Raw genomic sequence first — 55218 nt, 5'->3', positions numbered from 1 at the left:
TGGAATCATCAAAAGTTGCCCTGGTGACCGGCGCCTCTTCCGGCATCGGCGAGGCGACGGCCCTCAAGCTCTACGCGCTCGGCTACACGGTGTATGCCGCCGCGCGCCGCCTCGACCGGATGCGCCCCCTGGCCGACGTCGGCATTCGCGTCCTGCAGATGGACGTGACCGACGACGCCTCGATGCGCAACGCCGTCCTGGAAATCATCGCGCGCTCCGGCAGGATCGACGTGCTCGTCAACAACGCCGGCTACGGCTCCTACGGCGCGGTGGAAGACGTCCCGCTCGAAGAGGCCCGCGCGCAGTTCGACGTCAACGTGTTCGGCGCCGTGCGCCTGACCCAGCTGGTGCTGCCCTACATGCGCTGGCAGCGCTCGGGAACCATCGTGAACATCACCTCGATGGGCGGCAAGATCCATACGCCGCTGGGCGCCTGGTATCACGGCACCAAGTTCGCGCTCGAAGCGATCAGCGACTGCCTGCGCATGGAGGTCCAGCCCTTCGGCATCGACGTGGTCGTGATCGAGCCCGGCGGCATCAGGACCGAGTGGGCCGACATCGCCGCCGACAAGCTTCGCGACGTGTCGGGCAAGGGCGCATACGCAGGGCAGGCCAAGGCCATGGCGCTGTCGATGGTCGGGGAGGCGAGCCGCAAGCGCCAGTCACCCCCGCAGCTGATTGCCGACACGATCGCGAAGGCGGTGAACACCAGGCGGCCGAAGACGCGCTATGCCGTCGGGTTCGGCGCGAAGCCGATGATCTTCCTGCGCCGCCTGATGTCGGACCGTACTTTCGACGGCTTCATGCGCATGGCGACCGGCATCTCCCGCCAGGCTGCTTCGAGCAGTTCCTGAGAGGCAGGAGGGAAGAGCAATGGCTGGAAAGATCCGGTTCATCGCCTGCGCCGCCGCCCGGTGCAGTTCCATGCGCCAGATCGTCGCTGCCTGAGGCCGGACCATGCGAAGCGACATGGCCGTCTTCCTGCGCTCGTGGCTGGCCTCTCCGCTGAAAGTAGGCGCGATCGCGCCGTCGGGCAAGGCGCTGGCGCGGATGATGACGCGCGGCATCGGTCCGGCGACAGGCCACGTCGTCGAACTCGGCCCCGGTACCGGCGTATTCACGAGAAGCCTTCTTTCGCGCGGCGTCCGCGAGCAGGACCTGACGCTGATCGAGTTCGACGAGGAGTTCGCGCACCGCCTGCGGCGGCGCTTTCCCAGGGCCAGGGTGATCTGCACGAGCGCCGCCAATGTCGGCGGGGTGGACTTCAGGCGCGGCGCTTCCGTGGGAGCGGTCGTCAGCGGCCTCCCGCTGTTGAGCATGCCCGTGTCGACGGTGTCGTCGATATTGCGGGGCTCGTTCGAGCATCTTCACCGTAACGGGAAGTTCTTCCAGTTCACCTACGCATGCCGCAGCCCGGTCGGCGAGCAGACGCTGGATGCGCTCAGGCTGCAGGCGAGCCTCGTCGGCAGCACGTGGGCGAACTTGCCGCCGGCATCCGTGTACGGAATCCGCCGGCTGGAAGAGGACCGTTAGCGCCGATTGAGGGCTGTGGCGCTGCTGCTCAGCCCGCCTTGGCGGTTCGCTCGTCTCCAGGGGCTGGGCACGACGCCCCCGATGCCTTGCCGGTCGCGGCCGGCATGCCCGCACCGCACCAGTCGCCGCCCAGCGCCTTCACGAGGAACACCGTCGTCAGCAGCCGCTGCCCCTGCAGCTGCGCGGCCTGCCGCTCCACCGTCAGCAGCGACTGCTGCGCGGTGATCACGTCGAGGTAGGTCGATGCACCGCCCTCGTAGCGGCTGGTCGCCATGTCGAGCACGCGCCGCGCCGCCGTCACGGCCGACTGGGCCTGCGTGTTGGCGCTGTCGAGCGCAGACAGGCCGGTGATGCCGTCCTCCACTTCCTGCATCGCGGTCAGCACGGTGCGGCGGTAGTTGCCGACGGTGGCGTCGTAGCCCGCCTTCGCGAAGTCGACGTTGGCGCGGACGCGCCCGCCGTCGAACAGCACCTGCGTGGCCGACACGCCCACCGACCACAGGAGGCTGGGGCCGTTGAACAGCGTCTCGATCATGCGGCTGTCCACGCCCACCGTCGGCGAGATGACGAAGCTCGGGTAGAAGGCCGCAGTGGCCACGCCGATCTGGGCATTGGCCGCGGCCATCGCGCGCTCGGCCGAGGCCACGTCGGGGCGGCGCTGCAGGATTTCCGACGGCACGCCCAGCGGCACCGCGGGCGGCCTGATCTCGCGCAGGTCCACCGGCAGCGCGAAGTTCGGCGCGGGCGTGCCGGTGAGCGTGGCCAGCGCGTGCTCGTACTGCGCGCGCTGCTTCTTCAGCACGTCGACCTGCGTGAGCGTTGTCTCCAGCAGCGCCTGCTGCTGCGCCACGTCGAGGCCCGACACCGCGCCCAGGTCGTGGCGGGCCGTGACCAGCTCCAGCGCGCGGCGCTGCAGGCCGATGGAGCGCGAGAGCACGTCGAGCTCGATGTCGGTGGAGCGCAGGTTGAAGTAGTTGCTGGCGACATCGGCGCTCAGCAGCAGCCTGGTGTTGGCGAGGTCGGCTGCAGACTGCTCGGCGGAGGCTGCAGCGCCCTCGACGCTGCGCTGCACGCGGCCCGCCAGGTCGAGCTCGTAGCTCGCGTTCAGCGAGACGGCGAAGTCGTTCTGCACCGTCGATGCATTGGCGGTGGCGTAGTTGGTGAGCGGCCGGTTGGCGGAGATCTTCAGGCGCGAGGCACGCGTGCCCAGGCCCAGCTGCGGGTACTGGCTGGCCGAGGTGCCTGCCAGCGTGGCGCGGGCCTGCGCCAGCCGCGCGTTGGCGATCGCCAGCGTCGGGCTGCCGGCCAGGGCCTGTGCCTGCAGCGTGTCGAGCGTGGCGTCGTCGAAGCGCTTCCACCAGGGGCCCTTGTCGGCGCTGTCGCTAGGCGAGCTCACGCGCCAGGGCTCCTCGAGCTTCCAGCTGACGGGCAGGGGCGTATCGGGCGTTTTGTAGTCGGGGCCGACGGCGCAGCCAGCGACCAGCGCGAGCAAAACGGCAGCGGCGGCAGCGCCGATGGCCGGCGGTCGCAGCCTCACGCCGGCTCCTTCTTCGGCAGCGCAGCAGGGGCCGACGGCGTCGCCGCCTTCGTGGCGTCCGGCTGCGGTTGCTGCTGCTTCTGCGCTTCGGGAGCAACGGCCACCATGTCGCCTTCCGCGAGCGAGTCGGAGGGGTTCAGCACCATGCGGTCGGTGCCTTCGAGCCCGTCGATCACCTCGACGTTCTCACCATAGTTGCGCCCCAGCGTCACGGCGCGCAGGGCGACGCGGCCCCGCGCATCGACCACCGCGATGCGCGTGCCCTCGGCGCGGAACAGCAGCGCGTTCGACGGCACGGTGAGCGTACGGCTCGCCGCCAGCGGCAGCGACACCTGCACGTAGGCGCCCGGCAGCAGCGCGCCGTCCTTGTTGGGCAGCGACACCTCGACCTGCATCATGCGCGTGGTCGTGTCGATGGAGCCCGCCGTGTGCGCCACCTCGCCCTTGAAGCTCTGGCCGCGCAGCTCGGCCTGCGTGACGACCACCGGCTGGCCAGGCTTCACCAGCTGCGCGTAGGCCTGCGGCACGTTGATGTACACGCGCAGCGGATCGGTCTGCGCGAGCAGGAACAGCGCGCGTCCGGCGCCGCCGCCCGCGCCCGCGTCGATCAGGTCGCCCACGTCCACGTTGCGCCGCGTGATCACGCCCGCGAACGGCGCCACCACGCGCTTGAAGCCCTCGGTCTGCTTCAGCCGCTGCACGTTGGCGTCGGCGGCGGCCACGTTCGAGGTGGCCTGCGCGACGGCGCTGCGGCGCTCGTCCAGGTCCTGCTGCGAGACCACGTCCTTCTTGCGCAGCGCCTCCCAGCGCTCGGCGGTGCTGCGCGCCAGCTCCAGCCCCGAGGCGGCCTGCGCGCGCGCTGCCACGGCCTGCGAGAGCTGCTGGTCGATCTCGGGCGTCTCGATCTCGGCGAGCAGCTCGCCCTTCTCGACGCGGCTGCCGATGTCCTTGGTCCAGCGCTTGAGGTAGCCGCTGGCGCGCGCCGCGATGGGCGACTGCACGAAGCCCTGCAGCGTACCGGGCAGCGAGAGCGTCTGGCCGGTGGTGGGCAGGCGGGGCAGGGCGGTCTGCACGTACTGCTTCGCGCGCTCGGCGGTGCCGGCCTCCAGCGCGCGGGCGTTGGCGATGCGCACGAACACCGTGCGCGCCGCGCCCAGCGCCAGCAGCACGAGGACGATCAGCACCAGCCAGCGTGCGCGCCGCACGATCTGCCGGCGGCGCAGCAGCTCGCCGTCGCCTTCTTCCACGGCGATGGGGTGGATGGCCAATGCCGAATGGCGTTGCTCCGTCATGGAATCAGTTCTCCTGGGGGGCTGCGCCCGCTGGCGGTTGATGCTGTGATGCTTCGCGCGCGGCCCTGCGATGCGCAAGCCGACTGTGCACCCCCGCGAACACGGCGGGCACGAAAAACAACGTCGACACCGTGGCGAAGACCAGGCCGCCGATCACCGCGCGGCCCAGCGGGGCGTTCTGCTCGGCGCCTTCGCCCAGGCCCAGCGCCATGGGGATCATGCCGATGATCATCGCCAGCGCCGTCATCAGCACCGGCCGGATGCGGGTGGCGCCGGCCTCCAGCGCGGCCGACAGCGGCGGAATGCCCGCGGCCAGCCGCTCGCGCGCGAACGACACCAGCAGGATGGAGTTGGCCGTCGCCACGCCCATGGTCATGATCGCGCCGGTGAGAGCCGGCACGCTCAGCGTGGTGCCGGTGACGAACAGCATCCACGCGATGCCCGCCAGCGCGGCAGGCAGCGCGGTGATGATGATTGCGGCGTCGAGCCACGACTGGAAGGTGACCACGATCAGCAGGTACACCAGCACGATGGCCATCGCGAGGCCCACGCCCAGGCCGATGAACGACGACTGCATGGTCTGCACCTGCCCGCGGACCTCGACCCGGCTGCCGCGCGAGAGCGTGGGGCGCATCTCGTCGACCAGCTTCTGCACCTTGGCGGCCACGCTGGCGAGGTCGGTGCCCTGCACGCTCACGTACACGTCGATCACCGGCGCGATGTTGTAGCGCGACATCACCGCCGGCTGGCGCGCCGCCTGCGCGTCCACCAGGTTGCCCAGCAGCTGCTGAGACCCGGTGTTGCCGCCGCTGCCGCCGGCGGTGCCCGCGCCCACCGGGATGCCGAGCAGCGAATCGAGCGAGTCGACCACGTACTGCGGCGACTGCACGGCGATGCTGTAGACCACGCCGTTGGCCGGGTTCAGCCAGAAGGCCGGTGCCGTCTGCGAACTCCCCGACAGCGCGATGAGCACGTTCTGCCCCACGTTGGAGGCGGTCAGGCCGTACTGCTGCAGCCGCGTGCGGTCCATCTGCAGGCTCAGCGCGGGGCCGTCCAGGCGCTGGTGCACGTGGGCGTCGACCGCGCCGGGAATCTGGCGGATCGCCTTGGTCAGTTCGGCCGCGCGCGCGGCGTTGCCGGCCATGTCGTTGCCGCTGAACTGCACGTCTATGGCCGCAGGCAGGCCGAAGTTCAGGATCTGCGTGACGATGTCCGCCGGCTGGAAGAAGAACTCCGTGCCCGGAAAGCGCCTGGGCAGCTCGGCCCGCAGCAGCGACACGAAGTGCTCGGTGGGCTTGTGGCCTTCCTTCAGCGACAGCAGCAGTTCGCCGTCGAAGGTGCCGATGGTGCCGGCGTTGCTGTACGACAGGTTGATGCCGCTGTTGGGCACGCCGAGGTTGTCGAGGATGGTCTCGAGCTGGTCGGGCGGCACCAGCTCGCGGATGGCTGCTTCCACCTGGTCGGTGAGGCGCGCGGTTTCCTCGATGCGCGTGCCGGTGGGCGCGCGCAGGTGCAGGCGGATCTGGCCGGCATCGACCGTGGGGAAGAAGTCGCGGCCCAGCGCGGGGTAGAGCAGGCAGGACAGCAGGCAGAAGCCGAGGAAGAGGCCGATGAAGCCGGCGCGCTTGGAAAGCACCGCCGACAGCACCAGCGTGTAGGCGCGGCGCACGCGCTCGAAGCGGCGGTCGAAGGCACGATACAGGCGCTGCAGGGCGCTTTGCTTCGCACCCTCGACGGGAGCCTGGTGCGCCGCATGCGAGCCGCCCATCAGCAGCATCACCAGCGTCGGCACCAGCGTGCGAGACAGCAGGTACGAGGCGATCATGGCGAACACCACGGCTTCGGCCAGCGGCACGAACAGGAAGCGCGCCACGCCCGAGAGGAAGAACATCGGCACGAACACGATGCAGATGCACAGCGTGGAGACGAAGGCGGCCGAGCCGATCTCGCCCGCGCCGACTTCGATGGCCTCCTTCAGCGGCGTGCCCATGTGCAGGTGCCGCTCGATGTTCTCGATGGTCACGATCGCCTGGTCGACCAGGATGCCCACCGAGAGCGCGAGGCCGCCCAGCGTCATGAGGTTGAGCGTCTCGCCGAGCGAGTAGAGCACCAGGATGGAAGCCAGGATCGACAGCGGAATGGTCAGCCCGATGATGAGCGTGCTGCGCCAGTTGCCCAGGAAGAGCAGCACCATCGCGGCCGTCAGCGCCGCGGCCAGGATGGCCTCGAACACCACGCCCTTGACGGCTGCCTTGACGAACACCGACTGGTCGAACAGCGGCGTGATCTTGATGTCTTCCGGCATCGTCTGGGCGGCGATGGGCAACATGGCGCGGATGTTGGAGACGATGTCCAGCGTGGAGGCGCCGCCGTTCTTCAGCACCGACAGCAGCACGCCGCGCACGCCGTCCTGGCGCACCACGTTGGTCTGCGGCGAGAAGCCGTCCCGCACGTAGGCCACGTCGCGCAGGTAGGTGGTGGCGCCGTTCACCGTGCGGATGGGCAGGTCGTTCAGGCCCGCGATGGCGTCGGGCGAGCCGTTCATGCGCACGTTGTATTCGGTGGCGCCGAACTTGGCCGTGCCCGAGGGCAGGATCAGGTTCTGCGTGTTCACCGCGTTCACCACGTCGGCCGGCGAGAGGCCGCGCGCCTGCAGCGCCTGGGTGTCGAGGTCGACCGAGATCAGCCGGTTCTTGCCGCCGTAGGGAAAGGGAATGGCCGCGCCCGGCACCGTGATGAGCTGCGGCCGCAGCTGGTTGACGGTGGCGTCGAAGAGCGAGTTCTCGGAGCGCGTGGGGCTCGACAGCGCCAGCTGGATCACCGGCACGCTGGAGGCCGAGTACTTGATGACCAGCGGCGGCGTGATGCCCGGCGGCAGCTGCCGCACCTGTGCCTGCATGGAGGCCACCACCTGCGAGATGGCCATCTCGATGTTGGCCGTGGGCTGGAAGAACACCTTGATGATCGACACGCCCGCCAGCGACTGCGACTCGATGTGCTCGATGTCGCTCACCGTGGTGGTCAGCCCGCGCTCGACCTGGCCCGAGATGCGCTGGCCCATCTCCTGGGCCGGCAGGCCGGTGTAGTTCCAGATGACGCTGACCACCGGGATGTTGATTTCCGGGAAGATGTCGGTCGCCATTCGCGCCAGCACGAAGGGCGTGGCCAGCACGATCAGCATCGCCATGACGATGAAGGTGTACGGACGACGCAACGCGAGCTGGACCATGGCGAAGGCTCTCTGCTTCCGGCGAAAAAAGGTTTTGCATCATAAGGAAGTAGATTTAGGTTTGCAGGCGCTGTTGAATGAGGGTGTGGCGCTTTACCAAAAGGGTGCATATGGACGGGGTCCGGGTGGTAGTGATGGGCGTCTCGGGGTGCGGCAAGTCGAGCCTGGGCGCGGCGCTGGCCACGGCCTTCGGGCTGCCGCTCATCGAAGGCGACGACCACCACCCGCCGGCCAATGTCGAGAAGATGAGCCGCGGCATCGCCCTGACAGACGCCGATCGCGCCGGCTGGCTTGCCACGCTGGGGCGTGCGCTGGCGGCGGCGCCGCAGGGAGCGGTGCTGACCTGCTCGGCGCTCAAGCGCAGCTATCGCGACCAGCTGCGCGCGGCCGCGCCGGGGCTGCGCTTCGTGTTCATGCAGATCGAGCAGGCCGAGGCGCAGCGGCGGGTGGCTGCGCGGGCCGCCGCGGGCGAGCACACCTTTCCGGCCAGCCTCGTGGCCAATCAGTTCGCCACGCTGGAGTCGCCTGTGGGCGAGGCGGGCGTGCTGGCGGTGGACGCGATCGCGCCGCAGGAGCGCTCGGTGGGCGCCGTGAAGGCGTGGCTGGTCAGCCCTTGAGTTCGGCGCGCATGCCTTCGAGCGTGATGGCCACGCGGCCCATCACGTCGGCGACCAGGTCCAGTTCGTCGCGCGTGGCCGGCGCGACCATCGCGGTCACCATCTCCGCCTGAACCGCCAGGCATTTCTGCGCCATGGCCATGCCGTCGTCGGTGAGCGTGAGGCGACGCACGCGCGCGTCGGCACCGTCGCTGTCGCGCCGCACCCAGCCCCTTGCCTCCATCTGCGTGAGCAGCATGCTGACGCCGCTCTTCGCCACGAAGCAGCGCGCGGCCAGCGCCTGCTGCGTGATGCCCGGCGTGGTCGCGATGGTGGCCAGTACCTCGTGCTCGCCCACGCGCAGGCCGATGGCGGCGAGCCGCGCGGTCATCACCGCATCGCAGAGGTTGTAGGCCCGCACCACCGCCAGCCAGGCCGCCGTGCCGTGGGGCGAGGAGGGCGCGCGGTCGGTTGTGCGGGGCTTTGGGGACTTTGCAGCGGGCATCGAAATGGTTCAGTGTTGAACTAGAATGTTCTGAATTGAACCAATTCTAGGCTTTTCATGAACCTCTACCTGCGCCTGCTGATGACTCTGCTGCGGGCCTGGCGCGCACCGCGCCTCGCGCCGGGAGACACGCTGGAGCGGCAACTGCGCGTGCTGCCGAACGACCTCGACATCAACGGCCACATGAACAACGGCCGTTACCTCACGGTCGTCGATCTGATGCTGGTCGAATACTTCGTGCGCACCGGCTTTGCAACCGGCATGCTGCGCCAGGGTTGGAGGCCGATGTCCGGCGGATCGCTCATCAGCTACCGGCGCGGGCTCAATCCCTTTCAGGTGTACACGCTGCGCTTCCGGCTCGACGCCACCGACCAGCACTGGAACTACATGCGCTTCGAGTTCGTGCGGGGCGACAAGGTCTGCGCGGCCGGCTATATGAAGGGCGCTGCCGTGGGTCGCGGCGGGCTGGTACCGAACCTGGAGTCGTATGCGGCCATGGGGCTGGTGCCGCCAGCGCATGCGCTGCCGCTGCCGGTGCGCGACTGGATCGCGGCCGAGCAGGGCGTGATGAGCACGGCCTGGTAAGGCTCAGCGCTCTCCGGCAGGCGCGTCGAGCGCCAGCCGCAGCCACGTCACGTTCGGGTTGCCAGGATCGCGCTGCACCTTGAAGCCCAGCTTGCGCGCCAGCGCCAGCATGGCGGTGTTGTCGTAGAGCGTGATGTCCGCCAGCTGCCTGACGCCGGCCGCCGCGGCGGCATCGATCAGCTTGCTCATGAGCTTGCGGGCCAGGCCGTGGTGCTGCCAGGCATCGGCGATGACGATGGCGAATTCGGCGACCCGTGCCGTTTCGGGCGTGTCGCCCCGCACGTAGCGCACCACGCCCATCTGCTGCTCCGAGCCGTCGACCATGGTGGTGGCGATGAGCGCGAGCTCGCGGTCGTAGTCGATGTGCGTCATGCGCCACAGCTCGTCGGGCTGCGGCGTTCGCGGCGACAGCAGGCGGCGGTAACCCGTTTCCTTCGACAGGCCGCCCACGAAGGCCGTGTGCATCGCCAGGTCTTCCGCGCGGATCGGGCGGATGCGCACGGGCGTGCCGTCGCTCAGCTGCCAGTCCTCGACCAGGTGGCTGGGGTAGTCGAGGAGCGGCATGGCATGGGCCGGTGGTGGCTCAGCCGATGACTTCCGGCCAGTCGGTGTGGAAGAACTGGCCTTCGGGCTTGTCCACGCGCTCGTAGGTGTGGGCGCCGAAGAAGTCGCGCTGCGCTTGCAGCAGGTTCGCGGGCAGGCGCTCGGTGCGGTAGCTGTCGTAGTAGGCCAGCGAGGCGCTGAAGGCCGGCACCGGGATGCCGTTGCTCACCGCCAGCGCCACCACTTCGCGCCAGTTCTGCTGCGCGCGGTTCAGCAGGTCCTTGAAGAACGGGTCGAGCATCAGGTTGGCCAGGGCCGGGTCGGTGCGGAAGGCGTCGGTGATGCGGTTGAGGAAGCGTGCGCGGATGATGCAGCCGCCGCGCCAGATGGAGGCGATGCCGCCCAGGTCGAGGCCCCAGCCCTTCTTGTCGCCCATGGTCTTGATGAGGTCGAAGCCCTGCGTGTAGCTGATGACCTTCGAGGCGTAGAGCGCGTCGTGCACCTTGGCCACCAGCGCCTTCTTCTCCACCGACAGTTCGATCTTCGGCCCCTGCAGTTGCTTGCTCGCGGCCACGCGCGCCTTCTTCTGCGACGAGAGCACGCGCGCCTCCACGGCGGCGTTGATGGTGCTGATGACCACCGCGTTCTCGGCCGCGTTGATCAGCGTCCACTGGCCCGTGCCCTTCTGGCCGGCCTTGTCGAGGATGACGTCGACGATCGGCTTGCCGGTTTCCGGATCTTTCTGCTCCAGCGCCTTGGCGGTGATCTGGATCAGGTAGCTCTGCAGTTCGCCGTCGTTCCACTCGTTGAAGATGGCGGCCATCTCGTCGGTGGTGAAGCCGGCCGCCTTGAACAGGCTGTAGGCCTCGCAGATGAGCTGCATGTCGCCGTACTCGATGCCGTTGTGCACCATCTTCACGTAGTGGCCCGCGCCGCCGGGGCCGATGTGGATGACGCAGGGTTCGCCGTCCACCTTGGCCGAGATGCTCTCGAAGATCGGCTTCATCACTTCCCAGGTGGAAAGCGGCCCGCCCGGCATGATCGACGGCCCCTTGCGCGCGCCTTCCTCGCCGCCCGACACGCCCGCGCCGATGAAGCGCAGGCCTTTGCTGCTCAGGTAGGTGTCGCGGCGTTCGGTGTCGGTGTAGAGGCTGTTGCCGCCATCGATGACGATGTCGTCCTTGTCCAGCAGGGGAATGAGCTGCTCGATCACCTGGTCGACCGGCGCGCCGGCCTTGACCATGATCTGGATCTTGCGGGGTTTGGCCAGGCTCTGGACGAATTCTTCCAGCGTCTTCGCGCCGACCAGCTTCTTGCCCGGGTTGGCGGCAATGAAGGCCTCGGTGGTGGCCTCGGTGCGGTTGTAGACGCTGACCTGGAAGCCGCGGCTTTCCACGTTCAGCACGAGGTTCTGGCCCATCACGGCCAGGCCGATCAGTCCGAAATCGCTTTTGTTGCTCATGGCCAGTCTTGCCCTTCTTTCATGTGCGTGCGCAGGGCGGCCCCGCGCACCGGTTTGGTTCGAGAACCATTTTGCCGGTGTCGGGCGCGCGGGGGCGTCGGAGGCGGTCTATACCCGATTGGCAAGCGGGCATGGCTTGGGTATCTTTCTGCGCTCTCGCGACGCCGGGGCGTCTGCGAACGCGCTGCCCGCGCCGCGGGGCACGAAGGTTGCAGGACGAAAGCCGACCCAATGAGCAATGCCGCCATCCACCGCTGGTCCACCGACGCCGTGCCTCCCGCGCAGCGGCTCGACTACTGGGTGGGCGCCGTCTGCGAGGGCTTCCTGGAGATGGACGTGACCAGCCCCGCGGCGGCCGGCTTCGGCGCCACGCTCGAATCGGCGGCGCTGGGCCCCATCGTCGTCAACCAGGTGCGCGGCAGCGCGCAGGACGTGTACCGCACGCGCCGCGCCATCGCCCACAGCAGCCACAACTACTTCTACCTGCTGTGCAAGACCGATTCGGCCTGGGTGGCGGTGCAGGACGGCCGCTCCGCGCGGCTGCTGCCGGGCGACGCGGTGCTGGTCGACTCGCGCCGGCGCTACGAATTCCATCTGCTGCAGTCGGCCGACACCATCTCGCTCGAGCTGCCCACGGCCTGGGTCGACTCGTGGATTCCCGATGCCGGCGACCAGGTGGCGCGGCGCATCGACGGGCAGGCGGGCTGGGGCGGCGTGCTGTGCAGCTTCGTGCGGCAGCTGTCGCCGCAGATGGCAGTGAAGCCGCCGATGCCCGCCGAGCTGCTGGGGGACCAGCTCGGCAGCCTGCTGGCGCTGGCCACCGGCAGTGCTCCGGCCGACGAGCCCGACAAGGGCCGCACGGCGCTGCGCCGGCGCGTGCTCGACGCCACGCGCGAACGCCATGCGGAGCCGGGGCTCACGGCCGCGGGCGTGGCGCGCACGCTGGGCATCTCGGAGCGCAGCCTGCACCGCTGCCTCGGCGAGGGCGGCACCACCTTCGCCACCGCGCTCACCGGCTTCCGGATGCAGGTGGCGCGGCGCATGCTCGCCGATGCGCGATTCGATCGCCTGGCCATCGCGGAGATCGGCTTCAGGGTGGGGCTCGCCGACGCCTCGCACTTCGTGCGCCTGTGCCGCAGGCACCTGGGCGCCACGCCCGGCGAGCTCCGGCGCCGGCGCGGCTGAACCTGCGCTCCTCAGATGCTGCGCAGGTTCACGCGCTTCGACAGCGCTTCGGCGCTCTCGCGCCGCTCGCTGTAGCGGTCCACGAGGTAGTCCGCGCAGTCGCGCGTGAGCAGCGTGAACTTGACCAGCTCCTCCATCACGTCGACCACCCGCTCGTAGTAGGGCGAGGGCTTCATGCGCCCGGCTTCGTCGAACTCCGTGAAGGCCTTGGCCACCGACGACTGGTTGGGGATGGTGAGCATGCGCATCCAGCGGCCGAGCACGCGCATCTGGTTCACGGCGTTGAAGGACTGCGAGCCGCCCGACACCTCCATCACCGCGAGCGTCTTGCCCTGCGTGGGTCGCACCGAGCCGATGGAAAGCGGGATCCAGTCGATCTGCGCCTTCATGATGCCGGTCATGGCGCCGTGGCGTTCGGGCGAGGTCCAGACCATGCCCTCGGACCACTGGACGAGTTCGCGCAACTCCGCCACCTTGGGGTGGTCCTCGGGCTCCGCGTCGGGCAGCGGCAGGCCTCGCGGGTCGAAGACTCGTGTCTCGGCGCCGAGCGCGCGAAGAAGCCGTGCAGCCTCCTCGGTCAGCAGGCGGCTGTAGGAGCGCTCGCGGACCGAGCCGTACAGCAGCAGGATGCGCGGCGCATGCGTGGAGCGCTCCACCGGAAAGAGCCGTTCCGGATCGGCCTGTTCGAACAGGGCAGCGTCGACGTTCGGCAGTTCACGACTCATACCAGCCCCTCGACGAGTTCACGACCTTGACCACCGCCAGCATGATCGGCACTTCGATCAGCACGCCGACCACGGTGGCCAGCGCAGCACCCGAGTGGAAGCCGAAGAGGCTGATGGCCGCGGCCACCGCCAGCTCGAAGAAATTGGATGCGCCGATCAGCGCGGAGGGGCAGGCGATGCTGTGTTTCTCGCCGAGCCTGCGGTTGAGCCAGTAGGCGAGGCCTGAGTTCAGCACCACCTGGATCAGGATCGGCACCGCGAGCATCGCGATCACCAGCGGTTGCCTGATGATGGCCTCGCCCTGGAATGCGAACAGCAGCACGAGCGTCAGCAGCAGCGCGGCGATCGACCAGGGCCCGACGCGATGCATAGCCTGCTCGAACGCGGCGGGCCCGTCCTTCAGCAGCCGCTTGCGCAGCAGCTGCGCGAAGATCACCGGCAACACGATGTACAGCCCCACCGAGGTGATGAGCGTGTCCCACGGCACCGTGATGGCCGAAAGCCCCAGCAGCAGGCCGACGATGGGCGCGAAGGCGAACACCATGATGGCGTCGTTCAGCGCGACCTGCGACAGCGTGAAGACAGGATCGCCGCCGGTCAGCCGGCTCCAGACGAAGACCATCGCCGTGCAGGGTGCTGCGGCCAGCAGGATCAGGCCGGCCACGTAGCTGTCGAGCTGGTCGGCGGGCAGTGAGCCGGCGAAGACCTGCCGCACGAAGAGCCAAGCCAGGAAGGCCATGGAGAACGGCTTCACCGCCCAGTTGATGAACAGCGTCACGCCGATGCCGCGCCAGTGGTTCTTCACCTGGGCCAGCGCCGCGAAGTTGACGCGCAGCAGCATCGGGATGATCATCACCCAGATCAGCACGCCCACCGGGATGTTGACCCTGGCGACCTCCAGGCGTCCCACCGCCTGGAACGCCGACGGGAACAGTTGCCCCAGCGCGATGCCGACGACGATGCAGAGGAACACCCACACCGTCAGGTAGCGCTCGAACACGCTCATGGGGGCCGCGCCGGTGCGCGGGCTTTCGATGACTGCGCTCATGGAGTCAGTTCGCCGAGATGCGCTTCAGCTGCTCCTGCAGCTCGGCATCGCTCATTGCTTCCGGGTTTTCGATCGCGAGCAGCTGCAGCATGCGATACGAGATCGCCTGGCGCGTCAGCTCGAAGGCCTGGCGCCTGGCGGCGTCGCCGCCCTCGGTGTTCGACGGATCGGGGTAGCCCCAATGCACCTTGACGCGCGTACCGGGCCAGTAAGGGCAGGCCTCCTGCGCCGCGCTGTCGCACACCGTGATCACCACGTGCATGGGCGGCGTGTCGAACTCGTCCCAGCTCTTGCTGCGAAAGCCTTCGGTGTTCACGCCAGCGGCCTGCAGCACCTCGATGGCAAAAGGGTTGATTCGTCCGCTGGGCGCGCTGCCGGCGCTGAACGCCTTCACGTCCTTGCCGAGCTTGCGGGCCCAGTGGTCGAGCATGCCTTCGGCCAGCACGCTGCGGGCCGAGTTGTGGGTGCAGAGGATGAGCACGTTGAGAGTCATTGCGGAGCTTTCTGAACCTTGCCGATATCGCGGACCTCGCGCTGGATGGCCATCGTGTCGAGCCGGGCCAGCGGCAGGGCCAGCATCAGCTCGATCCGGCGCTTGAGCGTGAGGGCCGTGTCCATGAACTGGCGCTCCGAGGCTTCTTCCGTGCCCGCGAAAGCCGCGGGGTCCGCCACGCCCCAGTGCGCGGTCACGGGCTGGCCGGGCCATACCGGGCAGACCTCGCCGGCTGCCTTGTCGCAGACGGTCAGAACGAAATCCATCTCGGGCGCGTCCGGCTTCGCGAACTCGTTCCAGTTCTTGCTGCGATAGCCGGTGGCTGGAAGATGCATCCTGTCCAGCGTGAGCAATGCATAGGCGTTGACCTTGCCGACTGGATGGCTGCCAGCGGAATAGGCCTTGAACCGCCCTTTGCCCAGGTGGTTGAGCAGGCCCTCGGCCATGATGGAGCGCGCGGAATTGCCCGTGCAGATGAACAGCACGTTGTAGGTTCTTTCAGCCATGACGGTGTGTCTCGGTGGAGAGGAGCGGTGTGATTTCTTCGAACATGCGGATCGCCGTGGATGGGGCGGGCAACCCTCAGCAGCAGGTGCCGGTATCGCAGCAGGCGGACTCGGCCTTGGCTGCGGACCTGGATTGACCGTAGACCGGCACGGCGCCGTCCATGGTCTGGAAGTGCTCCCACGCGATGCCCTGCGGATCTGTGACCCAGTGCTTCTCGCTGCGTGCGTAGCAGCACACGGTCTGCCCCTCGTCGAACAGGGTGCGGTCGGCGGCCTGGCCGCGAGTCTTCAGCTCGGCGAGTTCCGCCTCGTCCTCGGCCTGGATGCCCAGGTGGTCGATGCCTCTGCCTTGTCCGACCGTGGAGATCGCGAAGTTGACGCGCGGGTCGTCGAGCATCCATTTCGCATAGTCGGTCTCGACACGCGCTGGCGGCGCCGCAAACAGCTTCGAGTAGAAGGCGATGCTCCTGGCGAGGTCATCGACGTGCAGGTGAACGTGGAAGCGCTTCATGGGTTTCTCCGTCAGCAGTCGCAGGCAGCGCCGCCTTCGGTGAGGCAGGCCTCGCCCTGGCAGCAGTTCTCGGTGAGGTAGGCGAGCAGGCCGTTCATCCGGTCGAACGCTGCGCGGTAGATGAGGTTGCGGCCCTGCCGCTCCTGCGAGACCAGCGCGGAATGCATGAGCTCCTTGAGATGGAAGGACAGGCTCGTGGCCGATACCTCGAGCGCTTCCGTCAGGGCGCTGGGCGTCAGGCCGGCCGGGCCTGCCACCACCAGTGCGCGAAACACCCGCAGGCGGACGGGTTGCGCGAGCGCGGCGAGGGATCGGACGACATCATTCTCTTCCATGTTTCAAGTATCGTTGAATTATTGAATCGAGGCAAGCGGGCTGGCACGAACCGGCCATCGCCCTGGCCGACATCGGCCATCCGCAAAGCACCGTTATTCCTTACAGTCGTCCACCGTCACAACCACGGAGACAAACCAATGTCCGACACCTATGTTCTCGTCCATGGCGCCTGGCACACCGGCGCTGAAATCGAAGCCGTCGCCGATCACGTGCGCGCCGCGGGGCACACCGTGTACTGCCCGACGGTGGCTGGCAACAACCCGGACGACGACCGCTCGCGCATCGGCCTGGAGGACGCCATCGCGTCCATCGTGCGCTACATCGAGGAAAAGAATCTCACGCAGGTCCGCCTCGCGGGCCACAGCTACGGCGGCATGGTGATCTCGGGCGTGGCGGATCGCATCGCGCACAGGCTCAAGCGGCTGGTCTACATCAACGCCTTCGTGCCGCTGGACGGCGAGTCGCTCAACGACATGGTGCCGCCGCACTACGTGACGATGTTCGACGCCGTGGCTGCCGCCAACGGCAACGCCGTGACGCTGCCTTTCGAGATCTGGCGCGACGCCTTCATCAACGACGCCGACTTCGCGACGGCCGAGGCCGCCTACGCGAAGCTCAACCCGCATCCGTACAGCACCTTCACCGACAAGATCAGCCTGAAGCAGCCGCTGGCCGCGCTGGCGCTGGGCAAGTCCTATCTCAACTGCCAGCAGGACATCGCGATGCCGCACGGCATGCCGTGGCATCCGCGCCTGTCGGAGCGGCTGGGCCTGTTCCGCCTGGTGGAGTGCCCGGGCAGCCACGAGATGTTCTTCTCGAACCCGCAGCGGCTCGCGCAGGCCATCATCGAAGCCGGACGGGACTGAGCCCGCCGGTTGTTCAGATGCCTCCGCCGAAGAGCGCGTCGTAAACGCGGATCGACGCCCAGGCGTCGTTCGCCGCGTAGCGGACCTGCGCTTCGGTGAGCTGCCTGTTGGCCCAGTTCGAGGTGGTCGCCTTGCGCGACTTGACGAAGCGGCGGTCGAACACCAGCGCCACCGCCGCCTTCACGCCCACTGACCTGCGGTAGCCGCGGCGTCGGAACTCGTCGTCGATGTCGAACACGGCCTTCGGCTCGATGTTCAGCCGATTGCGGATCAGCGTGAGATCGCTCGAGAGGCCGAAGCCGACCTTGCGCAGCTCGGTCGAGGCGATCAGCGCGGCCACCACCGGGTTGCACTCGGTGCGGTGCAGCTGGAACAGCCAGGCCGTGTCGCGCGTGGCGAACTGCACCACGTGCGGGCCGCCCGACACCTCGTTCTTTGCGAAGGTGGGCTTGGACTCGGTGTCGAAGCCCGCGATGCCGGCCGCCAGCAGCGTGGCGGCGGCGCGTTCGGCTTCCTGCAGCGTGGAGACGACCACGATGCTTGCGGTGCCGAGGCTTTCGAAGGGGTCGAGCAGCGCGATCTGTTCGCGCTCGGGCAGTGGAAGGAGCGTGGGGTTGTTGCGGCGCTCGTTCACCGGGAGGCCGCTTTCGCTGTCGGCTTCTTCTTCATGGAGGTTTTCTTCACGGGTGCTTTCTTCGCAGCGGTTTTCTTTGCCGCAGCTTTCTTTGTTGCCGGCGCCTTCTTCGGCCTCGGCGGCTGGCCCGAACGCAGCGCCGCTTCGTAGGCGAGCCGGCCCCATAGGGCGGCTTCGTGGCGGTCCTCGAAGAGATCGGCCGGTGCGAGCCGGTACGACATCGGCATCGACTTGCCCTGGCGCACGTAGGTGAAGGGCGGCAGGTTCAGCTTGTCGAAGTGCGCGGCGCTTTCGGTGTCGGACTTGAGGTAGAGCGTGTCGTTGGCGACCAGCGCGATCATGCGGCCCTCGTGCCAGACGCCGTGGCCGCCGAACATGCGTTTCGTCTCGATGCGACCCAGGCGTTCGAAGACTTCGTGCAGGCTTTGGACGAACACGCTCATCGGGCCGGACTCGCTGCATTCGCCGCAGGGCGCACGGGCGTCGACGCCTGCGCGCCGACCACCGTGTTCCAGGCCTTCACCTGCCAGCCGGTGACGATGCCGTTGAGCACGTACGGGTCGAGCTTTGCGAAGGCGGCGGGCACGTCGGGCGAGTAGGCTTCGAACAGCAGCAGCGCACCGTCGGGCGGGTTGCCCGTGGCACCGCCGAGCAGCAGTTCGCCGCGTTCCACGGCCTGCCAGGCAAGCGCCAGGTGCGCGTCGCGGAACTCGCCGCGGCGTTCGAGGTAGTCGGGAGCGGTTTCGTAGATCAGCAGGTAGTGCACGAGGAGTTCCTGGAAAAGATGGCCGCGCGGCGCGCTCAGGCAGTGATCTCGATGCGGTTGCCGTCCGGGTCGAGCACCACGCTCTCGTAGTAGCCGTCGCCGGTGCGGCGCGGGCCGTCGAGCAGCGGATAGCCGTCGGCCTTCAGGCGTTGCGTGAGTTCGTCCACCGCCGCGTCGGAGCCCACGCTGATCGCGAGGTGCGTCCAGCCCATGCGCTGCGCGCCGGCCTCGGCCGGCACGGGCGACAGCGTGCTGGTGGTCATGGCCTCGATGCGCGCGCCATCGCCCAGGCTCAGGAAGCAGGAGGTGAAGCCCTTGGCCGGGTTGACGTAGCCCGCGCCTGCGGTGGCGCCGAAGTAGTCGACGTAGAAGCGCTTGCAGCGTTCGAGATCGGTGGTCCAGAGTGCGATGTGGTCGATGCGCATGGGGCAGCGAAAGATGGGAGAGGGGTGTTCAGCCGATGCGCCACGGCGGGCGCGAGGGCGACCAATGGTAGGCGATGCGTTCGCGTCCGCTCGTGGGATGGAAGTCGGTCGCGCCGCGTTCGAGGCCATAGCGCTCGTAGAAGCGCTGCGCCGACGTGTTGCTCGCGGCCACGTGCAGCCGCCAGCCCGTGGGGATGCGCACGCAGGCCTCGTCGAGCAGCGCCTTGCCCAGGCCCTGGTTGCGCAGGTGGGGCTCGACGAAGAGCTGGGCCACGTATTCGCGCCGCGCGTGCAGCACCATGAACGCCAGCACCTGGCCTTCGCGTTCTGCCAGCACCACGTCGGCGGGCGGGCCGAACTCGGTGTACACGCGGTGCAGCCAATGGTCGATGGGCTCCACGTGCGGCACATCGCGGTTGGCCGAGATCCACGCCCGTCGCCAGATGCCGGCCAGCACCATGTTCTCTTCGGCCGTGCCTTCGCGCGACCGCAGATGAAAGGCCGGAATTTGGGCGGCGGACATGCGGTTCATGATACGGCGCGGAACCGCCGCGGTCGATGAGGCCTTACACCCCTATGCGCGCAGGGTCTGGGCGTGGTGCGCGATGTGGTCCGCCATGAAGCTCTGGATGAAGTAGTAGCCGTGGTCGTAGCCCGCGTGCCGGCGCAGCGTGAGCGGCTGGCCGGCGGCGAAGCAGGCGGCCTCGAAGACTTCGGGGTGCAGCTGCTCGGCCAGGAATTTGTCGTCCAGCCCCTGGTCGACAAGGATGCCCTGCGGATAGGGCGCCGTGACCTGCGACTTCATGAGCGCGCTGGCATCGTGCACCAGCCATTGCGCGCGGTCGGCGCCGGGCTGGCCAAGGTAGCCGGAGAAGGCTTTCTCGCCCCATGGGCATTGCGTGGGCGCGCAGATCGGCGCGAAGGCCGACAGCGACTTGAAGCGACCCGGATGCCGCAGCGCCAGCGTGAGCGCGCCGTGGCCGCCCATCGAGTGGCCGAAGATGCCGATGCGCTCGCCGTCGACGGGAAAGTGCCTGGTCACCAGCGGCAGCAGCTCGTGCACGATCCAGCTTTCCATGCGCCAGTGCGTGGCCCAGGGCTCGGCCAGCGCGTCTAGGTAGAAGCCGGCGCCGATGCCGAAGTCCCAGTTGTCCTTGGCGCCCGGAATGCCTTCCGCCTCCGGGCCGCGCGGGCTGGTGTCGGGCGCGATCAGCGCGATGCCCAGGCTGGCCGCCATGCGTTGCGCGCCGGCCTTGATGGCGAAGGTTTCCTCGTTGCAGGTCAGGCCCGCGAGATAGAGCAGGGCGGGCACGCGCTCGTGCGCGACCTGCGGCGGCAGGTAGATCGAGAAGCGCATCGGCAGGCCGATCTCGAGCGAACGGTGCTCGAGGAAGCGCTGCGTGCCGCCGAAGGCTCGGTGCTCGGAAAGGGTTTTCGGTGTGTTGTCGGTCATTGCGGGGTTTTCTTGCCGCGCAGGGCGGGCACGAGTTCGAGCACGGCGTTGGCAAAGGCGCGCGGTGCTTCCTGCGGCAGGTTGTGGCCGGCGCCAGGCACGAGCCGGTGCGAGCGCGGACCGCCGAAACGGTGCGCGTGGGCGGACGCGTCGGCGGGCGGGCGCACGCCGTCGTCGATGCCGTCGAAGGTGATGGCGGGCACGGTGATCGTGGGCTGGGCCGCGAGGCGGCGCTCGATGTCGGCATAGGCCGGGTCGCCCGGCACGAGGCCGAAGCGATGGCGGTACGACTGGATCACCACGTCCACGAAATCGGGATGGTCGAAGGCCGCGGCGCTGCGTTCGAAGGTGGCGTCGTCGAACTTCCACGTGGGCGACCAGAGCTTCCACAGCAGCTTCGTGAACGCGTTGCGGTCCTTCTGCAGGCCGGCGCGTCCGCGCTCGCTGTGGAAGTAGTACTGGTACCAGAGGCTGTGCTCGTTGTCGGGCGTGTCGGGCTCCATCGCTTTCGCGATGTTCTGGATGTTGTAGCTGTTGAGGGACACCAGCCCCGCGCAGCGCTCGGGCCACAGCGCCGCCACCACGCAGGCGGCGCGACCGCCCCAGTCGTAGCCGGCCAGCACGGCGCGGTCGATCTCCAGTGCGTCGAGCAGCGCGAGCAGGTCGGCGCCCAGCGCGGCCTGCTCGCCCGAGCGCGGCGTGGCCTTGCTCAGGAAGCGCGTGGCGCCGTAGCCGCGCAGGTACGGCACGATCACGCGGCAGCCCGCGTCGGCCAGCATGGGCGCGACTTCGGCGTACGTGTGGATGTCGTACGGAAATCCGTGCATCAGCAGCACGGGCGGGCCGTCGGCGGGGCCTGCTTCGTAGTAGGCGACTTCGAGGACGCTCGCCTCGATCCTGCGCAGGGGTTCCATTCTTTCCATCACGAGGTCATCTCCAGGGAGTGAGCCGATGTCTTTTCCAGAAACACCGCGGAACCGGCTTTGCCGGGCCGCAGGTGTTGCCCCCTGCAAGGGGGTGGCGAAGCGACACGAAGTGCGCGAAGCCTGGGGGTTAGTAGACCACCACGCCGCGGATCGACTCGCCGCGCTTCATCAGGTCGAAGCCTTCATTGATCTTCTCCAGCGGCATGGTGTGCGTGATCAGGCTGTCGATGTCGATCTTGCCTTCCATGTACCAGTCCACGATCTTCGGCACGTCCGTGCGCCCGCGTGCGCCGCCGAAGGCCGAGCCCTCCCACTTGCGGCCCGTGACCAGCTGGAACGGCCGCGTGCTGATCTCCGCACCAGCCTCCGCCACGCCGATGATGATGCTGCGCCCCCAGCCCTTGTGCGTGCACTCCAGCGCCTGGCGCATCACCTTCGTGTTGCCGATGCACTCGAAGCTGTAGTCCGCGCCGCCGTCGGTCAGCTGAACGATGGCATCCACCACGTTCTCGGTGTCCTTGGGGTTGATGAAGTGCGTCATGCCGAACTTGCGGGCCATGGCCTCGCGCTCGGGGTTCAGGTCCACGCCGATGATCTTGTCGGCGCCCACCATCTTCGCGCCCTGGATCACGTTCAGGCCGATGCCGCCGAGGCCGAAGACGACCACGTTCGCGCCGGCTTCCACCTTGGCCGTGAAGATCACCGCGCCGATGCCGGTGGTCACGCCGCAGCCGATGTAGCAGACCTTGTCGAAGGGGGCGTCCTCGCGGATCTTGGCCAGGGAGATCTCGGGCGCCACCGTGTAGTTGCTGAAGGTGCTGGTACCCATGTAGTGGGCGATGGGCTTGCCGTCGAGGCTGAAGCGGCTGGTGCCGTCGGGCATCAGGCCCTTGCCCTGGGTGCCGCGGATGAGCTGGCACAGGTTGGTCTTGCGGCTCAGGCAGAACTTGCACTGGCGGCATTCGGGGGTGTACAGCGGAATGACGTGGTCGCCCTTCTTCAGGGTGGTGACGCCGGGGCCGACGTCGACCACGATGCCCGCGCCTTCATGGCCCAGGATGGCGGGGAAGATGCCTTCGGGGTCGGCGCCCGAGAGGGTGTAGTAGTCGGTGTGGCAGATGCCGGTGGCCTTGATCTCGACGAGCACTTCGCCGAACTTCGGGCCTTCGAGGTCCACGGTTTCGATGGTGAGCGGGGCTCCGGATTTCCAGGCGACGGCGGCTTTGGTTTTCATGATGTTCGGTCTCGAAAGCGGGGGATGGGGGAGGATTCTCAGGCAGGGCCAGCAGGGAAGATACCCGACATGCCGATGAACCCGGGCAAGTGGCGGAAATCCCAGACCCAGTTTCGCAGCGCGGGAAACTCGTCGAGCGAAATGCCTCCTTCTCCCGCGAGCGCGACGTAGGGAAAGCAGGCGAGGTCGGCAACGGTGGGCCCGAGCGACGACGCGAGCCAGCGCAGGCCCTCGGCGGCCCGCTCGGCGAGATGGTCGTCGAGCACCCGGAACACGGCGCGCGCGCCGCTGCGGCAGGCCTCGATGTCGAGGTGGTGATAGCCGAGCGCGTCGTGCAGTCGCGCGGCCGACGCGGTGCGCGTGATCTCGTCGGCGGTGGCGAGCCACTGGGCGACTTCGCCGCGCAGCTTCGGGTCGGCGGGATACCAGCGGCCCTCCGCGTCGTGGCGGCTCGCGAGGTAGACCAGGATGGCCTGTGCGTCGCGCAGCACGAAGCCGTCGTCGTCGATCACCGGGAGTTGGCCCAGCGGGTTGACGTTGGCGAGGAACGCGGCCGACTTGTGCTCGCGGCCGGGAAAGAAGTCGACCGGAACCGTTTGGTACGCAACGCCCAGCCAAGCCAGCATCTGCCGCACCTTGAAGCAGTTGCCCGAGAGCGGGTAGTCGTAGAGCTTCAGCGTCGTCATGCAGCGGCCCTCACGCCGAAGCGCATGCCGCGCTCGCGGAGCCACCGCCGGTAGGTGACGGAGGATGTGTCGCCGCGCGTCGGCGTCTCGGCGCGGCCTTCGAGAGGCATGCGCTTGAAAGCGTGGTTCTCCAGGATGGGCTTGTCCTGCCCGAAGATGGTGTGCTGGAAGGCGATGAGCTCCGCGTCGGTGGAGCCGTCGTCGTAGCAGGCGAGCAGGGTGTGGGCGATGACATGCTCGTCGTCGACCGGCTGCAGGAAGATGCCGATCGCGTCGAGCTCGCCCGCGCGGAAGCTCGACTTGTAGAGCATGGCCGAGAAGGGCTGCATCACGCGGTACTTGTAGAGCACTTCGCTGCCCGAAGCGTCGTGGGCTGCGGAAGCGCGCGGCTGCCAGAAGCGGCAGTCGGTGGCCCAGATCTCGCCGGTGGCCGGCTCCACCTGCACCTGGTACTGCGCCACCTCGGTGTGCGGAACCTTGCCGAGGTAGTCGGCATGCACGAAGGGAAAGTGCGCCATGTCGAGGAAGTTCTCGATCACGCGCAGCCCCGACACCGCGACGCCGATGCCGCCGCAGTCGACGAGGCGGCGGCCGGGCTCGCCGTATTCGGGAAAGTCGAAGAGCGGACGGGCAGGGCGGCCGCTGGGGCAGACCCAGAGGTAGCCGTAGCGCGGCTGCACGGCGAGCTGTGTGCTGCCGAGGCTGCAGTGGGGCATGCCGTCGGCGTCGGTCGACAGCAGCACTGCCTCGCCGAGCAGGCGGGTGGCGCGCGAGGCCGATGGCGCTGGCGCCGGGCCGACGACCAGCCAGTCGTCGAGCATGTTGGGATCGTCGGTGACGAAGGGCATGGGTTCTTCTTTCAGCCTTGGGGCAGGGCTTCGATTTCGGTGCGCAGCTGGCGGGCTGCTGCGTGCAAGGCCTTCATGGCGGCCGAGCCGGGGGCTGCTTCAGTCCACAGGTGGATGAAGGCGAGCCCGGGCTGGGCATCGAGGACGAGGGCGACGGTTTCCGTGCCGCCGAGCCGGCCGCGCCAGCCGGGAGCGGCCGGCCCTTCGGCTAGGCCATTGCGTGCCAGCGCTTCCCGTGCAGTGCCGGCGGACGCGCGGACTGTCAGCGTGCGGCAGAAGTGCCAGCCGGCGGGAACGGCGCCACCCAGCGTATCGGGCGCGGGCGGAGCCTCGGGCGAGAGATGCACCCAGAGCATTCCTGCCGCCTCCGCCGTGCCGAAGGTCTTCGCGCAGACGTTGCGAGGTGCCTGCATGGCCGGATGCGCCGGAATGCTGGCGCATTGCCCGCTGCCGGCCTCGTATTGCCAGCCGTGGTACGCGCAGGCCAGGCGGTTGTCGATGACCTGGCCCAGCGTGAAGCGCACGCTGCGGTGGGGGCAGCGGTTCTCCCAGGCCTGGGCGGTGCCGTCGGCGGCGCGCCAGAGCGCGAGTTCCTGGCCTTCGGCGAAGCCGGCGACGATGTTGGCGCCCGGGCGCAGGTCGGCCGAGCGCGCGACGGGGTGCCACGGGGCTGTGTTTTCAGGAGTGTTCATGGATCGTGGGAATGCGCCGAAAGGGCGGCTGTTCGCCGGTGATACCGTACCGTTTCCGCCGCACCGATGAAAGTCACATGAAGAGACGCTGCTTTTCATTCCTGCAACGCTGGGCCGCATGAGCCGCATCGATCTCGCCCTGGTCGAGGCTTTCGTGCTGATCGCCCGCAGCGGCAGCCTCACGAAGGCCGAAAGCCTCTCCGGCGTTTCCAAGGCCACCTTGAGCCGCCAGCTCACGCGGCTGGAGGAACTGCTGGGCGCGCAACTGCTTTTGCGCAGCCCTCGCCGAATCTCGTTGACCGAGGCCGGCCACGCCTTTCTCGCGCGCGGCGAAGGGCTGCTCGACGAAGTGAAGGGCCGGCTGGAAGAGGCCAGCACCGAGATCCATGCGCTGACCACGGGCGTGTCGGGCAGCCTCTCGCTGCTGTCGGACACGCAGTTCAGCACCTCCTTCGTCTGCCACGTGGTCAAGCTGTTCCTGGAGGCCCATCCCGACGTGCGCTGCCAGCTCGACGTGGCGAACGGCTTCCATGCGCCGCGCATCGCCGATGTCGATTGCTACGTGTGTTCCGAGCCGCCCGACGCGCCGAATCTCGTGGCCAGGCTGCTGGGGCGGCTGAACTACGGGCTGTACGCGAGCCCGCAGTACCTGGCGCGGCACGGCACGCCGTCGTCGCCAAGCGAGCTGGCAGCGCACCAGTCGATCGTGATGAAGGAGCCTTCGGAGCGCTCGCAGGTGCTGCTGGTGTCGGGCGCGGCGAGCTTCGCCTTCAGGCCCGAGCCGGCCTTCGAGACCAACGACCACTGGGTGATGAAGACCTTCTGCATCGACGGTCTGGGCATCGCGCTGCTGCCGGCCTTCTTCGTGCGGCCCGAGCTGGAGCAGGGCGTGCTGGTGCCGGTGCTGCCGCAGTGGCAGCCGGAGCCGCGGCGCATCTACTGCGCCTACCAGCGGCAGCGTTACATGGGGCAGAAGCTGCGCTCCTTCGTCGACCTGATGGCGCGCTGCGTGGTCGACATCGATTCGTACAACTACTACGTCGGCTCGACCGCCGCGCGCAGGCGCAGGACGGCCGCGAGAACATAATTGGCCTCCGTTTGCCAGACTCCGACAACCATCATGAAGAAGATCCTCGTCCTCAACGGCCCCAACCTCAACCTGCTCGGCACGCGCGAGCCCGAACAGTACGGTCGCGACACGCTGGCCGACGTCGAACGGCTGTGCAAGGAAACCGGCGCGAAGCACGGCGTGGAGATCGAATGCCGCCAGTCGAACCACGAGGGCGTGCTGATCGACTGGATCCAGGAAGCCGGCCGCGAGGTGGCGGCGGGCAACATGATCGGCGTGGTGATGAACCCCGGCGCCTACACCCACACCTCGATCGCGTTGCACGACGCCATCAAGGGCGCGAGCGTGCCGCTGATCGAGCTGCACATCTCGAACGTGCATGCGCGGGAGGAATTCCGCCACCACTCGTACATCTCGCCGGCGGCGAAGGGCATCATCGTGGGGCTGGGCGTGAAGGGCTACATCCTCGCCATCACGGCGCTGGCGACCTGACCCTTCGCCTTCGATCGATCAATAGAGTTGCTTCGGCGCCGAGGCCTTCCAGCTGCGGCTGATGCGGCCCTGGCTGTCGATGCTTTCCAGGTGCACGTCGAAGCCCCAGAGCCGCGCGACGTGCTTGAGCACTTCTTCGGCCGTGTCGTGCAGCGGCAGGTTGTTGCGCTGCGTGTGGCGCAGCGTCAGCGAGCGGTCGCCGCGCATGGCCACGTTCCAGACCTGGATGTCGGGCTCGCGGCTGCCCATGTCGTACTGGCGTGACAGCGATTCGCGCAGCGCGTGATAGCCGCTGTCGTCGTGGATGGCCGACACCTCGAGTTCCGATTCGCTCTGGAAGTCGCGTATCGCGAAGAGGCGGAAGTCGCGCATCGTCTTCGGGCTCAGGAACTGGCCGATGAAGCTCTCGTCCTTGAAGTTGCGCATCGCGTAGTCGAGCGTGCGCAGCCAGTCGGTGCCGGCGAAGTCGGGGAACCAGCGACGGTCTTCCTCGGTCGGCTTCTCGCAGATGCGGCGCAGGTCGGTGTACATCGCGAAGCCCAGCGCATAGGGGTTGATGCCGCTGTAGGCGCGGTGGCCCACCGGCGGCTGGAAGATCACGCCGGTGTGCGAGCTGAGCCACTCCATCATGAAGCCATCGGCCAACTGGCCGCGGTCGTACATGGTGTTGAGCAGCGTGTAGTGCCAGAAGGTGGCCCAGCCCTCGTTCATGACCTGGGTCTGGCGCTGCGGGTAGAAGTACTGCGCGATCTTGCGCACGATGCGTACCACCTCGCGCTGCCACGGCTCCAGCAGCGCGGCGTTCTTCTCGATGAAGTAGAGCAGGTTCTCCTGCGGCTCCGAGGGAAAGCGCTTGGCGGCATCGGCTTCGGCCGCCTGCTCGCTCTTGCGCGGCAGCGTGCGCCAGAGGTCGTTGACCTGCTGCTGCATGTGGCGCTCGCGCTCGGCGCGCTGCGCGCTTTCCTGTGCCAGCGAGCGCTTCTGCGGACGGCGATAGCGGTCGACGCCGTAATTCATCAGCGCGTGGCATGAATCGAGAAGCTCTTCCACCGCGTCGAGGCCGTGGCGCTCCTCGCACTCGGCGATGTAGTGCCGCGCATAGACCAGGTAGTCGATGATGGACGAGGCATCCGTCCACATCCGGAACAGATAGTTGCCCTTGAAGAAGCTGTTGTGGCCGTAGGCCGCATGCGCGATCACCAGGGCCTGCATGGCCATGGTGTTCTCCTCCATCAGGTAGGCGATGCACGGATCGGAATTGATGACGATCTCGTAGGCCAGCCCCATGTGGCCGCGCTTGTAGTTCTTCTCGGTCGAGATGAACTGCTTTCCGTACGACCAGTGGCGATAGATCATGGGCATGCCCACGCTCGCGTAGGCATCCATCATCTGCTCGGCCGTGATGACTTCGAGCTGGTTCGCGTACACGTCGAGGCCGTAGCCCCTGGCGGTCTTCGCGATCTCGGAGTGATAGGTCTCGATGAGCTCGAAGGTCCAGTCGGAAGGGCTGGGCAAGCGCTCCAGCCGCGGCAGGCTGGTGGCAGGCGGGGGAGCGGAGATGGCGATGTTCATGACGTGACCCCTTCCTTCTTGAACAGGTCGCGGAAGACCGGGTAGATGTCCTGTGCGTCGGACACCTTGCGCATCGCGAAGTTGGGCTCCACGCCCTCGAGCTGCTGGTATTCCTGCCACAGGTTCTGCTCGGTCTCCGCCACCTGAACGTAGGCGTAGTAGCGCACCACCGGCAGGATGTTCTCGACCAGCAGCTCGCGGCAGCGGCCGCTGTCCTGGTGCCAGTTGTCGCCATCGCTGGCCTGCGCGCCGTACACGTTCCATTCGCCGCTCGGGTAGCGCGCCTTGATGATCTCGTCCATCAGCACCAGCGCGCTCGACACCACCGTGCCGCCGGTCTCGGTGGCGTGGAAGAACTCTTCCTCCGTCACTTCCTGCGCCTGCGTGTGGTGGCGCAGGAAGACCAGGTCGATCTTCTCGTAGTGCCGCGTGAGGAACATGTACAGCAGCATGAAGAAGCGCTTGGCCATGTCCTTGCGCGCCTCGTCCATGGAGCCCGAGACGTCCATCAGGCAGAACATCACGGCCTTGGCGCTGGGCACCGGCGTCTTCACGCGGTTGCGGTAGCGCAGGTCGATGGGGTCGATGTAGGGCACGTGCCGCATGGTGCGGCGCAGCTCGGCGATGCGTTCTTCCGTCTCGCGGATTTCCTTCTGGATGAAGGGCTGCTCGACCTGCGGATGCCGCTGCAGGCTTTCGAGGTGCGCCTCCAGGCGCTTGAGCTCCTTGCGCGGTTCGCCGCCCAGCGCGATGCGGCGGGCGAGAGCGCCGCGCATCGAGCGCACCACGTGCAGGTTGTTGGGCGAGCCGTCGCTGGTGAAGCCGGCTCGGTGGCTCTTCCACTCGGGCACGTCGGCGATCTGCGTGCGGATGAGGTGCGGCAGCGCAAGGTCGTCGAAGAAGACGCGCATGAACTCCTCGCGCGTGAGGCGGAAGACGAAGTCGTCCTCGCCTTCGCCGCTGTCGCTGGCCTCGCCGCTGCCCGAGCCGCCGTTGCCGCCGCCCTCGGGGCGCTTGATGCGGTCGCCCTTCAGGTACTCCTGGTTGCCCGGGTGCACGTACTCGCGGTCGCCGCCCCGGGCGTGGCCGAACACGGGCTCGGACACGTCGTGGCGCGGCAGGGTCACATCTTCGCCTTGTTCCAGTTCGCGGATGTTGCGGCCGCTGACGGCGCGCCTCACCGCTTCCTGGATCTGCCCCTTGTAGCGCCTGAGGAAACGCTCACGGTTGCCAATGGACTTGTTCTTGCCCGATAGCCGGCGGTCGATGATCTGCTGCAGGATGGCCACGATGTTGTCAACGCTCCTTGCAAAGAGAAAACGAACGGGACGACGCTTTTTCTATGAACTCTTGCGCACCCGCAGATACCACTCGCAGAGCAGGCGAACCTGCTTGGCCGTGTAGCCCTTCTCGACCATGCGGGTCACGAAGTCCTCGTGCTTCTTCTGCTCGTCGGCACTGCTCTTGGTGTTGAAGCTGATCACCGGCAGGAGCTCTTCGGTGTTGGAGAACATCTTCTTCTCGATCACCGAGCGCAGCTTCTCGTAGCTGGTCCACGCCGGGTTGCGCCCTGCGTTGCCGGCCCGCGCGCGCAGCACGAAGTTGACGATCTCGTTGCGGAAGTCCTTCGGGTTGCCGATGCCGGCGGGCCGTTCGATCTTCTCGAGTTCGGCGTTGAGCGAGGCGCGGTCGAAGACTTCACCGGTGTCGACGTCGCGGAACTCCTGGTCCTGGATCCAGTAGTCGGCGTAGGTGACATAGCGGTCGAAGATGTTCTGGCCGTACTCGCTGTAGCTCTCCAGGTAGGCGGTCTGGATCTCCTTGCCGATGAACTCGGCATAGCGCGGCGCCAGCAACTCCTTGATGTAGCTGATGTACTTCTGCTCGACCTCCGGCGGGAACTGCTCGCGCTCGATCTGCTGTTCGAGCACATACATCAGGTGCACCGGGTTGGCGGCCACCTCGGAGCTGTCGAAGTTGAACACCTTCGAGATGATCTTGAAGGCGAAGCGCGTGGAGACGCCGCTCATGCCTTCGTCGACGCCCGCGTAGTCGCGGTACTCCTGGATCGACTTGGCCTTGGGGTCGGTGTCCTTGAGGTTCTCGCCGTCGTATACCTGCATCTTGCTGAAGGTGCTGGAGTTCTCCGGCTCCTTCAGGCGGGTGAGCACCGAGAGCTGGGCCATCATGCGCAGCGTTCCGGGGGCGCAGGGCGCCTTCGCCAGGGACGAGTTGCGCACCAGCTTCTCGTAGATCTTGATTTCCTCCGAGGCGCGCAGGCAGTAGGGCACCTTGACGATGTAGATCCGGTCGAGGAAGGCCTCGTTGTTCTTGTTGTTGCGGAAGGCCTTCCACTCGCTCTCGTTGCTGTGCGCGAGCACGATGCCGTCGAAGGGGATGGCGCCGAAGCCTTCTGTGCCCTTGAAGTTGCTTTCCTGCGTGGCGGTCAGCAGCGGGTGCAGCACCTTGATGGGCGCCTTGAACATTTCCACGAACTCCAGCAGGCCCTGGTTTGCCAGGCACAGGCCGCCGGAGTAGGAGTAGGCATCGGGATCGTCCTGGGCGAAGGTCTCGAGCTTGCGGATGTCGACCTTGCCGACCAGCGAGGAGATGTCCTGGTTGTTCTCGTCGCCCGGCTCGGTCTTGGCCACCGCGATCTGCCGCAGCACCGACGGGTAGCGCTTGACGACCTTGAACTGGCGGATGTCGCCGCCGTACTCCTCGAGCCGCTTGACGGCCCAGGGCGAGAGAATTCGATTCAGGTAGCGGCTCGGGATGCCGTATTCCTTTTCAAGGATCTCGCCGTCCTCGACCGTGTCGAAGAGGCCGAGCGGGGATTCGTTCACCGGCGAGCCCTGGATGGCGTAGAAGGGCACGTGCTCCATGAGCTGCTTCAGGCGTTCGGCGATCGAGCTCTTGCCGCCGCCCACCGGGCCCAGGAGGTAAAGGATTTGCTTCTTTTCTTCCAGCCCCTGCGCGGCGTGGCGGAAATAGGACACCACCTGCTCTATGGCGTCTTCCATGCCATAGAACTCCTTGAACGCCGGGTAGATCTTGATGACCTTGTTGGCGAAGATCCGCGAAAGCCGGGGATCGTTGCGGGTGTCGACCAGCTGGGGCTCCCCGATGGCCTTGAGCATGCGCTCGGAGGCCGTGGCGTAAGCCATCGGATCGCGCTTGCAGATGTCCAGGTAGTCCTGCAGCGAGATGACTTCCTCGCGGGTGCGCTCGTAGCGGGCGGCAAAGTTGCTGATCACATCCATGGTCACGCCTCCTTCAGGTCGATGGGCTTTGTGCCCGATGGCGTGCAGCAAAGGCGTTGCGCAACATTAAAAGGTGTGCCTGCCCATGGCTGCATGCCGCGGAAAACTCCCTTACAACAATCTGCTAACAATCAGCATAAAGCAAAGATTGAACCCGGCAAATCATTTGTTAATTCAGAACCACGCCGGCAAGTAAAGTTCAACAAAAAACAAGGAACAAATTTCCGGATTTCAGGTAAATTCAAAGGCTCGCTTTCCTAATTCTCTCCGGGTGAAAACACCTATGCCGAATGGCCATCGTCCGTCTTTGGCTTTTCTCCGGGAAAAAATCGCCTATTGAGCTTCGAGGCTCAAAAAAGAGGCGTCTCCTGCTGCAATAACGCGCGATCTGCCGTTCGGTTTATTGCTCAGCCCAAAAAAATATAAAAGCAATCCTCGCGCCACTTTTGGGTGGGCGGCCTGCGCGAACTGGCGTGGGAGGCTGGCTCGGGAGAGATCCGGCATGCTTCGCGAAGGTGCGAAACGCACTGAAGACGTGCTCGCCATGAGGCGGGAAGGCCCGCATGCACCAACATGAAGGCCCTGAAACGGCAAAGGGCCGCAGTGCGGCCCTTGCTGGAGGGGGATGTGTCCCTGGGGAGTGAAGTCCCCGGTGTTACATCTCCGAAGGGGAGGAGGATCGACGCGTTGCGCCGGCACCGGATGGCACGCGGGAACAGCCCTCGGGCTGCCCCTCCTTGCACATCTTTGGTGCCTTCCGATCCGTCAGCTGAAGAATTCCTTCGCCTTGTCGAACCAGCCCTTGTCGGTCGGGCTGTGCTTCTCGCCGCCCTTCTTGAGCGACTCGTCGAGCTCCTTGAGCAGCTTGCGCTGGAACTCCGTGAGCTTCACCGGCGTCTCGACGCGCACGTGGCAGTACAGGTCGCCCGGATAGCTCGAGTTCACTCCCTTGATGCCCTTGCCGCGCAGGCGGAACTGCTTGCCGCTCTGCGTGCCTTCTGGAATGTCGATGGCAGCCGCACCCTTCAGCGTGGGCACGTTGATCTCGCCCCCGAGCGCAGCCGTGGTCACGCTCACGGGCACCACGCAGTGCAGGTTGTCGCCGTCGCGCTCGAAGATGTCGTGCTTCTTGAGCCGGATCTCGATGTACAGGTCGCCCGGCGGGCCGCCGTTGACGCCCGGCTCGCCGCTGCCGGTCACGCGCATGCGCTGGCCGTCGTCGATGCCGGCGCGGATCTTCACCTCGAGCGTCTTGTTGCGCTTGATCTTGCCCTGGCCATGGCACGCGGTGCAGGGCTCGGGAATGATCTTGCCGCTGCCGTGGCAGGTGGGACAGGTCTGTTGCACGCTGAAGAAGCCCTGGCGCATCTGCACCGCGCCCGCGCCGTGGCAGGTGGTGCAGGTGATGGGCTTGGTACCGGGCTTCGCGCCCGAGCCGTGGCAGGTCTCGCATTCGTCCCAGGTGGGGATGCGGATCTCGGTGGTCTTGCCCTCCGCCGCTTCCTCGAGCGTGATCTCCATCGCGTAGCTCAGGTCGCTGCCGCGGAAGACCTGGCGGCCGCCGCCCCCTCGGCCACGGCCGCCGCCGAACACGTCGCCGAAGATGTCGCCGAAGGCCTCGGCGAAGCCGCCGAAGCCTTCCGCGCCCGGGCCGCCGCGCATGTTGGGGTCGACGCCGGCATGGCCGTACTGGTCGTAGGCCGCGCGCTTCTGCCCGTCGGACAGCATTTCGTAGGCTTCCTTCACCTCCTTGAACTTGGCCTCGGCCTCCTTCGAGGTATCGCCGTGGTTGCGGTCAGGATGGTGCTTCATCGCGAGCTTGCGATAAGCCTTCTTGATTTCTTCCTCGCTCGCGTTCTTGGGGACGCCGAGGGTTTCGTAGTAGTCGCGTTTGGTGGCCATGACAGGTCGATCGGGAGATCAGGGGAGCAGCGGGAACTCGGGTAACTTGAAGCGAGAAAGGCTGGAGCACCTTTTCAGGTGTTCCAGCCTTGTCCAGGGAACTGAAGATCAGCCCTTCTTGACTTCCTTCACTTCGGCGTCGACCACGTTGTCGTCGGCCTGCGCGTGTGCGGAAGCTTCCGCGCCACCGGCGCCGGAGGCTGCCGATGCACCCGCCGCGGCGGCCTGCGATTCGGCATACATCTTCTCGCCGAGCTTCTGGCTCGCGGTCATCAGCGTGTTGGTCTTGTCCTCGATCGCGGCCTTGTCTTCACCCTTGAGGGCTTCCTCGAGGTCCTTGATCGCGGCTTCGATCGCGTCCTTCTCGGCGGCTTCGAGGCTCGCGCCATGCTCGCCCAGCGACTTCTTCACGCTGTGCACCATGGCCTCGCCCTGGTTGCGCGCCTGCACGATCTCGAGCTTCTTCTTGTCGTCGGCCGCGTTCAGCTCGGCGTCCTTCACCATCTTCTGGATCTCGTCCTCCGAGAGGCCCGAGCTCGCCTTGATGGTGATCTTGTTTTCCTTGCCGGTGCCCTTGTCCTTCGCGCCGACGTGCAGGATGCCGTTGGCGTCGATGTCGAAGCTCACCTCGATCTGCGGCGTGCCGCGCGATGCCGGCGGAATGCCTTCGAGGTTGAATTCGCCCAGCAGCTTGTTGCCCGCGGCGATGTCGCGCTCGCCCTGGAACACCTTGATGGTCACGGCCGGCTGGTTGTCTTCCGCGGTCGAGAAGGTCTGCGCGAACTTCGTCGGGATCGTGGTGTTCTTGGCGATCATCTTCGTCATGACGCCGCCCATGGTCTCGATGCCCAGCGACAGCGGGGTCACGTCCAGCAGCAGCACGTCCTTGCGGTCGCCCGAGAGCACCTGGCCCTGGATGGCGGCGCCGACGGCCACGGCCTCGTCGGGGTTCACGTCCTTGCGCGGATCCTTGCCGAAGAAGGCCTTCACCTTTTCCTGCACCTTGGGCATGCGGGTCATGCCGCCGACCAGGATCACGTCGTTGATGTCGCCCACGCTGATGCCGGCGTCCTTGATGGCCAGGCGGCAGGGAGCGATGGTGCGCTCGATCAGCTCGTCGACCAGGCTCTCGAGCTTGGCGCGGGTGAGCTTGATGTTCAGGTGCTTCGGACCCGAGGCATCGGCCGTGATGTACGGCAGGTTGATGTCGGTCTGCGCGCTGTTCGACAGTTCGATCTTGGCCTTCTCGGCGGCTTCCTTCAGACGCTGCAGAGCGAGCACGTCCTTGCTCAGGTCGACGCCCTGTTCCTTTTTGAACTCGCCGATGATGTAGTCGATGATGCGCTGGTCGAAGTCTTCGCCGCCCAGGAAGGTGTCGCCGTTGGTCGACAGCACTTCGAACTGCTTCTCGCCGTCGACGTCGGCGATCTCGATGATCGACACGTCGAAGGTACCGCCGCCGAGGTCATACACGGCGATCTTGCGGTCGGCCTTGTCCTGCTTGTCGAGGCCGAAGGCCAGGGCGGCAGCGGTGGGCTCGTTGATGATGCGCTTCACGTCGAGGCCGGCGATGCGGCCGGCGTCCTTGGTGGCCTGGCGCTGGGCGTCGTTGAAGTAGGCCGGCACCGTGATCACGGCTTCGGTCACGGTTTCGCCGAGATAGTCTTCGGCGGTCTTCTTCATCTTGCGCAGGATGTCGGCGCTGACCTGCTGCGGGGCCATCTTCTTGCCGCGCACTTCCACCCATGCGTCGCCGTTGTCGGCCTTGGCGATGGTGTAGGGCATCAGGTCGATGTCCTTCTGGACTTCCTTTTCCTCGAACTTGCGGCCGATCAGGCGCTTGATCGCGTACAGCGTGTTCTTGGGGTTGGTGACGGCCTGGCGCTTGGCCGAGGCACCGACCAGCACTTCACCGTCTTCCTGGTACGCGACGATCGACGGCGTGGTGCGCGCACCTTCCGAGTTCTCGATCACACGCGTGGTGTTGCCTTCCATGATCGACACGCACGAGTTGGTGGTGCCGAGGTCGATGCCGATGATCTTTGCCATGTTCTTACTCCTGAAAGCCTGAAAAATATGTTGTTATGAACTTGTGGATAACCCGTCGCGATTCAAGGTATGACGCGGGGATTTCCTGTGGGAATCGTGTGTGCCGTTGTGAGCCGCCGTGTGCCGGTTACTTCGGCGCGCTGACCGTGACCAGCGCCGGGCGCAGCACGCGGTCGTTGATGGTGTAGCCCTTCTGCAGCACGCTCACCACGGTGTTGGGTTCCTGGTCGGCGGGCACCATCGAAATGGCCTGGTGCAGGTGCGGGTCGAACTTCGTGCCGGGTGCGGGGGCCACTTCGACCACCTTGTTGCGCTCCAGCGCGCTCTTGAGCTGGCGCAGCGTGGCCTCGGCGCCTTCGCGGATCTGCTCGGGCGTGGCGTCCTTGGCGGCCAGGCCGGCTTCCAGGCTGTCGGTCACGGGCAGCAGGCTTTCGGCAAAGGCCTCGACGGCGAACTTGCGGGCCTTGCTGACTTCCTCGTCGGCGCGGCGACGGGCGTTCTGCACATCGGCCTGGGCGCGCAGGTACTGATCGGCAAGCTCGGCGTTCTTGGTCTGCAGCGCGGCGAGTTCGCCCTGGGCCACGGCCAGCGCGTCGAGCGCCTCGGCTTCATTGGCGAATTGTGCAGCCTCCAGTTCTTCGGGGCTCGGCTCGCCTTGCAGCATTTGAGAATTCTTCGCGGATTGTTGCGGGTCAGACATTTTTCAAAGAACCGGTACGGGCCGGAAAACAAACAACAGCCAGCCACATGGGGCTGGTCAGAGGCATTTCAAGCGAAAAAATGCGGCCAAATGGGCCGCAGGAGCACTGAAACTCAGGCAATTCAGCCGGGAACACCGCGGAACCGGCTTTGCCGGGCCGCAGGTGTTGCCCCCGGTAGGGGGTTGGCGAAGCGACACGAAGTGCGCGAAGCCTGGGGGCGAGCTTCGGTCAGTGGGCGTCGAGCAGTTCGACGTCGAACTTCAGGGTGGCGTTCGGGGGGATCACGCCGCCGGCGCCGCGGGCGCCATAGCCCAGCGATGCGGGAATGATCAGCGTGCGCTTGCCGCCGATCTTCATGCCGGCCACGCCTTCGTCCCAGCCCTTGATGACCTGGCCCGCGCCCAGCGAGAAGGCGAAGGGGTCGTTGCGGTCGCGGCTCGAGTCGAACTTGGCGCCTTGCACGCCGTCGTTGTAGAGCCAGCCGGTGTAGTGCACGTGCACGTGGTGGCCGGCCTTGGCTTCGGCGCCGGTGCCGACTTCGGTGTCTTCGTATTGCAGGCCGGAGGGAGTGGTGGGCATGGGAAACGCTCCTTGCGTCGATGTGAGATCCGTGGATCGAAGGCGCGGAGTTTACCGAGGCCCGGCAGGCGGCCCTGCGGTCCGTCAGCCGTGGCTGGTGTCGTCGCCGGGCGCCGCGGGCGTAGGCGCAGGCGCCGCGAGGGGCTCGGGAGAGGGGGCCGCCGCAGGCGGAACCGGGGTTGCGGCGGGGGCGGCCGAGGTGGTCGGTGCGGCGGCGGCAGGCGCGGTTGCGGCAGCCTTCTTCATCTGGCCGAGCTGCCACTTGCCGGCGAAGGCCTGCAGGTCGGACAGGCGCTTGAGCAGATCCTGCCCGCTGAGCGTGAGGCTGTAGCCGTCGCTGCCGTGGCCGACGAGGCCGGCTTCGCGCAGTTCCTTGATGCGGGTGTTGAGCGTGTTGGGAGTGATGCCGCCGACGCTGTCCTGCAGCAGCCGGAAGGTCTGCGCGTGTCCGTCGCGCAGTGCCCAGAGCACGCGCAGTGCATAGCGGGCTTCGAGCAGGGCGAGCAACTGGCTGACGGCTGCGTTTTCCTTGGTACTCATCGACATCATCTCCTCGAAGCTGGGCGGGCCGTCGGCCTGTGGGGCAGGGCGACGCTTCGCGTTCTTGTGGTTGGTATGAACCGTCTCGTTGGCCGGCGACTATAGCTCAATCGATGAGGATGCTACTAGTTTTGTAGCTGTCAAGGCAATCTGGATGCGGGTTGTGAGACAAAGCCTCACAAATTGGTGTATTCGGCCATGGCTTCGCCCAACCGGATCGCGCGGCCTGGCGACCACTGCGGGTTGAAGCCCAGCGCGGGCGCCGGGAAGAGCATGACGACGGTGGAGCCCAGCAAGAATCGGCCCATCTCGTCGCCCTTGCGGATGTCGATCTGCTGGTCGGCGTAGTGCCACTCGCGCAGCTCGCCCACGCGCGGCGGGTTGACCACGCCATGCCACACGGTGGCCATGCTGCCGACGATGGTGGCGCCCACGAGCACCAGCACGAAGGGGCCGCGCGCCGACTCGAAGACGCACACCACGCGTTCGTTGCGAGCGAAGAGGCCGGGCACGCCGCGCGCCGTCGTCGGATTCACCGAGAACAGGTCGCCCGGCACGTGGATCATGCGCACCAGCCGCCCGTCGCAGGGCATGTGGATGCGGTGGTAGTCCTTCGGGCTCAGGTAGAGCGTGGCGAAGCTGCCGTGCGCGAACTTCGCGGCCAGCGTGGCGTCGCCGCCCACCAGCGCTGTGGTCGTGTAGTTGTGGCCCTTGGCCTGGAAGATCTGGTCGCCTTGAATTGCGCCGAACTGGCTGATCGCGCCGTCCACCGGGCAGATCAGGTCGGCCTGCGCGATGGGCCGGGCGCCGGGCTTGAGTTCGCGCGTGAAGAACTGGTTGAAGCTCTTGTAGTGGCTGATGTCCGACTCGAGCGCCTCGCCCATGTCCACGCCGTACTTGGCCACGAAGCGGCGGATGATCCAGGTCGTCACCGCCCCCCGCTCCTTGCCCGCGACCCAGCCGGCGAAATTGGTCAGGGCCTGTTTGGGAAACAGGTATTGGGGCAGTACGGCAGAGCGGTCGGACACGTGGGAAGGATCTGGAAAGCGGATCGGAGGGGCATTCTATAAAGGGCTTTTCGCCCGGGACGTAGGAAGCTTCCCTTGGTTCGGCCCGCCTTCCATCGGCGGGCCCGTCAGTCCGCCTTGATCCCCGCCGCCTTGATCACCTGGGCCCACTTCTCCACCTCGGCCTTCTGGAAGGCCGCGATCTGCGCGGTGCTCAGGTCGGCCGGCTCCATGCCGAAGCCCTTGAGCTTGTCCTGCATCTCGGGCGTCGCGAGGATCTTGCGGATCTCGGTGTGCAGCCGGTCTACCACCGGCGCGGGCGTGTTCGCCGGCACGAAGATCGCCTGCCACGACACCACCTCGAAGTCCTGCAGCCCCGGCACGCCCGATTCGGCCACCGTCGGCACGTCGGGCATCGAGGCCAGCCGCTTCGCCGAGGTGACGGCGATCGCGCGCAGCTTGCCGCTCTGGATGTGCGGGCCGGCCACCACGGTGGTGTCGAACATCATGTCGACCTGTCCGCCGATCACGTCCTGGATCGCCGGGCCGCTGCCCTTGTACGGAATGTGCGTGAACTTCACGCCCGACTTGTAGGCCAGCAGTTCCAGCGCCAGGTGCTGCGAGGTGCCCGTGCCGGCCGAGGCCGACGAGAGCCCGCCCGCCTTGCCCTTGCTGGCCGCGATCACGTCCTTCAGCGTCTTGTACGGGCTCGCCTGGTTCACCACCAGCACCACCGGGTTGGTGCCGATCAGCGTCACCGGCGCGAACGACTTCTGCGGGTCGTAGCCCAGCTTCGGATACAGGCTGACGTTGATCGCGTGCGAGCTGATCGTGCCGCCCACCAGCGTGAAGCCGTCGGGCGCGGCGCGCGCGCCTATCTCCGAGCCCACGCTGCCGCCGGCGCCGCCCTTGTTGTCGATGATCACGGTGGTACCCAGCACCGGGCCGAGCTTCTGCCCGATCAGACGGCCCAGCACGTCGGTCGTGCCGCCCGCCGGGAACGGCACGAGGTACGTGATGGGCTTGCCCGTGGGCCAGGTGCCGCCGCCCTGCGCGAAGGCCACCGGAAGCGCGGTGGCGAGCGAAGAGGCGAGGGCGGTGCGGATGAGTGTGCGGCGTTGCATGTGAAAGTCTCCTTGGGTTGTCGGGTGGCTGGACGTGGTCGTGATGCGCCGGCCTCTCAGGGCATGTCGACGATCTCGATCCAGTTCGGGTTCTTGCCCACGTCCAGGTGCTGGGGTTTGCCCAGCGCGCCGGTGGCGTTGTCGATGGCGTAGAGCGAGATGCCGTTCGATTCCTGTCCCGCCGCGATCAGGTAGCGGCCGGTGGAATCGATGGCGAAGCCGCGCGGACCCTTCTCGGTCGGCGTCTGGCCCAGCGGCTGCAGCTGCCCGGTGGCGGCATCGACCTTGAATGCCGAGAGCGTGCTAGTGGTGCGCTCCGAGGCGTAGAGAAAGCGCCCGTCAGGCGTCAGGTGCAGGTCGGCGGCCCAGGGCTTGCCGGTGAAACCTGCGGGCAGGGTGGTGGTGCTTTGCTCGAGCTTCAGCGTGCCGCGCGCGGCGTCCCATGCGAACACGTGCAGCGCGGCGTCGAGTTCGTCGAGCAGGTAGACATGGCGCTGCGCCTTGTCCCACACGAAGTGACGCGGGCCCGACTTCGCCGTGGTGCGGGTCAGCGGTGGATCGTTGGGCGAGAGCTGCCCCTTCTCCGCGTCGAAGCGCCAGCTCGACACGTTGTCGCCGCCCAGGCTGGTGGCGAGCACGAAGCGGTTGCTCGCGTCCGCGTGGATGGCGTGGGCGTTGGGCTCGGTCTGGATCAGCTGGTGGATGGGCCCCACGGCACCGTCCTTGCCGATGCCGTTGACCGTGATCTTCCCGCCCTGGTACGAAGCCGCGAACAGCCACCTGCCGCTCGCGTCGAGGTCGATGTTGGCCATGCTGTCGGCCAGCGGCGCCTCGGCCAGCTTCTGCAGCTTTCCGCTGGCGCCGTCGATGGATAGCGCCGTCACGCGAAACGGCTGCGAGCGAAGCGCGGCGTACAGCACGCGCTTGTCGCGGCTCACCACCATCGGCATCACCGTGCCGCCCACGTTCAGCGTCTGCACCGGCTTGAGCGCGCCCTGGCTGCGGTCGAGCTCGAGCACCGAGATTTCCTGGCTGTCGGCGTTCGACACGTAGACCCAGGTGGCGGCCGATGCGGGTACCGCCGCGGCCAGCCACAGCAGCGATGCGATGGTCGTCTTCTTCATGGCTGCCGGCTCGCTCAGGGTTTGATGTTGAGTTTGGTGATGAGCTGCTTGAAGTACACGTTGTCCTTCGCCAGCGTCTCCTTGAACACCGCGCCGTCGGTATAGACATAGCCCAGGTTCTGCTTGTCCATCACCTCGTGCATCAGCGGTTCGGCGGCGGTCTTCGCGGTGATCTCGCGCAGCTTCGCCATCACTTCGGGTGGCGTGTTCTTCGGTGCGCCCAGGCCGCGCCAGGTGCCGATCGACAGGTCGATGCCGCGCTCCTTGGCGGTGGGCACCTTCTCGAAGCCCTTCACGCGCTTGTCGGCCATCACCATCAGCACCTTGAGCTTGCCGCCCTGCACGTGCGTCGTCACCTCGGCCGGGCTCACCGCCACGGCTTCGATGTGGCCGCCCAGCAGCGCCAGCACCGCGGGCGCCGCGCCCTGGAACGGGATGTGGCCGAACTTGGCGCCGGTCTTGTCTTCCAGCGCGGCGGCGGCAAGGTGCCAGATCGAGCCGTTGCCCGAGTTGCCCACGCGCACGCTCTCCGGCGACTTCTTCGCGGCGGCCAGGAACTCCTCGATGGTGTTCCACGGCGCGTCGGCCTTCACCGTGATCGCGGCCGGGTCGGCGTTGAGCTGCGCGATGGGCTGGAAGTCGTCGTAGTTGAACTTGGCCAGCCCCAGGTGCGGCAGCGTCAGCAGCTCGACCGTGAGCACCGCGAGCTTGTAGCCGTCGGGCTTGGCGTTGATCACTTCCGTCCAGCCGATGGCGCCGCCCGCGCCGGGACGGTTGACGATCACGATGCTCTGCGAGATGTGCTTGCGGCTCGCCTCCGAGAAGGCGCGCGCCAGGCCGTCGGTGCCGCCGCCGGGCTGGTAGGGCACCAATAGCTCGATGGTGCGGTTCGGAAAATCGGCCTGTGCGGCGGCCGGTGCCGTCAGGCCGAGCGAGAGCGCGGCCGTGGCCGAGAGGGCGGCGATGCCGCGAATGAACTGCTTGCGTTTCATGATGTCCTTGTCTCCGTTGTTGTGGGTGAGTGTTGAAAAGCGTGGGTGCGCGTCAGGGCATGTACTGCCCGCCGTTCACCTCGATCACCTGCCCGGTGACGTAGCCCGAGAGCTGTTCCGATGCGAGGTAGAGGAACGCGCCCACGCATTCCTCGGGCTCGCCGATGCGGCCCATCGGAATGCTGGCGCGGAAGTTCTCCAGCATCGCAGGCGTCGAGAAGCGGTCCTGGAAGGGCGTCTGGATGACGCCCGGCGCCACCGCGTTCACGCGGATGCGGTCGCCCACCAGCTCCTTCGCCAGGCCGTGCGTCGCCGTGCTCACGAAGCCCTTCGAGCCTGCGTACAGGTAGGCGGAAGGCCCGCCGCCGGTGCGCGCCGCGACCGAGGTCACGTTGATGATGTTGCCGCCGCCGTTCTTGCGCATCAGCGGAACCACCTCGCGGCAGAACGCGAGCACCGAGCGCGCGTTGATGTGCAGCACCTCGTCGAAGAGGGCATCGTCGAACTCGGCGATCGGCACGCGCTTGACCAGGCTGCCCGCGTTGTTCACCAGCACGTCGATGCGGCCGCCGAACTGTGCCGAGGCCTGCTTCACGCATTCGCGGATCGCGCCCGTGTCGCGCACGTCGGCCTTCAGCGCGAAGGCGGTGCCGCCGGCCGCGCGGATGGTGTCGACCACCTGGTTCGCGGCGTCGGCGGAGCTGTTGTAGTGCACCGCCACGCGCATGCCGCGTGCGGCGAAGGCGATGGCCACCGCCGCGCCGATGCCGGTGCTGGCGCCGGTGACGAGGGCTGTCCTGTCCTTGAGGTCTTCCATGAGGGGTTCCGTTGATGAGTTCGAAGGATCAACGCGGCGCGATGGATGCCACGCTGGGCGAGCGGTACTTCAGCACCCACTTGACGGTGAGCGGCGAGGCGAAGTTGAAGGCTGGCGAGTCGCAGCGGATGCTGGTCTTGAACGCGCCGTTCGGCGTGTTGTAGTTGGTGTCCGCGCTCACGTCGACAGGCGCGCAGTTCTGCAGGCCTTCGACCTCGAAGCCCTGCACGTCGCCGGTGGCGAAGCTGAACTTGTTGGTGCCGGTGGCCGTGGCGCCGCTGGAATACGTGCCGAACTCCAGCTCGACCTTGGCGATGTCGAGCGCGGCGGCGGGCGTGTAGGTGTCCACGCGCGTGATCCGGCCCGGCTCGAAGGTGTAGGTGGTGGCCGAGGTGATGCGCGTGTCCTTCACGGGCGCGCCGCCGGTGGCCTTGTCCATCGCGTCCTGCGTGTAGCTCACCGTGAGCACCTTGCCGGCCTCCGCGATCTGCAGGTTCTTCTGGTACGACGCGGGAATCAGCGGGTCGGAAGAAGTCGCGACCGTGAACTTCGGCTGCAGCTGCGGCCATTGCGTGTCGGCCACGCTGGAGAGCATGTTGTACGAATGCGGGATCGCGAAGTACGGGTTGGTGCGGTGATAGGTCTGTGCGCCGTTCACCACCGGCAGGCTGATCACGCGCAGGCCATCGCGGTAGGTGACGAGGCCGCGGTCGTAGGTGGCGGCCTGGCCGTCGAAGCCCGCGAACTTCGTCAGCGTCGAACGCGGCAGCTTGTCGAGGTAGGCCAGGAACGTCTGCGTCGAGACCGGCGCCTTCTGCGCATAGCCGGCGGACTTCCACAGGTTGTTGGTGTAGATGAGCTGGTGCGACAGGCTCAGGTTCTCGCCGAGGATGCGCGCCTTGCCGCGGTAGCTGTCGGTGCGGCGGCCCTTGTCCCACATGTTGAGCGAGCCGGTCTCCGAGTCGTACCAGAACTCGACGTACTTGGCCGTCACGCGCGTGGCGAATGCGTAGGCGATGTCCTTTTCCTCCGCGCTCAGCACGTTCATGTGCTCTGCGGCCGAGAGCACCTCGGCGAACGCGGTGTCGGCATAGCCCGCGAGGCTGCGGCCGAAGTCGACGCCGTTGCCGGCCGGGTTCAGCCGCAGCTTGATCACGTCGACCGACTGGCGCAGCCAGCCCTTGAGCGAGGCCTCGTCCTGCGCCGACACCGTCATGCCGGTCTCGATCAGCCGCTGCATGATCTCGCCGATCAGCAGGATGCTGTAGCGGTCGAAGCGGCCGCTGCCGTCGGTCTCGTCGGAGAAGCCGAAGGCCGAGAAGGTCTTGTAGTGGTTGATCATCTTCTGCAGCAGCGCCTCGCTGGCCTCCGGGCCTTCCCAGCCCAGCAGGTAGCGCAGGCGGGCCACGCTGAAGGCCACACCGTAGTAGTTGGTCGGCAGGCCGATGAGCGAGTAGTCGGCCTCGTTGACGAAGGTGCGCCAGTCGAGCTTGGTGCGCAGCGTGGCGAGCGTGGCGCCGTCCACCGCGGCATCGGGGCCGTCGAGCAGGCCTGCCTTCTTGAGCTTCCAGAGCGCGGAGACGTAGTAGTAGATGCCCCAGCTCTCGTTGGTGACTCCGGTGGTCATCGCCGCGATCTCGCGGTAGCCGTCGAGGTACTCCTTGTATTTGGGATCGGACGGCGAGGCGTTCAGCAGCAGGTACGAGAAACCGATGGCCACCTTGCCGGGCAGGAACTTGTCGCCGCTGTTCGACGCGAAGACCTTCACGCCGAGCAGTTCGGTGTCGAGCTTCTGCGTGCGCACCTGCTGGAACAGCCGCTCGATCGTCGGCAGCAGGTTGTTGCGCACGATCTCGTCCATCGGCGTGTTCGAAAGCTTCGGCTGCGCGGCGAGCACCTCGGGGTCCACGGGCGCTTCGGCAGATGGTGCCGGTGCCGGCGCGGGCGGGTTGGTGGCCACGGGCGTCGGGAAGAACGTGCCTCCATCGCCGCCCCCGCCGCACGCGGCAAGCAGGACGGCGCCCGCGATCGCACTCGACACCAGCTTGGGTTTCTGCATCCTCTGTCTCCTTCTGTTGTAGAAAAAACCAGGCCCGGCTCCCCAGCCGGACTTTCCAGAATGACTTTCCCCCGCGGCCGCTTGCTCCGCTGCGGCCGAGCGTGCCTCCTCAGGTCACGGGCGCGGGGTTGAAGAGCACGAGCGCGTTGTGCAGCTTCCAGTGCTCGGCCCATGTCTTCCTGCGGCCGCTGGCCACGTCGAGCATCAGCCGGAAGAGCTCCCAGCCCACGTCCTCGATGCTGGCCTCGCCGTCGGCGATGCGCCCCGCGTTCACGTCCATCAGGTCGTGCCAGCGGCGCGCGAGGTCGCTGCGCGTGGCGACCTTGATCACCGGCACCTCGGCCAGCCCGTAGGGCGTGCCGCGTCCGGTGGTGAACACATGCAGGTTGATGCCGGCGGCCAGCTGCAGCGTGCCGCAGATGAAGTCGCTGGCCGGTGTGGCGGTGTAGATCAGGCCCTTCTGCGCGGCCTTCTCGCCGGGCGCGAGCACGCCGGTGATCGGCGCCGAGCCCGACTTGACGATGGAGCCCATCGCCTTCTCGACGATGTTCGAGAGCCCGCCCTTCTTGTTGCCCGGCGTGGTATTGGCGCTGCGGTCGACGAGGCCCTTCTTCAGGTAGGCGTCGTACCAGGCCATCTCGCGGATCATGGCCTCGGCCACCTCGGGCGTGGATGCGCGCGAGGTGAGCTGGTCGATGCCGTCGCGCACCTCGGTGGTCTCGGAGAACATCACGGTGGCGCCCGCGCGCACCAGCAGGTCGGTGCAGAAGCCCACGGCCGGATTCGCGGTGACGCCCGAGAAGGCATCGCTGCCGCCGCACTGCACGCCCACCACCAGCTCGCTGGCGGGCACGGTCTCGCGCCTGCGTGCGTTGAGGCGGGCAAGGTGCTCCTCGGCCTGGCGCATGACCGAATCGATCATCGACATGAAGCCGACGTGCGCATCGTCCTGCAGGCAGACCACGTCGAGTTCGGCGTCGCCCTCGGCCTCTCCGCGCTTGTCGACGATGGGAATGCTCCCCGGCGGCAGCAGCCGCTCGGGCTGCAGCTTCTCGCAGCCCAGGCTCACCACCATCACCTCGCCGCCGAAGTTGGGGTTGAGGCTGATGTTGCGCAGCGTGCGGATCGGCACGATGGCGTCGGGCGCGTCGATGGCCACGCCACAGCCGTAGGTGTGCTCCAGCGCCACCACGTCGTCGACGTTGGGGTACTTCGGCAGCAGCTCGGTCTTGATGCGCTGCACCGCGAACTCGGTGACCCCCGCCACGCACTGCACCGTCTGCGTGATGGCCAGGATGTTGCGCGTGCCCACCGAGCCGTCGGCATTGCGATAGCCCTCGAAGGTGTAGCCCTCCAGCGGCGCGAGGGCAGGGGGCTTGACCGTGGCGATGGGCAGGCCGTCGAGCTCGGGCGCGGTCGGCATGCGCATCACGCGCTCGTGCACCCAGCTTCCGCGCGGCAGCGCCTTCAGCGCGTAGCCGATCACCACGTCGTAGCGGCGGATGGCGTCGCCTTCGGCCAGGTCGACCAGCGCGACCTTGTGGCCCTGCGGCACGTTGTCCACCAGCCGCAGGCCGTCGGCGAACTCCGCGCCGGCCTTCAGCCCGCCGTCGTTGGCGACGATGGCGACGTTGTCGGCCGCATGGATGCGGATGTAGAGCGGTGGGCGGGTGGTCTCGGTCATCGCGGGATCTTCCTTGCCTTGCTTACTTCACTACCATGAACATGCTGGGAAGCCATGTGGAGAACGCGGGCACGAAGGTGACCACCCCCAGTGCGAAGATCAGCGCGCCGTAGAACGGCCAGATGGTGCGCATCACCGTTCCCACCGACACCCCGCCGATCGCGCAGCCGACGAACTGCGTCGTGCCCACGGGCGGCGTGTTCAGGCCCAGCGCGCAGTTGATGAGCATCACGATGCCGAACTGCACCGAGGTCATGCCGTACTGCTGTGCGATGGGCAGGAAGATGGGCGTGCACAGCAGGATGGTGGCCGCCATGTCCAGGAAGGTGCCCAGCACGAACAGGATGATGTTGATGAGCAGGAAGATCACCCACGGCGTGCTCGTCACCTGCGACAGCATCTGCCCGGTGAGCTCGGCCACGCCGTACAGGCTGATGAGGTAGCCGAAGGTGCTGGAGATGCCGATCAGCAGCAGGATCACGCCGGTGGTGCGCACCGCCTTCGAGGCCGCCTTGACGAAGTGCTCCCACTTCAGCGTGCGGTACACGAAGATCGTGAGGCCCAGCGCGTAGAGCACGGCCACCGCCGCCGATTCGGTCGCGGTGAAGATGCCCGACAGGATGCCGCCCAGGATCAGCAGCACCACGAACAGGCCCGGCAGCGCCGCGGCGAACGAGCGTCCCACGATGGCCCAGCCGGGGAAGGTTCCGGCGGGGTAGCCGCGCTTCACCGCCACCAGGTAGGCGGCCACGAGGTTGCTGATGGTGAGCACCGCCGCAGGCAGCAGCGCCGCGAGGATCAGCGCCGCGATAGACACCTTTCCGCCGGCAGCCAGCGAATAGATGATGAGGTTGTGGCTGGTCGGCATCAGCGCGCCCACCAGCGCCGCGTGGGTCGTCACGTTGACCGCGTAGTCGGCGTGATAGCCCTCCTTCTTCATCATCGGGATCATCACGGCGCCCATGGCCGAGACGTCCGCCACGGGCGAGCCCGAGACGCCGCCGAACAGCGTGCAGGCCACCACGTTCGACATGCCCAGGCCGCCGCGCACGTGGCCCACCAGGTCGCGCGCCAGGTTGACGATGCGGTCCGCGATGCCGCCGTAGAGCATCAGCTCGCCGGCGAAGATGAAGAACGGGATGGCGAGGAACGAGAAGATGCCCATGCCCGAGGTCATCTGCTGGAAGCCGACCGCCAGCGGCAGGCCTTCATAGAGCAGCGTGGCCAGGGCCGAAAGGCCGATGGAGAAAGCCACCGGCACGCCCAGCAGGAGGAAGAGCGTGAACGAGAGGCAGAGAATCAACAGAGGAATGGTCATGATCTGGCCGCCTCGCCTTGAATGGGGGCGCTATGGACTGTTCGGGGAATGCCGCGGAACCGGCTTTGCCGGGCAGCAGGCATTGCCCCCTGCAAGGGGGTTGGAGAAGCGACACGAAGTGCGCGAAGCCTGGGGGTGTGCATTCGTTATCCCCAGGCGGGTTCTACTTCGCGGCCTTGGGCCAAGGCGATGATGTGTTCAATGGAGAAGAGGACGATCAGCACGCCCGAGACGGAGGCCGGCACGTACTTCCAGCCTTCGGAGATCCACAGCGTGGGCAGGCGGTATTCCCAGACCGAACCGGCCAGCTCGGCGCAGTTCCAGGCCATGGCCAGGCCGAACACCAGGATCAGCGCGTGGATGAGGTATTCCATCTTCAGCCGCAGCCAGTCGGGCGCGAGGACGAGGAAGGATTCGAGTCCGATGTGGCCCGCGTCGCGCACGCCCACGGCCACGCCGAGCATGGTGACGTAGAGCACCAGCAGCAGCGCGAGGCTTTCGGCCCAGGTGGGGGTGTTGTTGAGCACGTAGCGGCCGAACACCTGCCAGCTCACGGCGCAGATCACCGCGACGAGGCCCAGGATGCCCAACCACATGCATGCACGCGCGAGGGTGCGGCAAAGTTTGGTGTACATATTTTCCAGCGCAAGAGATGGTGGGGGACTGCCCATTCGTGAAACACCGAGGAACCGGCTTCGCCGGGCCTCAGGTGTTGCCCCCGGTAGGGGGTGGCGGCTACACGAAGTGAGCAAGCCTGGGGGCGAGCCCTATTTCGTGTCTTGCACGCGCTTGACCAGGTCCTTGAGCTTGGCGTCAGTGATGAACTTGTCGTACACCGGCTTCATCGCCGCCTGGAACGGAGCCTTGTCCACTTCGATGATCTCGGCACCGCCGGCCTTCACCGTGGCCAGCGACTTCACTTCGCGCTCTTCCCACTGCTTGCGCATGTAGGGCACCGACTCCTTGGCGGCCTGGCGGATCCAGCCCTGCTCCTCGGCGGAGAGCTTGTCCCACGCGCGCTTGGAGAACAGCAGCATCTCGGGCGCCATCGAGTGCTCGGTCTTGCTGTAGTACTTGGCCACTTCGAAGGCGCGCGCGCTTTCGTACGTGGGGTAGTTGTTCTCGGCGGCGTCGATCAGCCCGGTCTTCAGGCCGGTGTAGACCTCGCCCATGGGCATCGGCGTGGCGTTGGCGCCCATGGCTTCCAGCATCGACACCCACAGGTCGGACTGCTGCACGCGAACCTTCAGGCCCTTCATGTCGGCGAAGCTGCGCACCGGCTTCTTGGCCGTGAACATCGAGCGCGCGCCGCTGTCGTAGTAGGCCAGGCCCACGAAGCCCTGCTTCTCGCACGACTTCAGGATCTCCTCGCCGATCGGGCCGTCGAGCACCTTGTGCAGGTGGTCGACCGAGCGGAACAGGAAGGGCATGGTCGGCACCTGCGTCTCGGGGCAGATGTTGTTCATCGGCGCGATGTTCACGCGCACCATCTGCAGCGCGCCGATCTTGGTCTGCTCGATCGTGTCCTTCTCGCTGCCGAGCGCACTGTTGTTGAACACCTTGATGCTGTGCTTGCCGCCCGACAGCGCCTTCAGGCGCTCGCTCATGAACTTCACCGCGGTCACGGTGGGGTAGTCGTCGGGGTGGATGTCGGCCGAACGGAACTCGGTGGCGTGTGCAGCCATGGTGGTCAGCGCGGCTGCTGCGCACGCGGAAATTGCGATCAGGGTCTTCTTGGCGAATTTCATTTGTCTCGTCCTCTTGCTTGGTGGTTGTTGAAAAAAGGTTCAGCTGCCGAAGGCCGGTTCCGGAACGCCCTGCGCGCCCGGCCGCAGTGCGAAGACGCCGCCGGCCAGCGGCTGGTCGCTCAGGTCGATGCCGCCGGGGCGGATCGAGGTGACGAACAGGGTGTCGAGCCCTGCGCCGCCGAAGGCGCACATGGCGGGCTTCTTCACCGGCACTTCGAGCGAGCGGTCGAGCCGGCCGTCGGGCGTGAAGCGGTGCACCAGGCCGGCGTCGTTGCCGCAGATCCAGTAGCAGCCGTCGGTGTCCATGGCGGCGCCGTCGGGGCGGCCGGGCAGGGGCTTCATGTCGACGAACAGGCGGCGGTTGCCGGGCGTGCCGGTTTCCGTGTCGTAGTCGAAGGCCCAGACGGCCTGCACGGTGGGGTGCGAATCCGAGAGGTACATCGTGCGGCCGTCGGGGCTGAAGGCCAGGCCGTTGGGCACGATGAAGTCGTCGAGGCGCAAGGTGGCGTTGCTGTCGCCCTCGCCGTAGCTGTAGAGGCGGCCGACGCGCGAGCCGGCGGCCATGTCGAGCAGCATGGTGCCGGCCCAGAAGCGGCCCTGGCGATCGCAGCGGCCGTCGTTGAAACGCATGGCGGGTGCCGCGTGCTCGACGCGGGCGAGCGAGGCGGCGGCCAGCGTGCCGTCGGCCTGCGGCTTCACCGAGAAGAGGCCGCTTTCCATGCCGGCGATCCACTCGCCGGGCGCGTCGGCGCGCGGCGCGATGCAGGCGATCATTTCGTCGGCCTTCCACTGCGCATGGCCTTCGCTCGCATGCCAGCGGTTCAGCGTGCGTGCCGGAATGTCGACCCAGTACAGCGCCTGTTGCGCGGCATGCCACACCGGGCTTTCGCCGGTGCCGTTGCGCGCGTCGAGAACCAGTTCAGCTTGCATCGCCTCAATCGCCGAATGGGCCCTGTGCGGTGAATGCGCCGCCCTGGTAGATGGCGTTCGGGTCGGTCGGCGCCACGGGAGGCTGCTGCTCGACCTTGTCGCGGAATACTTCGGAGCTGTCCTGCGGCATGAAGCCCAGGTGCGCGGCGGCGCTGTTGTCCCACCACACGTCGCGGTTGCTCGACATGCCGTAGACCACCGTGTGCTTCACGTCGGGCGTGAAGAGCGACTTCTCGATCAGCGAAGTCAGGTCGCGGTAGCTGAGCCAGGTGCTCATCATCCGGCGGTTGGCCGGCTCGGGGAACGAGGAGCCGATGCGGATGCTCACCGTCTCGATGCCCCAGCGGTCGAAATAGAACTGGGCCACGTCCTCGCCGAAGGACTTCGACAGGCCGTAGTAGCCGTCGGGCCGGCGCGCGGCATGGGCGTCGATGTGCTCGCTCTGCTTGTAGAAGCCGATCACGTGGTTCGAACTCGCGAACACGACGCGCTTCACGCCGTGGCGGCGCGCTGCCTCGTAGATGTGGAACACGCCCTTGATGTTGGCCTCGAGGATTTCCTCGAACGGCCGCTCGACCGATACGCCGCCCAGGTGGACGATGGCGTCACAGCCCTCGACCAGCGCGTGCACCGCGGCCTTGTCCGAGAGATCGCAGGGCACGACTTCCTCGTGCGCACCCGCGGTCGGCGAAAGCGCGGCGATGTCCGACAGCCGCAGCACGTTCGCAAAAGGCTTGAGCCGCTCGCGCAGCACCTTGCCGAGCCCGCCGGCCGCGCCGGTCAGCAGGAGGCGGTTCATCTTGTTGTTGTCTGTCATGGTTGCCCGTCCTTGCGCGCGGGAGTCATGGTTTTCGAGGGGCTGCCGTCACGGCGGACTTCCTGAAGCGGCCGGTACGATGCCGACGGAGCGAAGTCGAAGGGGCGCTGCATGTCGGTGTCGTGAAGACCGGAAAACCGCCGGCGCATCGGCCTGCGACTCCTGGGAGTTGAGTGATAAGTTATCTGTTGTCGTACAACTAGTTTGGAGATTATCATCGTGGCCATGGTTCAGTCGACTGCGGGTAATCCCTTGGTGGCGGAGGTGCAGGTGGAAACGGCTTCCGCTGCTCCTTCTTTCGTGGGGCGTCCGCGCCAGCGCGCGCGGGGGCTGGCCCATGGGCTGGTGGAAGACCTCGGCGAGAAGATCCGCAACCAGTCGCTGCGGCCGGGAGACAAGCTCCCGACCGAGTCGGCCATCATGCAGGCCTACGGCGTGAGCCGCACCGTGGTGCGCGAGGCGCTGTCGAAGCTGCAGGCCGCCGGGCTCGTCGAGACGCTGCACGGCGTGGGCACCTTCGTGCTGCAGCCGCGCACGGGCGGGGTGTTCCGCCTCGATCCGGGCGAGATCGCCGCCTCGGTCGACGTGCTGGCCGTGCTGGAGCTGCGCATCAGCCTGGAGACCGAATCGGCCGGCCTCGCCGCCAGCCGCCGCACCGACGAGCAACTCGTCGCAATGCGCCAGGCGCTCGACGACTTCGAGCGCAACGTGGTCGTGGCGGGCGACACGGTGGGGCCGGACTTCCGCTTCCACCTGCAGATCGCCGAGTCGACCGGCAACCCCTATTTCGCGGACATCATGCGGCACCTGGGCACCACGCTCATTCCGCGTACCCGCATCAGCGCCATCCGCACGCACGAGGGCGGGGCGCCTTACCTGAGCCGCGTCAACCGCGAGCACGAAGAGATCTACGCGGCCATCGCTCGGCGCGACCCCGAGTCGGCGCGCGCCGCCATGCGCATCCATCTGACCAACAGCCGCGAGCGGCTGCGCATGGCTCAGGAAGCCGCGCAGCAGAAGGCGAAGGCTGATGCCTCCGCCGGGGCCGATGCGCCCGCGCCGTCGTCCGACGGCACCCCCTCGCACTGATCCTCCGCTGATTTTTCTTGTCCGCCATGCTGGACAAGTCATCTTTCTAGTTGTACGATGACTGATAACTTGTGCGATCAGTCATCAGTCGTGCGAGCCATGACGACCATCGAACAACAGGAGGCAGCATGACCATCAACCGACGCGGCGCATTGGGCGCCGCCCTGGCCACGACGCTGGCCGCCAGCCTGCCGATGCGCTCCCTCGCCCAGGGAGCCCAAGGCGCGCAGGGCGGCACCGGCAACTGGCCTTCGAAGCCGATCCGCATCATCGTTCCGTACCCGCCGGGCGGTTCGTCCGACATCATTGCGCGCGCCATCAGCCAGCCTCTGTCGGAGGCGCTGGGCCAGTCGGTCATCATCGACAACCGCGCGGGCGCCAACGGCAACCTCGGCGCCGACCTGCTGGCCAAGGCGCCGGCCGACGGCTACACGCTGATGCTGTGCGACCTCGGCGCGCTGGCCATCAGCCCGTCGCTCTACCCCAAGCTGCCTTTCGATCCGTCGAAGGACCTGCGCAGCGTGGCCATGCTGGCCTACTCGCCGCACCTGCTGGTGGTGCATCCCTCGGTGCAGGCGAACACGCTGAAGGAGCTCGTCGAGTTCTCGAAGAAGAGCGACCTCAATTTCGCCGTCACCGCCAGCGGCAGCACCGCGCACCTCGCGGGCATCGAGCTGCAGCGCCGGGTCGGCGCCAAGTGGGAATACGTGCCCTACAAGGGCGGCGTGCAGGCGGTGCTCGACACCGTCGCGGGCCAGACGCAGGTGCTCATGAACGGCATGCTCGCCACCTACCCGCAGGTGCAGGCCGGCAAGCTCAAGCTGATCGCGGTTTCCAAGGCCACGCGCATGCCGCTGATCGGCAACGTGCCGACCATCGCGGAGCAGGGCGCTCCCGGCTACGAGTCGGGCACCTGGCAGGGCATGGTCGCGGCGCGCGGCGTGCCCGACGCGGTGGTCGCGCGCTTCAACCGCGAGCTGGTCCGCATCATCCGCACCGCCGACATCCGGGCCCGCCTCGCGGGGCAGGGCGCCGAGGTCGTGACCATGACTCCAGCCGAGCAGGACCAGTTCTTCGCCAAGGAGCGCGCGCGCTGGGCGCAAGTCGTCAAGGAGGCCAACGTCAGGCTCGACTGACCGGTTTCCTCATCCCCTCTTTTTCATTTTTCGAATCTTCACTGGACGTTCCCGATGAATCCGCAAGAACTCAAGACCATCATGGGCTCCGGCCTGCTCTCGTTCCCGCTGACCGACTTCGACAGCAACGGCGACTTCAACAAGAAGGGCTACGAGCAGCGCCTCGAATGGCTCGCCCCCTACGGCGCGAGCGCGCTGTTCGCGGCCGGCGGCACCGGCGAGTTCTTCTCGCTCACCGGCGACGAGTACCCCGGCATCATCAAGACCGCGGTCGACACCTGCCGCGGCGTGGTGCCGATCATCGCGGGCGCGGGTGGCCCCACGCGCTTCGCCATCCAGTGCGCGCAAGCCGCCGAGAAGGCCGGCGCGCACGGCATCCTGCTGCTGCCGCACTACCTCACCGAAGCCGGCCAGGAAGGCCTGGCTGCGCACGTCGAGGCCGTGTGCAAGAGCGTGAAGTTCGGCGTGATCGTCTACAACCGCGCCACCAGCCGCCTCAAGCCCGACACGCTGGCCGCGCTGGCCGAGCGCAACCCCAACCTCGTCGGCTTCAAGGACGGCGTGGGCGACATCGAGGCCATGGTCGCCATCTACCAGAAGATGGGTGACCGCTTCGCCTACCTGGGCGGCCTGCCCACCGCCGAGGTCTACGCCGCCGCCTACAAGGCAATGGGCACGCCGGTGTATTCGTCGGCCGTCTTCAACTTCATTCCGAAGACCGCCATGGACTTCTACAGGGCCGTCGCCGCCGACGACCTGCCGACGCAGCACCGCCTGCTGAAGAACTTCTTCATGCCCTATCTCGAGCTGCGCAACCGCGTGCCCGGCTACGCCGTGAGCATCGTGAAGGCCGGCGCGAAGATCGTCGGCCACGACGCCGGCCCCGTGCGCGCGCCCCTCACCGACCTGAAGCCCGCCGAGATGGAGCAGCTCAAGGCGCTGATCGACTCGCTCGGCCCGCAGTAAGCCGCGCCAGCCTGAAGACGAAACCACAACAACGGAGACAAGACAACATGTTCCTCAAGAAGCTCTTCCTGGTCGCCGCCTCGGCCGCCCTGTTCTCGGCCTGCTCGGTGATGCCCTCGGGCAATGCCGCGTCGGCCGCGCCCGAAGTGGCCGCCGCCGCCGAGCGCCTGCGCATCGCGATGATCGACCCCACCGCTCCCGCATTGGGCGCGCTGGTGGCCGACGACCTCAGCTACGGCCACTCCGGCGGCAAGGTCGACACCAAGACCAGCTTCATCGCCGACCTGCTCGACGGCAAGTCCGACTTCGTGACCATCGCCATCACCGACCAGACCGTCAAGGTGGTCGACGGCAACACCGCCATCGTGCGCCACACCCTCACGGCGGACACCAACGACTCGGGCAAGCCCGGCAAGGTGGCGCTGAAGATCCTGGGCGTCTGGCAGAAGCAGGGCGGCAGCTGGAAGCTGCTCGCGCGGCAGGCTGTGAGGATCTAGGTCGAATGAAGAAGAGAGTCCTTCTTGGGGCGGCCCTCGCGGCTGCCTCGGCGGTGCTGCTGCCCCGGGTCGCCTCGGCGCAGTCCGACGCATGGCCGCAGCAGAAGCCGGTGACCATCGTCGTGCCGTTCCCGGCCGGCGGCTCCACCGACATGGTCGCGCGCGCCATCGCGCTGCAGCTGCAGACCAGGCTTGGCGGCAGCTTCGTCGTCGACAACCGGCCCGGCGCCACCGGCACCATCGGCACCGGCCAGGTCAAGCGCGCGGCACCCGACGGCTACACGCTGCTGGTGTCCTCGCTCGGCGCCTTCGTTGTCACGCCGCATCTGCAGAAGAGCGTGCCCTACGACGCGACGAAAGACTTCGACTACATCAGCGTGCCCGTGCAGGCGCCCAACGTGCTCGTCGCGAATGTGGCGCGGCCCGAGCACACGGTGGCCGACGTGCTGACGCTGCTGCGCAAGACGCCGGGCAAGGTCTCGTTCGCGAGCTCGGGCAACGGCTCGTCCGACCATCTCTCGGCCGAGCTCTTCTGGCAGCAGACGAAGACCGAAGGCGTGCACGTGCCCTACAAGGGCGGGGCGCCGGCGGTCAACGACCTGCTGGGCAACCAGGTCGACTTCTCGTTCCAGAACGTCAATGCCGTGCTGCCGCACATCCGTGCCGGCAAGCTGCGCGCCATTGCCGTCACTGGCGACAAGCGCTCGCCCGTGCTGCCAGACGTGCCCACGCTGGCCGAGGCCGGCGTGAAGGGGGCCGAGGTCTATTCGTGGCAGGGCATGGCTGCGCCCAAGGGCCTGCCGCCCGCCGTGAAGAAGAAGCTGAGCGACGCGGTCATCGCCGCCATGCAAGACCCTGAGACGAAGAAACGCATGCTCGACCAGGGCCTGGAAATCGTCGCCAGCACCCCCGATGAATTCACCGCCTTCCAGTTGCGCGAATGGACGCGTTGGAAGACATTGATCGACACCCGCCACATCACCGCAGACTGAAGCACGCAGCCCGAAGATGACAAGCCCTGAATCCGTTGTTTCCAACGCCGTGACAGGCGCCCCCGTCGTCACCGGCATGCGCGTGGTACCCGTCGCGGGCCACGACAGCATGCTGATGAACCTGAGTGGCGCGCA

The 55218-nt window shown here is 67.1% G+C and carries 56 protein-coding genes and 1 pseudogene (2 of these 57 cut by a window edge); 14 read left to right on the top strand and 43 right to left on the bottom strand.

The genetic code is table 11. The features are described from left to right. Together ABL840_RS27700 and ABL840_RS27695 are read left to right on the top strand one after the other, a co-directional pair. On the top strand, positions 1–854 hold the 3' portion of the coding sequence (locus ABL840_RS27700; protein WP_093209641.1) for an oxidoreductase. The gene continues 1 nt to the left of window position 1, outside the view; the window shows 854 of its 855 coding nt (coding positions 2–855); the start codon is cut by the window's left edge — 2 of its three bases fall inside, at positions 1–2; its stop codon occupies positions 852–854. A 103-nt stretch (positions 855–957) separates the two neighbouring features. Then, on the top strand, positions 958–1533 hold the full coding sequence (locus ABL840_RS27695) for a class I SAM-dependent methyltransferase (protein ID WP_093303455.1): 576 nt from the start codon (positions 958–960) through the stop codon (positions 1531–1533). A gap of 28 nt (positions 1534–1561) precedes the next feature. Here ABL840_RS27695 and ABL840_RS27690 read toward each other — a convergent pair whose 3' ends face one another. Genes ABL840_RS27690 through ABL840_RS27680 form a run of 3 tightly spaced genes read right to left on the bottom strand, consistent with a single transcriptional unit; the run spans position 1562 to position 7591 of the window. Continuing rightward, positions 1562–3070, bottom strand: coding sequence for an efflux transporter outer membrane subunit (locus ABL840_RS27690; RefSeq protein WP_418116028.1), 1509 nt, complete (start codon positions 3068–3070; stop codon positions 1562–1564). Then, a complete protein-coding gene (locus ABL840_RS27685; RefSeq protein ID WP_093303457.1) occupies positions 3067–4362 on the bottom strand; it encodes an efflux RND transporter periplasmic adaptor subunit in 1296 nt (431 codons plus the stop codon). The genes ABL840_RS27690 and ABL840_RS27685 overlap by 4 nt, the downstream gene beginning before the upstream one ends. 4 nt (positions 4363–4366) lie before the next feature. Then, positions 4367–7591: an efflux RND transporter permease subunit gene (locus ABL840_RS27680; RefSeq protein ID WP_093303459.1), complete on the bottom strand. Its 3225-nt coding sequence runs from the start codon at positions 7589–7591 to the stop codon at positions 4367–4369. A gap of 110 nt (positions 7592–7701) precedes the next feature. On the opposite strand from ABL840_RS27680, the gene ABL840_RS27675 reads away from it, so the two are divergent. Next, on the top strand, positions 7702–8208 hold the full coding sequence (locus tag ABL840_RS27675) for a gluconokinase (RefSeq protein WP_418116027.1): 507 nt from the start codon (positions 7702–7704) through the stop codon (positions 8206–8208). Here ABL840_RS27675 and ABL840_RS27670 read toward each other — a convergent pair. Next, positions 8198–8692 carry a MarR family winged helix-turn-helix transcriptional regulator gene (locus ABL840_RS27670; RefSeq protein ID WP_093303465.1) on the bottom strand — a complete coding sequence of 165 codons (495 nt, stop codon included), beginning with the start codon at positions 8690–8692 and terminating at the stop codon, positions 8198–8200. The genes ABL840_RS27675 and ABL840_RS27670 overlap by 11 nt on opposite strands. Positions 8693–8749: 57 nt before the next feature. Here ABL840_RS27670 and ABL840_RS27665 point away from each other — a divergent pair, with 57 nt between their 5' ends. Further along, a complete protein-coding gene (locus ABL840_RS27665; protein WP_093303467.1) occupies positions 8750–9277 on the top strand; it encodes a thioesterase family protein in 528 nt (175 codons plus the stop codon). 3 nt (positions 9278–9280) lie between these two features. Here the strand turns inward: ABL840_RS27665 and ABL840_RS27660 are convergent, their stop codons facing one another. Next, positions 9281–9841 carry a GNAT family N-acetyltransferase gene (locus ABL840_RS27660; RefSeq protein WP_093303469.1) on the bottom strand — a complete coding sequence of 187 codons (561 nt, stop codon included), beginning with the start codon at positions 9839–9841 and terminating at the stop codon, positions 9281–9283. Positions 9842–9860: 19 nt separating this feature from the next. Continuing rightward, positions 9861–11282 carry a decarboxylating NADP(+)-dependent phosphogluconate dehydrogenase gene (gene gnd / locus ABL840_RS27655; protein ID WP_093303471.1) on the bottom strand — a complete coding sequence of 474 codons (1422 nt, stop codon included), beginning with the start codon at positions 11280–11282 and terminating at the stop codon, positions 9861–9863. Between the two features lie 231 nt (positions 11283–11513). On the opposite strand from gnd, the gene ABL840_RS27650 reads away from it, so the two are divergent. Continuing rightward, positions 11514–12467: a helix-turn-helix domain-containing protein gene (locus ABL840_RS27650; protein ID WP_093303474.1), complete on the top strand. Its 954-nt coding sequence runs from the start codon at positions 11514–11516 to the stop codon at positions 12465–12467. Positions 12468–12478: 11 nt separating this feature from the next. Here ABL840_RS27650 and arsH read toward each other — a convergent pair whose 3' ends face one another. The 6 genes from arsH to ABL840_RS27620 all read right to left on the bottom strand — a co-directional run bounded on the left by arsH (position 12479) and on the right by ABL840_RS27620 (position 16085). Next, positions 12479–13192, bottom strand: coding sequence for an arsenical resistance protein ArsH (arsH, locus tag ABL840_RS27645; protein ID WP_093209658.1), 714 nt, complete (start codon positions 13190–13192; stop codon positions 12479–12481). Next, a complete protein-coding gene (gene arsB, locus ABL840_RS27640) occupies positions 13182–14240 on the bottom strand; it encodes an ACR3 family arsenite efflux transporter (RefSeq protein ID WP_093303476.1) in 1059 nt (352 codons plus the stop codon). Before arsB ends, arsH begins: the two co-directional genes overlap by 11 nt. A 4-nt stretch (positions 14241–14244) precedes the next feature. Next, positions 14245–14733, bottom strand: a complete 489-nt coding sequence (locus ABL840_RS27635) for an arsenate reductase ArsC (protein WP_093303479.1) — start codon at positions 14731–14733, stop codon at positions 14245–14247. After that, a complete protein-coding gene (locus tag ABL840_RS27630) occupies positions 14730–15239 on the bottom strand; it encodes an arsenate reductase ArsC (RefSeq protein ID WP_093303481.1) in 510 nt (169 codons plus the stop codon). The genes ABL840_RS27635 and ABL840_RS27630 overlap by 4 nt, the downstream gene beginning before the upstream one ends. 76 nt (positions 15240–15315) lie before the next feature. Then, positions 15316–15750 (bottom strand): ArsI/CadI family heavy metal resistance metalloenzyme, encoded by a 435-nt coding sequence (locus ABL840_RS27625; protein WP_093303483.1) that lies wholly within the window; start codon positions 15748–15750, stop codon positions 15316–15318. A gap of 11 nt (positions 15751–15761) precedes the next feature. Continuing rightward, positions 15762–16085 (bottom strand): ArsR/SmtB family transcription factor, encoded by a 324-nt coding sequence (locus ABL840_RS27620; protein WP_093303486.1) that lies wholly within the window; start codon positions 16083–16085, stop codon positions 15762–15764. A 138-nt stretch (positions 16086–16223) separates the two neighbouring features. Here ABL840_RS27620 and ABL840_RS27615 point away from each other — a divergent pair, with 138 nt between their 5' ends. Further along, entirely contained in the window at positions 16224–16952 is a 729-nt protein-coding gene (locus ABL840_RS27615) for an alpha/beta fold hydrolase (protein ID WP_093303489.1), read from the top strand. Between the two features lie 13 nt (positions 16953–16965). Here the strand turns inward: ABL840_RS27615 and ABL840_RS27610 are convergent, their stop codons facing one another. The 11 genes from ABL840_RS27610 to ABL840_RS27560 form a co-directional block, all read right to left on the bottom strand. Then, entirely contained in the window at positions 16966–17586 is a 621-nt protein-coding gene (locus ABL840_RS27610; RefSeq protein ID WP_093303492.1) for a 3'-5' exonuclease, read from the bottom strand. Then, on the bottom strand, positions 17583–18029 hold the full coding sequence (locus ABL840_RS27605) for a TfoX/Sxy family protein (protein ID WP_093303495.1): 447 nt from the start codon (positions 18027–18029) through the stop codon (positions 17583–17585). The genes ABL840_RS27610 and ABL840_RS27605 overlap by 4 nt, the downstream gene beginning before the upstream one ends. Continuing rightward, a complete protein-coding gene (locus tag ABL840_RS27600; protein WP_093303497.1) occupies positions 18026–18352 on the bottom strand; it encodes a YciI-like protein in 327 nt (108 codons plus the stop codon). Before ABL840_RS27600 ends, ABL840_RS27605 begins: the two co-directional genes overlap by 4 nt. Before the next feature lie 35 nt (positions 18353–18387). After that, positions 18388–18777: a VOC family protein gene (locus tag ABL840_RS27595; protein ID WP_093303500.1), complete on the bottom strand. Its 390-nt coding sequence runs from the start codon at positions 18775–18777 to the stop codon at positions 18388–18390. A gap of 28 nt (positions 18778–18805) precedes the next feature. Next, entirely contained in the window at positions 18806–19300 is a 495-nt protein-coding gene (locus ABL840_RS27590; RefSeq protein WP_418116026.1) for a GNAT family N-acetyltransferase, read from the bottom strand. A 51-nt stretch (positions 19301–19351) separates the two neighbouring features. Beyond that, positions 19352–20230: an S-formylglutathione hydrolase gene (gene fghA, locus ABL840_RS27585; RefSeq protein WP_093303505.1), complete on the bottom strand. Its 879-nt coding sequence runs from the start codon at positions 20228–20230 to the stop codon at positions 19352–19354. Further along, positions 20227–21153 (bottom strand): alpha/beta fold hydrolase, encoded by a 927-nt coding sequence (locus ABL840_RS27580; RefSeq protein WP_093303507.1) that lies wholly within the window; start codon positions 21151–21153, stop codon positions 20227–20229. Before ABL840_RS27580 ends, fghA begins: the two co-directional genes overlap by 4 nt. A gap of 130 nt (positions 21154–21283) precedes the next feature. After that, complete coding sequence (locus ABL840_RS27575; protein ID WP_093303509.1) at positions 21284–22390, bottom strand: S-(hydroxymethyl)glutathione dehydrogenase/class III alcohol dehydrogenase; 1107 nt, start codon at positions 22388–22390, stop codon at positions 21284–21286. 38 nt (positions 22391–22428) lie between these two features. Next, positions 22429–23076, bottom strand: a complete 648-nt coding sequence (locus tag ABL840_RS27570; RefSeq protein WP_093303510.1) for a glutathione S-transferase family protein — start codon at positions 23074–23076, stop codon at positions 22429–22431. After that, a complete protein-coding gene (locus ABL840_RS27565) occupies positions 23073–23924 on the bottom strand; it encodes an aromatic ring-hydroxylating oxygenase subunit alpha (protein WP_093303513.1) in 852 nt (283 codons plus the stop codon). Before ABL840_RS27565 ends, ABL840_RS27570 begins: the two co-directional genes overlap by 4 nt. An 11-nt stretch (positions 23925–23935) precedes the next feature. Beyond that, a complete protein-coding gene (locus ABL840_RS27560) occupies positions 23936–24616 on the bottom strand; it encodes a Rieske (2Fe-2S) protein (protein WP_093303516.1) in 681 nt (226 codons plus the stop codon). 118 nt (positions 24617–24734) lie between these two features. Here ABL840_RS27560 and ABL840_RS27555 point away from each other — a divergent pair, with 118 nt between their 5' ends. Next, on the top strand, positions 24735–25703 hold the full coding sequence (locus ABL840_RS27555) for a LysR family transcriptional regulator (RefSeq protein WP_093303518.1): 969 nt from the start codon (positions 24735–24737) through the stop codon (positions 25701–25703). Positions 25704–25736: 33 nt separating this feature from the next. Next, a complete protein-coding gene (gene aroQ, locus ABL840_RS27550; protein ID WP_093203563.1) occupies positions 25737–26177 on the top strand; it encodes a type II 3-dehydroquinate dehydratase in 441 nt (146 codons plus the stop codon). An 18-nt stretch (positions 26178–26195) separates the two neighbouring features. Here aroQ and ABL840_RS27545 read toward each other — a convergent pair whose 3' ends face one another. The 20 genes and pseudogenes from ABL840_RS27545 to ABL840_RS27450 form a co-directional block, all read right to left on the bottom strand. Next, complete coding sequence (locus tag ABL840_RS27545; RefSeq protein WP_093303521.1) at positions 26196–27749, bottom strand: SpoVR family protein; 1554 nt, start codon at positions 27747–27749, stop codon at positions 26196–26198. Continuing rightward, positions 27746–29038, bottom strand: a complete 1293-nt coding sequence (locus ABL840_RS27540) for a YeaH/YhbH family protein (protein WP_093203558.1) — start codon at positions 29036–29038, stop codon at positions 27746–27748. The genes ABL840_RS27545 and ABL840_RS27540 overlap by 4 nt, the downstream gene beginning before the upstream one ends. A 51-nt stretch (positions 29039–29089) precedes the next feature. Next, positions 29090–31012, bottom strand: a complete 1923-nt coding sequence (locus ABL840_RS27535) for a PrkA family serine protein kinase (RefSeq protein WP_093203555.1) — start codon at positions 31010–31012, stop codon at positions 29090–29092. A gap of 765 nt (positions 31013–31777) precedes the next feature. Beyond that, positions 31778–32914, bottom strand: coding sequence for a molecular chaperone DnaJ (dnaJ, locus tag ABL840_RS27530; RefSeq protein WP_093203552.1), 1137 nt, complete (start codon positions 32912–32914; stop codon positions 31778–31780). A 108-nt stretch (positions 32915–33022) separates the two neighbouring features. Beyond that, positions 33023–34963, bottom strand: a complete 1941-nt coding sequence (gene dnaK, locus ABL840_RS27525; protein ID WP_093203550.1) for a molecular chaperone DnaK — start codon at positions 34961–34963, stop codon at positions 33023–33025. A gap of 127 nt (positions 34964–35090) precedes the next feature. Then, a complete protein-coding gene (gene grpE, locus ABL840_RS27520; protein ID WP_418116025.1) occupies positions 35091–35627 on the bottom strand; it encodes a nucleotide exchange factor GrpE in 537 nt (178 codons plus the stop codon). A 265-nt stretch (positions 35628–35892) separates the two neighbouring features. Beyond that, a complete protein-coding gene (locus ABL840_RS27515; RefSeq protein ID WP_019655816.1) occupies positions 35893–36243 on the bottom strand; it encodes an FKBP-type peptidyl-prolyl cis-trans isomerase in 351 nt (116 codons plus the stop codon). A gap of 237 nt (positions 36244–36480) precedes the next feature. After that, positions 36481–36783 (bottom strand): annotated as a pseudogene (locus tag ABL840_RS27510) (winged helix-turn-helix transcriptional regulator); the annotation flags it as partial. Between the two features lie 176 nt (positions 36784–36959). Beyond that, entirely contained in the window at positions 36960–37811 is an 852-nt protein-coding gene (gene asd, locus ABL840_RS27505; protein WP_093203544.1) for an archaetidylserine decarboxylase, read from the bottom strand. 107 nt (positions 37812–37918) lie between these two features. Continuing rightward, positions 37919–38914, bottom strand: a complete 996-nt coding sequence (locus tag ABL840_RS27500; protein WP_093303526.1) for a Bug family tripartite tricarboxylate transporter substrate binding protein — start codon at positions 38912–38914, stop codon at positions 37919–37921. A gap of 56 nt (positions 38915–38970) precedes the next feature. Continuing rightward, positions 38971–40038, bottom strand: coding sequence for a lactonase family protein (locus tag ABL840_RS27495; RefSeq protein ID WP_093303529.1), 1068 nt, complete (start codon positions 40036–40038; stop codon positions 38971–38973). A gap of 14 nt (positions 40039–40052) precedes the next feature. Beyond that, positions 40053–41030: a Bug family tripartite tricarboxylate transporter substrate binding protein gene (locus ABL840_RS27490; RefSeq protein WP_093303531.1), complete on the bottom strand. Its 978-nt coding sequence runs from the start codon at positions 41028–41030 to the stop codon at positions 40053–40055. 52 nt (positions 41031–41082) lie between these two features. Further along, complete coding sequence (locus tag ABL840_RS27485; protein WP_093203534.1) at positions 41083–41847, bottom strand: SDR family NAD(P)-dependent oxidoreductase; 765 nt, start codon at positions 41845–41847, stop codon at positions 41083–41085. 28 nt (positions 41848–41875) lie between these two features. Continuing rightward, positions 41876–43906, bottom strand: a complete 2031-nt coding sequence (locus tag ABL840_RS27480; protein WP_093303533.1) for a hypothetical protein — start codon at positions 43904–43906, stop codon at positions 41876–41878. 109 nt (positions 43907–44015) lie between these two features. Continuing rightward, positions 44016–45590, bottom strand: a complete 1575-nt coding sequence (garD, locus tag ABL840_RS27475; protein ID WP_093303535.1) for a galactarate dehydratase — start codon at positions 45588–45590, stop codon at positions 44016–44018. Positions 45591–45612: 22 nt separating this feature from the next. Then, the gene (locus tag ABL840_RS27470; protein WP_093203527.1) at positions 45613–46908 is read right to left on the bottom strand and encodes a TRAP transporter large permease; all 1296 of its coding nucleotides are present in this window, start codon (positions 46906–46908) and stop codon (positions 45613–45615) included. A 146-nt stretch (positions 46909–47054) separates the two neighbouring features. Continuing rightward, on the bottom strand, positions 47055–47543 hold the full coding sequence (locus tag ABL840_RS27465; RefSeq protein ID WP_093203521.1) for a TRAP transporter small permease: 489 nt from the start codon (positions 47541–47543) through the stop codon (positions 47055–47057). Between the two features lie 132 nt (positions 47544–47675). Further along, a complete protein-coding gene (locus ABL840_RS27460) occupies positions 47676–48656 on the bottom strand; it encodes a TRAP transporter substrate-binding protein (RefSeq protein ID WP_019655825.1) in 981 nt (326 codons plus the stop codon). A 39-nt stretch (positions 48657–48695) separates the two neighbouring features. After that, positions 48696–49586, bottom strand: a complete 891-nt coding sequence (locus ABL840_RS27455) for an SMP-30/gluconolactonase/LRE family protein (protein WP_093303537.1) — start codon at positions 49584–49586, stop codon at positions 48696–48698. Positions 49587–49590: 4 nt separating this feature from the next. After that, on the bottom strand, positions 49591–50403 hold the full coding sequence (locus tag ABL840_RS27450; protein WP_093303539.1) for an NAD-dependent epimerase/dehydratase family protein: 813 nt from the start codon (positions 50401–50403) through the stop codon (positions 49591–49593). A gap of 225 nt (positions 50404–50628) precedes the next feature. Here ABL840_RS27450 and ABL840_RS27445 point away from each other — a divergent pair, with 225 nt between their 5' ends. The 6 genes from ABL840_RS27445 to gudD form a co-directional block, all read left to right on the top strand. Continuing rightward, entirely contained in the window at positions 50629–51492 is an 864-nt protein-coding gene (locus tag ABL840_RS27445) for a FadR/GntR family transcriptional regulator (RefSeq protein WP_093303541.1), read from the top strand. 128 nt (positions 51493–51620) lie between these two features. Beyond that, positions 51621–52628, top strand: a complete 1008-nt coding sequence (locus ABL840_RS27440) for a Bug family tripartite tricarboxylate transporter substrate binding protein (protein ID WP_093203511.1) — start codon at positions 51621–51623, stop codon at positions 52626–52628. Positions 52629–52682: 54 nt separating this feature from the next. Beyond that, positions 52683–53594: a 5-dehydro-4-deoxyglucarate dehydratase gene (kdgD, locus tag ABL840_RS27435; protein ID WP_093203508.1), complete on the top strand. Its 912-nt coding sequence runs from the start codon at positions 52683–52685 to the stop codon at positions 53592–53594. Positions 53595–53641: 47 nt separating this feature from the next. Beyond that, a complete protein-coding gene (locus ABL840_RS27430; protein ID WP_093203506.1) occupies positions 53642–54091 on the top strand; it encodes a nuclear transport factor 2 family protein in 450 nt (149 codons plus the stop codon). A 5-nt stretch (positions 54092–54096) separates the two neighbouring features. Further along, a complete protein-coding gene (locus ABL840_RS27425) occupies positions 54097–55083 on the top strand; it encodes a Bug family tripartite tricarboxylate transporter substrate binding protein (RefSeq protein WP_093303543.1) in 987 nt (328 codons plus the stop codon). Positions 55084–55099: 16 nt separating this feature from the next. Next, positions 55100–55218 carry the beginning of a glucarate dehydratase gene (gudD, locus tag ABL840_RS27420; protein ID WP_093303546.1) on the top strand. Its footprint extends 1243 nt past the window's final position, so 119 of the gene's 1362 nt are visible here — the first part of the coding sequence; its start codon is at positions 55100–55102; its stop codon lies beyond the right edge, outside the window.

The sequence above is a fragment of the Variovorax sp. NFACC27 genome (genome assembly GCF_048301545.1).
Taxonomy (GTDB): domain Bacteria; phylum Pseudomonadota; class Gammaproteobacteria; order Burkholderiales; family Burkholderiaceae_C; genus Variovorax; species Variovorax gossypii.
The sequence above is the reverse complement of the archived record's forward strand: the minus strand, read 5'-3'. Positions and strand labels throughout refer to the sequence as shown.

Bases quoted from the DNA above. Each gene is read 5' to 3' on its own strand.
- dnaK (WP_093203550.1), bottom strand. From the start codon at position 34,963: ATGGCAAAGATCATCGGCATCGACCTCGGCACCACCAACTCGTGCGTG.
- dnaJ (WP_093203552.1), bottom strand. From the start codon at position 32,914: ATGGCCACCAAACGCGACTACTACGAAACCCTCGGCGTCCCCAAGAAC.
- ABL840_RS27545 (WP_093303521.1), bottom strand. From the start codon at position 27,749: ATGAACATCGCCATCTCCGCTCCCCCGCCTGCCACCAGCCTGCCGCGG.
- garD (WP_093303535.1), bottom strand. From the start codon at position 45,590: ATGACCGAGACCACCCGCCCACCGCTCTACATCCGCATCCATGCGGCC.
- ABL840_RS27670 (WP_093303465.1), bottom strand. From the start codon at position 8,692: ATGCCCGCTGCAAAGTCCCCAAAGCCCCGCACAACCGACCGCGCGCCC.
- ABL840_RS27595 (WP_093303500.1), bottom strand. From the start codon at position 18,777: ATGCGCATCGACCACATCGCACTCTGGACCACCGATCTCGAACGCTGC.
- ABL840_RS27535 (WP_093203555.1), bottom strand. From the start codon at position 31,012: ATGGATGTGATCAGCAACTTTGCCGCCCGCTACGAGCGCACCCGCGAG.
- ABL840_RS27695 (WP_093303455.1), top strand. From the start codon at position 958: ATGCGAAGCGACATGGCCGTCTTCCTGCGCTCGTGGCTGGCCTCTCCG.
- ABL840_RS27650 (WP_093303474.1), top strand. From the start codon at position 11,514: ATGAGCAATGCCGCCATCCACCGCTGGTCCACCGACGCCGTGCCTCCC.
- ABL840_RS27680 (WP_093303459.1), bottom strand. From the start codon at position 7,591: ATGGTCCAGCTCGCGTTGCGTCGTCCGTACACCTTCATCGTCATGGCG.
- ABL840_RS27430 (WP_093203506.1), top strand. From the start codon at position 53,642: ATGTTCCTCAAGAAGCTCTTCCTGGTCGCCGCCTCGGCCGCCCTGTTC.
- ABL840_RS27555 (WP_093303518.1), top strand. From the start codon at position 24,735: ATGAGCCGCATCGATCTCGCCCTGGTCGAGGCTTTCGTGCTGATCGCC.
- ABL840_RS27570 (WP_093303510.1), bottom strand. From the start codon at position 23,076: ATGACGACGCTGAAGCTCTACGACTACCCGCTCTCGGGCAACTGCTTC.
- ABL840_RS27485 (WP_093203534.1), bottom strand. From the start codon at position 41,847: ATGGAAGACCTCAAGGACAGGACAGCCCTCGTCACCGGCGCCAGCACC.
- ABL840_RS27685 (WP_093303457.1), bottom strand. From the start codon at position 4,362: ATGACGGAGCAACGCCATTCGGCATTGGCCATCCACCCCATCGCCGTG.
- ABL840_RS27620 (WP_093303486.1), bottom strand. From the start codon at position 16,085: ATGGAAGAGAATGATGTCGTCCGATCCCTCGCCGCGCTCGCGCAACCC.
- ABL840_RS27455 (WP_093303537.1), bottom strand. From the start codon at position 49,586: ATGCAAGCTGAACTGGTTCTCGACGCGCGCAACGGCACCGGCGAAAGC.
- ABL840_RS27425 (WP_093303543.1), top strand. From the start codon at position 54,097: ATGAAGAAGAGAGTCCTTCTTGGGGCGGCCCTCGCGGCTGCCTCGGCG.
- ABL840_RS27515 (WP_019655816.1), bottom strand. From the start codon at position 36,243: ATGCCCACCACTCCCTCCGGCCTGCAATACGAAGACACCGAAGTCGGC.
- ABL840_RS27445 (WP_093303541.1), top strand. From the start codon at position 50,629: ATGGTTCAGTCGACTGCGGGTAATCCCTTGGTGGCGGAGGTGCAGGTG.
- ABL840_RS27480 (WP_093303533.1), bottom strand. From the start codon at position 43,906: ATGCAGAAACCCAAGCTGGTGTCGAGTGCGATCGCGGGCGCCGTCCTG.
- ABL840_RS27580 (WP_093303507.1), bottom strand. From the start codon at position 21,153: ATGGAAAGAATGGAACCCCTGCGCAGGATCGAGGCGAGCGTCCTCGAA.
- ABL840_RS27590 (WP_418116026.1), bottom strand. From the start codon at position 19,300: ATGTCCGCCGCCCAAATTCCGGCCTTTCATCTGCGGTCGCGCGAAGGC.
- ABL840_RS27490 (WP_093303531.1), bottom strand. From the start codon at position 41,030: ATGAAACGCAAGCAGTTCATTCGCGGCATCGCCGCCCTCTCGGCCACG.
- arsB (WP_093303476.1), bottom strand. From the start codon at position 14,240: ATGAGCGCAGTCATCGAAAGCCCGCGCACCGGCGCGGCCCCCATGAGC.
- ABL840_RS27605 (WP_093303495.1), bottom strand. From the start codon at position 18,029: ATGAGCGTGTTCGTCCAAAGCCTGCACGAAGTCTTCGAACGCCTGGGT.
- ABL840_RS27675 (WP_418116027.1), top strand. From the start codon at position 7,702: ATGGACGGGGTCCGGGTGGTAGTGATGGGCGTCTCGGGGTGCGGCAAG.
- ABL840_RS27495 (WP_093303529.1), bottom strand. From the start codon at position 40,038: ATGAAGAAGACGACCATCGCATCGCTGCTGTGGCTGGCCGCGGCGGTA.
- ABL840_RS27465 (WP_093203521.1), bottom strand. From the start codon at position 47,543: ATGTACACCAAACTTTGCCGCACCCTCGCGCGTGCATGCATGTGGTTG.
- fghA (WP_093303505.1), bottom strand. From the start codon at position 20,230: ATGACCGACAACACACCGAAAACCCTTTCCGAGCACCGAGCCTTCGGC.
- ABL840_RS27470 (WP_093203527.1), bottom strand. From the start codon at position 46,908: ATGACCATTCCTCTGTTGATTCTCTGCCTCTCGTTCACGCTCTTCCTC.
- ABL840_RS27630 (WP_093303481.1), bottom strand. From the start codon at position 15,239: ATGGCTGAAAGAACCTACAACGTGCTGTTCATCTGCACGGGCAATTCC.
- ABL840_RS27625 (WP_093303483.1), bottom strand. From the start codon at position 15,750: ATGAAGCGCTTCCACGTTCACCTGCACGTCGATGACCTCGCCAGGAGC.
- arsH (WP_093209658.1), bottom strand. From the start codon at position 13,192: ATGAGTCGTGAACTGCCGAACGTCGACGCTGCCCTGTTCGAACAGGCC.
- ABL840_RS27575 (WP_093303509.1), bottom strand. From the start codon at position 22,390: ATGAAAACCAAAGCCGCCGTCGCCTGGAAATCCGGAGCCCCGCTCACC.
- ABL840_RS27460 (WP_019655825.1), bottom strand. From the start codon at position 48,656: ATGAAATTCGCCAAGAAGACCCTGATCGCAATTTCCGCGTGCGCAGCA.
- ABL840_RS27500 (WP_093303526.1), bottom strand. From the start codon at position 38,914: ATGCAACGCCGCACACTCATCCGCACCGCCCTCGCCTCTTCGCTCGCC.
- ABL840_RS27560 (WP_093303516.1), bottom strand. From the start codon at position 24,616: ATGAACACTCCTGAAAACACAGCCCCGTGGCACCCCGTCGCGCGCTCG.
- aroQ (WP_093203563.1), top strand. From the start codon at position 25,737: ATGAAGAAGATCCTCGTCCTCAACGGCCCCAACCTCAACCTGCTCGGC.
- ABL840_RS27440 (WP_093203511.1), top strand. From the start codon at position 51,621: ATGACCATCAACCGACGCGGCGCATTGGGCGCCGCCCTGGCCACGACG.
- kdgD (WP_093203508.1), top strand. From the start codon at position 52,683: ATGAATCCGCAAGAACTCAAGACCATCATGGGCTCCGGCCTGCTCTCG.
- gnd (WP_093303471.1), bottom strand. From the start codon at position 11,282: ATGAGCAACAAAAGCGATTTCGGACTGATCGGCCTGGCCGTGATGGGC.
- grpE (WP_418116025.1), bottom strand. From the start codon at position 35,627: ATGCTGCAAGGCGAGCCGAGCCCCGAAGAACTGGAGGCTGCACAATTC.
- ABL840_RS27450 (WP_093303539.1), bottom strand. From the start codon at position 50,403: ATGACAGACAACAACAAGATGAACCGCCTCCTGCTGACCGGCGCGGCC.
- ABL840_RS27660 (WP_093303469.1), bottom strand. From the start codon at position 9,841: ATGCCGCTCCTCGACTACCCCAGCCACCTGGTCGAGGACTGGCAGCTG.
- ABL840_RS27565 (WP_093303513.1), bottom strand. From the start codon at position 23,924: ATGCCCTTCGTCACCGACGATCCCAACATGCTCGACGACTGGCTGGTC.
- ABL840_RS27635 (WP_093303479.1), bottom strand. From the start codon at position 14,733: ATGACTCTCAACGTGCTCATCCTCTGCACCCACAACTCGGCCCGCAGC.
- ABL840_RS27615 (WP_093303489.1), top strand. From the start codon at position 16,224: ATGTCCGACACCTATGTTCTCGTCCATGGCGCCTGGCACACCGGCGCT.
- ABL840_RS27665 (WP_093303467.1), top strand. From the start codon at position 8,750: ATGAACCTCTACCTGCGCCTGCTGATGACTCTGCTGCGGGCCTGGCGC.